This window comes from Pantoea sp. SO10, from assembly GCF_005281435.1.
GTDB lineage: Bacteria > Pseudomonadota > Gammaproteobacteria > Enterobacterales > Enterobacteriaceae > Pantoea > Pantoea leporis.
This window is the reverse complement of the sequence record NZ_CP040095.1, coordinates 4,132,963-4,190,633: the sequence shown is the minus strand read 5'-3', so window position 1 is coordinate 4,190,633 and position 57,671 is coordinate 4,132,963. Positions and strand designations below refer to the sequence as shown.

General features: G+C 53.8%; 48 protein-coding genes, 1 tRNA gene and 3 rRNA genes (1 of these 52 running past the window's edge). 27 read left to right on the top strand and 25 right to left on the bottom strand.

All coding sequences use genetic code 11. The features are described 5' to 3' along the window. Nucleotides 1–1,746, top strand: partial view of a low affinity potassium transporter Kup gene (gene kup, locus FCN45_RS19425; protein ID WP_101763918.1) — the 3' portion only. 123 nt of this gene lie to the left of the window's left edge; 1,746 of the gene's 1,869 nt are visible here — the last part of the coding sequence; its start codon lies off the left edge, out of view; the stop codon is at nucleotides 1,744–1,746. Between the two features lie 11 nt (nucleotides 1,747–1,757). Here the strand turns inward: kup and qseC are convergent, their stop codons facing one another. Then, nucleotides 1,758–3,089, bottom strand: coding sequence for a quorum sensing histidine kinase QseC (gene qseC / locus FCN45_RS19420; protein WP_137386814.1), 1,332 nt, complete (start codon nucleotides 3,087–3,089; stop codon nucleotides 1,758–1,760). Continuing rightward, nucleotides 3,086–3,748 carry a quorum sensing response regulator transcription factor QseB gene (gene qseB, locus FCN45_RS19415; RefSeq protein WP_137386813.1) on the bottom strand — a complete coding sequence of 221 codons (663 nt, stop codon included), beginning with the start codon at nucleotides 3,746–3,748 and terminating at the stop codon, nucleotides 3,086–3,088. The genes qseC and qseB overlap by 4 nt, the downstream gene beginning before the upstream one ends. 180 nt (nucleotides 3,749–3,928) lie before the next feature. Here qseB and FCN45_RS19410 point away from each other — a divergent pair, with 180 nt between their 5' ends. From FCN45_RS19410 to rbsR, 7 genes are all read left to right on the top strand, one after another. Then, entirely contained in the window at nucleotides 3,929–4,324 is a 396-nt protein-coding gene (locus tag FCN45_RS19410) for a YgiW/YdeI family stress tolerance OB fold protein (RefSeq protein ID WP_137386812.1), read from the top strand. Between the two features lie 172 nt (nucleotides 4,325–4,496). Continuing rightward, on the top strand, nucleotides 4,497–4,916 hold the full coding sequence (gene rbsD / locus FCN45_RS19405) for a D-ribose pyranase (RefSeq protein ID WP_137386811.1): 420 nt from the start codon (nucleotides 4,497–4,499) through the stop codon (nucleotides 4,914–4,916). Between the two features lie 7 nt (nucleotides 4,917–4,923). Further along, nucleotides 4,924–6,432, top strand: coding sequence for a ribose ABC transporter ATP-binding protein RbsA (gene rbsA, locus FCN45_RS19400; RefSeq protein WP_137386810.1), 1,509 nt, complete (start codon nucleotides 4,924–4,926; stop codon nucleotides 6,430–6,432). Then, a complete protein-coding gene (gene rbsC / locus FCN45_RS19395) occupies nucleotides 6,429–7,400 on the top strand; it encodes a ribose ABC transporter permease (RefSeq protein ID WP_008106756.1) in 972 nt (323 codons plus the stop codon). The genes rbsA and rbsC overlap by 4 nt, the downstream gene beginning before the upstream one ends. A 26-nt stretch (nucleotides 7,401–7,426) precedes the next feature. Beyond that, on the top strand, nucleotides 7,427–8,302 hold the full coding sequence (gene rbsB, locus FCN45_RS19390; protein ID WP_137386809.1) for a ribose ABC transporter substrate-binding protein RbsB: 876 nt from the start codon (nucleotides 7,427–7,429) through the stop codon (nucleotides 8,300–8,302). Nucleotides 8,303–8,366: 64 nt separating this feature from the next. Further along, nucleotides 8,367–9,296, top strand: coding sequence for a ribokinase (rbsK, locus tag FCN45_RS19385; protein ID WP_137386808.1), 930 nt, complete (start codon nucleotides 8,367–8,369; stop codon nucleotides 9,294–9,296). A 13-nt stretch (nucleotides 9,297–9,309) separates the two neighbouring features. Next, nucleotides 9,310–10,293, top strand: a complete 984-nt coding sequence (gene rbsR / locus FCN45_RS19380; RefSeq protein ID WP_137386923.1) for a ribose operon transcriptional repressor RbsR — start codon at nucleotides 9,310–9,312, stop codon at nucleotides 10,291–10,293. Here rbsR and mdtD read toward each other — a convergent pair. Beyond that, nucleotides 10,290–11,693 (bottom strand): multidrug transporter subunit MdtD, encoded by a 1,404-nt coding sequence (mdtD, locus tag FCN45_RS19375; RefSeq protein WP_137386807.1) that lies wholly within the window; start codon nucleotides 11,691–11,693, stop codon nucleotides 10,290–10,292. The two genes, rbsR and mdtD, sit on opposite strands and share 4 nt — an antisense overlap. Here mdtD and FCN45_RS23640 point away from each other — a divergent pair. The 5 genes from FCN45_RS23640 (at nucleotide 11,632) to rrf (ending at nucleotide 17,293) form a co-directional block, all read left to right on the top strand. Then, the gene (locus FCN45_RS23640) at nucleotides 11,632–11,844 is read left to right on the top strand and encodes a hypothetical protein (RefSeq protein ID WP_167391204.1); all 213 of its coding nucleotides are present in this window, start codon (nucleotides 11,632–11,634) and stop codon (nucleotides 11,842–11,844) included. The genes mdtD and FCN45_RS23640 overlap by 62 nt on opposite strands. Before the next feature lie 403 nt (nucleotides 11,845–12,247). Beyond that, nucleotides 12,248–13,786: ribosomal RNA gene (locus FCN45_RS19370) — 16S ribosomal RNA — on the top strand. A gap of 88 nt (nucleotides 13,787–13,874) precedes the next feature. Beyond that, a tRNA-Glu gene (locus FCN45_RS19365) sits at nucleotides 13,875–13,950 on the top strand. A gap of 215 nt (nucleotides 13,951–14,165) precedes the next feature. After that, nucleotides 14,166–17,071 (top strand): 23S ribosomal RNA (locus FCN45_RS19360). A gap of 106 nt (nucleotides 17,072–17,177) precedes the next feature. After that, nucleotides 17,178–17,293: ribosomal RNA gene (rrf, locus tag FCN45_RS19355) — 5S ribosomal RNA — on the top strand. The 16S, 23S and 5S rRNA genes sit together here with 1 tRNA gene alongside, the layout of an rRNA operon. A 76-nt stretch (nucleotides 17,294–17,369) precedes the next feature. On the opposite strand, the gene mobB is transcribed toward rrf, so the two are convergent. Beyond that, complete coding sequence (gene mobB, locus FCN45_RS19350) at nucleotides 17,370–17,873, bottom strand: molybdopterin-guanine dinucleotide biosynthesis protein MobB (RefSeq protein WP_137386806.1); 504 nt, start codon at nucleotides 17,871–17,873, stop codon at nucleotides 17,370–17,372. After that, complete coding sequence (mobA, locus tag FCN45_RS19345; protein WP_101760726.1) at nucleotides 17,870–18,445, bottom strand: molybdenum cofactor guanylyltransferase MobA; 576 nt, start codon at nucleotides 18,443–18,445, stop codon at nucleotides 17,870–17,872. Before mobA ends, mobB begins: the two co-directional genes overlap by 4 nt. Nucleotides 18,446–18,517: 72 nt before the next feature. Here mobA and FCN45_RS19340 point away from each other — a divergent pair, with 72 nt between their 5' ends. The 4 genes from FCN45_RS19340 (at nucleotide 18,518) to polA (ending at nucleotide 23,642) form a co-directional block, all read left to right on the top strand. Next, nucleotides 18,518–18,793, top strand: a complete 276-nt coding sequence (locus FCN45_RS19340) for a YihD family protein (RefSeq protein ID WP_101760725.1) — start codon at nucleotides 18,518–18,520, stop codon at nucleotides 18,791–18,793. 46 nt (nucleotides 18,794–18,839) lie between these two features. Continuing rightward, nucleotides 18,840–19,826: a serine/threonine protein kinase gene (locus FCN45_RS19335; RefSeq protein WP_137386805.1), complete on the top strand. Its 987-nt coding sequence runs from the start codon at nucleotides 18,840–18,842 to the stop codon at nucleotides 19,824–19,826. A gap of 26 nt (nucleotides 19,827–19,852) precedes the next feature. Further along, nucleotides 19,853–20,482 (top strand): thiol:disulfide interchange protein DsbA, encoded by a 630-nt coding sequence (dsbA, locus tag FCN45_RS19330; RefSeq protein ID WP_101760723.1) that lies wholly within the window; start codon nucleotides 19,853–19,855, stop codon nucleotides 20,480–20,482. Nucleotides 20,483–20,849: 367 nt separating this feature from the next. Beyond that, entirely contained in the window at nucleotides 20,850–23,642 is a 2,793-nt protein-coding gene (polA, locus tag FCN45_RS19325) for a DNA polymerase I (RefSeq protein WP_137386804.1), read from the top strand. A 395-nt stretch (nucleotides 23,643–24,037) separates the two neighbouring features. Here polA and yihA read toward each other — a convergent pair whose 3' ends face one another. Beyond that, nucleotides 24,038–24,679 (bottom strand): ribosome biogenesis GTP-binding protein YihA/YsxC, encoded by a 642-nt coding sequence (gene yihA / locus FCN45_RS19320; protein WP_101760721.1) that lies wholly within the window; start codon nucleotides 24,677–24,679, stop codon nucleotides 24,038–24,040. Nucleotides 24,680–25,234: 555 nt separating this feature from the next. Here yihA and yihI point away from each other — a divergent pair. Further along, nucleotides 25,235–25,756 carry a Der GTPase-activating protein YihI gene (yihI, locus tag FCN45_RS19315; protein WP_137386803.1) on the top strand — a complete coding sequence of 174 codons (522 nt, stop codon included), beginning with the start codon at nucleotides 25,235–25,237 and terminating at the stop codon, nucleotides 25,754–25,756. Nucleotides 25,757–25,992: 236 nt separating this feature from the next. Further along, nucleotides 25,993–27,366 carry an oxygen-independent coproporphyrinogen III oxidase gene (gene hemN, locus FCN45_RS19310; RefSeq protein ID WP_137386802.1) on the top strand — a complete coding sequence of 458 codons (1,374 nt, stop codon included), beginning with the start codon at nucleotides 25,993–25,995 and terminating at the stop codon, nucleotides 27,364–27,366. A 51-nt stretch (nucleotides 27,367–27,417) separates the two neighbouring features. Here hemN and glnG read toward each other — a convergent pair whose 3' ends face one another. From glnG to glnA, 3 genes are all read right to left on the bottom strand, one after another. After that, entirely contained in the window at nucleotides 27,418–28,827 is a 1,410-nt protein-coding gene (gene glnG / locus FCN45_RS19305; protein WP_008109800.1) for a nitrogen regulation protein NR(I), read from the bottom strand. Nucleotides 28,828–28,834: 7 nt separating this feature from the next. Next, nucleotides 28,835–29,884: a nitrogen regulation protein NR(II) gene (gene glnL, locus FCN45_RS19300; protein ID WP_008109798.1), complete on the bottom strand. Its 1,050-nt coding sequence runs from the start codon at nucleotides 29,882–29,884 to the stop codon at nucleotides 28,835–28,837. A gap of 187 nt (nucleotides 29,885–30,071) precedes the next feature. Next, the gene (glnA, locus tag FCN45_RS19295) at nucleotides 30,072–31,481 is read right to left on the bottom strand and encodes a glutamate--ammonia ligase (protein WP_007885243.1); all 1,410 of its coding nucleotides are present in this window, start codon (nucleotides 31,479–31,481) and stop codon (nucleotides 30,072–30,074) included. A 439-nt stretch (nucleotides 31,482–31,920) separates the two neighbouring features. On the opposite strand from glnA, the gene typA reads away from it, so the two are divergent. From typA to fabY, 5 genes are all read left to right on the top strand, one after another. Further along, nucleotides 31,921–33,741 carry a ribosome-dependent GTPase TypA gene (gene typA, locus FCN45_RS19290; RefSeq protein ID WP_008109794.1) on the top strand — a complete coding sequence of 607 codons (1,821 nt, stop codon included), beginning with the start codon at nucleotides 31,921–31,923 and terminating at the stop codon, nucleotides 33,739–33,741. A 184-nt stretch (nucleotides 33,742–33,925) separates the two neighbouring features. Then, nucleotides 33,926–34,522: a glucose-1-phosphatase gene (yihX, locus tag FCN45_RS19285; RefSeq protein ID WP_101760718.1), complete on the top strand. Its 597-nt coding sequence runs from the start codon at nucleotides 33,926–33,928 to the stop codon at nucleotides 34,520–34,522. After that, entirely contained in the window at nucleotides 34,523–35,395 is an 873-nt protein-coding gene (locus FCN45_RS19280) for a virulence factor BrkB family protein (RefSeq protein ID WP_101760717.1), read from the top strand. Then, nucleotides 35,392–35,829 carry a D-aminoacyl-tRNA deacylase gene (gene dtd, locus FCN45_RS19275; protein WP_137386801.1) on the top strand — a complete coding sequence of 146 codons (438 nt, stop codon included), beginning with the start codon at nucleotides 35,392–35,394 and terminating at the stop codon, nucleotides 35,827–35,829. The genes FCN45_RS19280 and dtd overlap by 4 nt, the downstream gene beginning before the upstream one ends. A 59-nt stretch (nucleotides 35,830–35,888) precedes the next feature. Then, nucleotides 35,889–36,836 carry a fatty acid biosynthesis protein FabY gene (gene fabY, locus FCN45_RS19270; protein WP_101760715.1) on the top strand — a complete coding sequence of 316 codons (948 nt, stop codon included), beginning with the start codon at nucleotides 35,889–35,891 and terminating at the stop codon, nucleotides 36,834–36,836. A 55-nt stretch (nucleotides 36,837–36,891) separates the two neighbouring features. Here the strand turns inward: fabY and FCN45_RS19265 are convergent, their stop codons facing one another. From FCN45_RS19265 to FCN45_RS19255, 3 genes are all read right to left on the bottom strand, one after another. Next, on the bottom strand, nucleotides 36,892–38,571 hold the full coding sequence (locus FCN45_RS19265) for an AsmA family protein (protein ID WP_137386800.1): 1,680 nt from the start codon (nucleotides 38,569–38,571) through the stop codon (nucleotides 36,892–36,894). 122 nt (nucleotides 38,572–38,693) lie between these two features. Then, on the bottom strand, nucleotides 38,694–40,079 hold the full coding sequence (locus FCN45_RS19260; RefSeq protein ID WP_008109781.1) for an NCS2 family protein: 1,386 nt from the start codon (nucleotides 40,077–40,079) through the stop codon (nucleotides 38,694–38,696). 92 nt (nucleotides 40,080–40,171) lie between these two features. Next, a complete protein-coding gene (locus FCN45_RS19255) occupies nucleotides 40,172–41,107 on the bottom strand; it encodes a zinc-binding alcohol dehydrogenase family protein (RefSeq protein WP_137386799.1) in 936 nt (311 codons plus the stop codon). Between the two features lie 70 nt (nucleotides 41,108–41,177). Between FCN45_RS19255 and FCN45_RS19250 the strand changes: the two genes are divergently transcribed. After that, a complete protein-coding gene (locus FCN45_RS19250) occupies nucleotides 41,178–41,663 on the top strand; it encodes a MarR family winged helix-turn-helix transcriptional regulator (RefSeq protein WP_137386798.1) in 486 nt (161 codons plus the stop codon). Here the strand turns inward: FCN45_RS19250 and recG are convergent. From recG to gmk, 5 genes are read right to left on the bottom strand one after another with little or no spacing between them, the layout of a single operon-like run. Beyond that, entirely contained in the window at nucleotides 41,660–43,738 is a 2,079-nt protein-coding gene (gene recG, locus FCN45_RS19245; protein ID WP_137386797.1) for an ATP-dependent DNA helicase RecG, read from the bottom strand. The two genes, FCN45_RS19250 and recG, sit on opposite strands and share 4 nt — an antisense overlap. Beyond that, a complete protein-coding gene (gene trmH, locus FCN45_RS19240; protein ID WP_101760710.1) occupies nucleotides 43,735–44,430 on the bottom strand; it encodes a tRNA (guanosine(18)-2'-O)-methyltransferase TrmH in 696 nt (231 codons plus the stop codon). The genes recG and trmH overlap by 4 nt, the downstream gene beginning before the upstream one ends. A gap of 3 nt (nucleotides 44,431–44,433) precedes the next feature. Further along, nucleotides 44,434–46,545, bottom strand: a complete 2,112-nt coding sequence (gene spoT, locus FCN45_RS19235) for a bifunctional GTP diphosphokinase/guanosine-3',5'-bis pyrophosphate 3'-pyrophosphohydrolase (protein WP_137386796.1) — start codon at nucleotides 46,543–46,545, stop codon at nucleotides 44,434–44,436. A 20-nt stretch (nucleotides 46,546–46,565) separates the two neighbouring features. Continuing rightward, a complete protein-coding gene (gene rpoZ, locus FCN45_RS19230) occupies nucleotides 46,566–46,841 on the bottom strand; it encodes a DNA-directed RNA polymerase subunit omega (protein WP_007885265.1) in 276 nt (91 codons plus the stop codon). Nucleotides 46,842–46,898: 57 nt separating this feature from the next. Continuing rightward, the gene (gmk, locus tag FCN45_RS19225) at nucleotides 46,899–47,522 is read right to left on the bottom strand and encodes a guanylate kinase (RefSeq protein ID WP_137386795.1); all 624 of its coding nucleotides are present in this window, start codon (nucleotides 47,520–47,522) and stop codon (nucleotides 46,899–46,901) included. A gap of 240 nt (nucleotides 47,523–47,762) precedes the next feature. On the opposite strand from gmk, the gene ligB reads away from it, so the two are divergent. Beyond that, nucleotides 47,763–49,532, top strand: a complete 1,770-nt coding sequence (ligB, locus tag FCN45_RS19220) for an NAD-dependent DNA ligase LigB (protein WP_137386794.1) — start codon at nucleotides 47,763–47,765, stop codon at nucleotides 49,530–49,532. On the opposite strand, the gene FCN45_RS19215 is transcribed toward ligB, so the two are convergent. Beyond that, a complete protein-coding gene (locus FCN45_RS19215; RefSeq protein ID WP_008109765.1) occupies nucleotides 49,446–50,063 on the bottom strand; it encodes a trimeric intracellular cation channel family protein in 618 nt (205 codons plus the stop codon). The two genes, ligB and FCN45_RS19215, sit on opposite strands and share 87 nt — an antisense overlap. A gap of 291 nt (nucleotides 50,064–50,354) precedes the next feature. Here FCN45_RS19215 and FCN45_RS19210 point away from each other — a divergent pair, with 291 nt between their 5' ends. Beyond that, on the top strand, nucleotides 50,355–51,047 hold the full coding sequence (locus tag FCN45_RS19210) for a LuxR C-terminal-related transcriptional regulator (protein ID WP_101760707.1): 693 nt from the start codon (nucleotides 50,355–50,357) through the stop codon (nucleotides 51,045–51,047). A gap of 80 nt (nucleotides 51,048–51,127) precedes the next feature. On the opposite strand, the gene FCN45_RS19205 is transcribed toward FCN45_RS19210, so the two are convergent. From FCN45_RS19205 to FCN45_RS19175, 7 genes are all read right to left on the bottom strand, one after another. Beyond that, on the bottom strand, nucleotides 51,128–51,772 hold the full coding sequence (locus FCN45_RS19205; protein ID WP_137386793.1) for an oligosaccharide flippase family protein: 645 nt from the start codon (nucleotides 51,770–51,772) through the stop codon (nucleotides 51,128–51,130). 74 nt (nucleotides 51,773–51,846) lie between these two features. Beyond that, nucleotides 51,847–52,113: a hypothetical protein gene (locus FCN45_RS19200; protein WP_137386792.1), complete on the bottom strand. Its 267-nt coding sequence runs from the start codon at nucleotides 52,111–52,113 to the stop codon at nucleotides 51,847–51,849. Nucleotides 52,114–52,549: 436 nt separating this feature from the next. Continuing rightward, on the bottom strand, nucleotides 52,550–52,945 hold the full coding sequence (locus tag FCN45_RS19195) for a polyketide cyclase (RefSeq protein ID WP_101760704.1): 396 nt from the start codon (nucleotides 52,943–52,945) through the stop codon (nucleotides 52,550–52,552). A gap of 106 nt (nucleotides 52,946–53,051) precedes the next feature. Then, entirely contained in the window at nucleotides 53,052–54,197 is a 1,146-nt protein-coding gene (locus FCN45_RS19190; RefSeq protein WP_137386791.1) for an alanine racemase, read from the bottom strand. A gap of 112 nt (nucleotides 54,198–54,309) precedes the next feature. After that, nucleotides 54,310–55,749, bottom strand: coding sequence for an efflux transporter outer membrane subunit (locus FCN45_RS19185; RefSeq protein ID WP_137386790.1), 1,440 nt, complete (start codon nucleotides 55,747–55,749; stop codon nucleotides 54,310–54,312). Between the two features lie 138 nt (nucleotides 55,750–55,887). Continuing rightward, a complete protein-coding gene (lpxP, locus tag FCN45_RS19180) occupies nucleotides 55,888–56,811 on the bottom strand; it encodes a kdo(2)-lipid IV(A) palmitoleoyltransferase (RefSeq protein ID WP_101760701.1) in 924 nt (307 codons plus the stop codon). Nucleotides 56,812–57,108: 297 nt separating this feature from the next. Beyond that, on the bottom strand, nucleotides 57,109–57,327 hold the full coding sequence (locus tag FCN45_RS19175) for a hypothetical protein (protein ID WP_137386789.1): 219 nt from the start codon (nucleotides 57,325–57,327) through the stop codon (nucleotides 57,109–57,111). Nucleotides 57,328–57,671 lie beyond the last annotated feature (344 nt).

The following is a 57,671-nucleotide window of genomic DNA, read 5'->3' as shown; positions in this document are numbered from 1 at the left end:
TTTGGCGTGGAGCGCGAAGCGGTTTTTGGCTTCCTGTCGCTGATTTTCTGGCTGCTGATTCTGGTGGTGTCGCTGAAGTACATCAGCTACGTGATGCGTGCAGATAACGCCGGTGAAGGCGGGATTTTAACGCTGATGTCACTGGCCGGACGAAACACCGGCGCCAGAGCCACCGCGATACTGGTGATCATGGGCCTGATCGGCGGCAGCTTCTTCTACGGGGAAGTGGTGATCACGCCGGCGGTGTCCGTGTTATCGGCGATAGAAGGTCTGGAAATTGCCGCGCCGAGCCTCGATACCTACATCGTGCCGTTGGCGATTGCGGTGCTGACCTTGCTGTTTGTCATCCAGAAGCACGGCACCGGCATTGTCGGTAAGCTGTTCGCGCCGGTGATGCTGCTGTGGTTTATCATCCTCGCCGTATTGGGTGCGCGTAGCATCATTAATAATCCTGACGTGCTGCACGCCATGAATCCTTACTGGGCGCTGCACTTCTTTATTCAATACAAAAGTGTCTCTTTCTTCGCGCTGGGCGCCGTGGTGCTGGCGATTACCGGCGTGGAAGCGCTGTATGCCGATATGGGCCACTTCGGTAAATTCCCGATTCGTCTCGCCTGGTTTATCGTGGTGCTGCCTTCACTGGTGCTCAACTACTTTGGTCAGGGCGCGCTGCTGCTCAAACATCCTGAAGCGATCAAAAACCCGTTCTTCCTGCTTGCGCCGGATTGGATGCTGATCCCGATGTTGATTCTCGCCACGTTGGCCACAGTGATCGCCTCGCAAGCAGTGATTTCCGGCGTGTTCTCATTAACGCGTCAGGCAGTGCGTCTCGGCTATTTGCCGCCGATGCGCATTGTGCACACCTCAGAAGAGGAGTCCGGGCAGATCTACATTCCGGTGATTAACTGGCTGCTCTACTTCTCGGTGGTGATTGTGATTGTCGGCTTCGAGCACTCCAGCAATCTGGCGGCGGCTTATGGCATCGCGGTCACCGGCACCATGGTGCTGACCGCCATTCTCTGTTCTACCGTGGCGATTCAAAACTGGCACTGGAACCGCTATCTGGTGGTGCTGATTCTGATTGCCATGCTGATCATCGACGTGTCGCTGTTCTCCGCCAACCTGATCAAGGTGTTCTCCGGCGGTTGGCTGCCGCTGACGCTGGCGCTGATGATGTTCATCATCATGACTACCTGGAAAAGCGAGCGTTTCCGTCTGCTGCGTCGTATGCATGAGCACGGCAATTCACTGGAAGCGATGATTGCGTCGCTGGAGAAATCGCCGCCGGTACGCGTGCCGGGCACCGCGGTGTATATGTCGCGTGCGCTGAATGTGATTCCGTTTGCCATGCTGCATAACCTCAAGCACAACAAAGTGTTGCACGAGCGCGTAGTGCTGCTGACGCTGCGTACGGAAGATGCGCCTTACGTGCACAACGTCCGTCGTGTGACCATCGAACAGTTGTCGCCGACTTTCTGGCGCGTGGTGGCGAGTTACGGCTGGCGCGAAACGCCAAACGTCGAAGAGATTTTCCACCGCTGCGGTCTTGAAGGCCTGAACTGCCGCATGATGGAAACCTCCTTCTTTATGTCGCATGAATCGCTGATTATCGGCGATCGTCCGTGGTATCTGCGCCTGCGCGGCAAGCTGTTCCTCGCGCTGCAACGCAATGCGCTGCGCGCGCCCGATCAGTTTGAAATCCCACCGAACCGCGTGATCGAACTGGGAACCCAGGTCGAGATTTAACGCTGTGCGCGTCACCAACTTAAGGTGACGCGCAATCCTCCGCTGGCGCGCTGGCTGAACTGCAAGCGAACGCCGTGCAACTGGGCAATATTTTTCACGATGGAAAGCCCTAATCCGCTGCCGGTTTGCGCCTGTCCTGGCGGTCGCCAGAAGCGTTCACCCAACCTTATCAACTGCTCATCGCTGACGCCTGGCCCGTTATCATCAACGGTAATGGCGCGGGCATTGAGCTGCACATCAATAGTGCTGCCCGGCGGCGAATAGCGCAGCGCGTTATCCAGCAGATTGCGCACCATCAACCCCAGCAACAGCGGATGACCGTTCATCACCGGTTCGGCATGGCTGGTGAACTGCAAAGCGGTGTTTTGTTGTTCTGCCTGCGGGAAGTGCTCCGCCAGCAGGTTTTGCAGCAGCGGCGCTAGCGCCACCGGTTGAAACTCGCTGCGCAGATCGTCTGCTTCCACGCGTGACAGCGTTAAGAGCTGATCCACCAGACGCGTGGCGCGCACGATGCCGCTATCCAGTTGCTGAATGGCGCGTTTGCGCATCGCCTCATCATCATCAGCCAGTTGAATCACTTCACTCTGCACGCGCAGCGCCGCCAGCGGGCTGCGCAGTTCATGGGCGGCATCGGAGGTAAAACGACGTTCGCGCTGCACCAGATGCGCCATACGACTGAACAAACCGTTAAGTGCCACCACCAGCGGCTTCACCTCTTTAGGCAAGCGCGTGTCCGGCAATGGCGTGGCATCATCCGGCGCACGCTGATGCAGGGAAAGCGTAAGGCGTTTCAACGGGCGCAGCTCGAACCACACCAGCGCCAGCAGCAACAGCAACATAAAGGGCATGGCAATCAGCCACGGCAGCAGGCTGCTGAGCGCCAGATCGCGCGTCATATCTTCGCGGTATTCCCACTCTTGCCCGACCACCACGCGATAGCGCTTATCCTCGGAGGTGAGCCACACCAGGCGCCAGCTGTCTTTATCACCGCGCAGCCGGCCATCAACAAAGCCATCGCGCTGATGATCGAATTGCAGATCACGGCCGTTTTCGCCGTCGTTCAACAATGGTTGGCCTGCCGCGCTGAAAATGGCAAATGCCAGCGCATCATCATCCTGATCGCCGCGGTGATGGCGCAGGATCGCTTTGGTTTTCGGCAACGTCACGTCCTGCAGTGAGGTGGGATCAAGCGCTATCAGCCGTTTGGCGAACAGCATTTGCTGAGTATCAAACAGCTCGTTCACCGTATCGCGGGTTTGATGCCAGGCGCTGAGGCCGGCCAGGCCGCCGCACACTATAATCAGCAGCACAAAGCCGATGGCGAGGCGCAGAAACAGACTCATTCCGCCGCTCCCAGCGTATAACCGACGCCGTGTACGGTACGAATAAACTGGCTGCCGAGTTTCTTGCGCAGATGATGAATGTGCACTTCCACCGCATTGCTGGAGACATCTTCATCCCAGCTGTAGAGCTTCTCCTCCAGCTGACTGCGCGTCAGCACGCGGCCAGGATTACGCAGAAACAGTTCCAGCAGCGCCAGTTCGCGGCTTTTCAGGCTAACGGGTTCGCCATCGCACAGCACGCTGTGGCTGCCGGGCGCCATTACCACGTTGCCGTGTTTCAGTTCCGGCTGCAGTTGCCCATGACGGCGACGGATCAACGCCTGCAAGCGTGCCGCCACTTCTGTTAACGCAAACGGCTTACACAGATAATCGTCGGCGCCGAGTTGCAATCCCTGGACGCGCTGATCGAGCGCATCGCGCGCGGTGAGGATCAGCACCGGCACATCGTGTCCTTGCTGGCGCCACTGACGCAGGATATCCAGACCATCGCGTTCGGGCAGCGACAGATCCAGCACCACTGCGTCCCAGGGCGCGGCGGTCAACGCCTGAAATCCGGCTTCGCCGGAGACAAACCAATCCACGCTGAAACCGAGTTTGGTCAACCCGACTTTCAAACCGTCGCCAATCAGCGTGTCATCTTCAATCAGTAAAATGCGCATCAACTCTCCTTCTATTAAGCGGAGTTATACGAAGCACAATTGCTCTTGTACAGCGAAAATCCCGTCAAATAGACTATTTTTCATGAATGTTAGCCAAACGGATTCTCTTAAGATCCTGTTAAGAACCTTATGGTGAAATAGCTCCCGTAAACCGACACATTCATGGAAAAGAGGTGAATTATGAAAAAGTCCGCAGCTCTGTTAGCGATTGTCGCCCTGGCCGCCACGCCGGTTCTTGCCGCTCAGCAAGGTGGCTTTGTTGATCCCAATGCGCCATCCGCGCAGGTGAAGTCCGGTGGGTTCAAAGCCGATAACACCAGCGTTGTCACGGTGAAACAGGCCGCAGAGATGAAAGACGATAGCTGGATTACCGTGCGCGGTACGCTTGAGAAGCAAATCGGTGATGAGGATTATCAGTTCCGTGATGCCACCGGCACCATGAAGGTTGAAATCGATCATAAACGCTGGAACGGTTTGACCATCACGCCGAAGGATCAGGTAGAACTGACCGGCGAACTGGATAAAGATTTCAACTCGATCGAACTGGACGTGAAACAGGTACGTAAACTGCCGTAATCCCATCTTCGGGGCCGCAGCAGCGGCTCCAAAATCCCACCAAACTCAAATTCTCTCTGGCACAAGCGAAACGTTTCGATGGCGATCACATTTCCGTGATGCCGTCATTGAGTTGCCGTGCGCATTTTATACACTCCCGATCAGCGAAACGTTTCGCTGTGGAGTGGAATAAATGAAAAAAGGTCGCTTGTTAAACGCTGAAGTCTCACATGTGATTGCTCGCCTGGGGCACACCGATACGCTGACGATTGCAGATGCAGGCTTGCCAATTCCGGCCGGTCCACAGCGCATCGATCTGGCGTTAACGCCGGGTACGCCCGAATTTCTACAGGTAGTTGACGTTGTCACGCAGGAGATGCAGGTCGAAAGCGCCCTGATAGCGGAGGAGATTAAGCAGCACAATCCGCAGCTCCACAGCGCACTGCTCGCCGTGCTCGAAGCCTTGCAACAGCACCAGGGGAATGTCATCACCATCCGTTACACCAGCCATGAACAATTCAAACAACATACGCAGCGTAGTCAGGCGGTCATTCGCAGCGGAGAGTGTTCTCCGTATGCGAATGTCATCCTGAGCGCCGGCGTGACCTTCTGAGGCCGCTATGCAACCGTTATTGCAACTCAAAGGAATTGAAAAGTCGTTTCCTGGCGTGAAGGCGTTGAATGGCGCATCGCTGGCCGTTTATCCGGGACGCGTGATGGCGCTGGTGGGTGAAAACGGCGCGGGCAAATCCACCATGATGAAAGTGCTGACCGGCATTTACAGCATGGATGCCGGTTCCCTGCAGTGGCTGGGTAAGGATGTGGCGTTCTCCGGTCCAAAGGCGTCGCAGGAAGCAGGCATTGGCATTATCCATCAGGAACTGAACCTGATTCCGCAGCTGACTGTTGCTGAAAATATCTTCCTTGGCCGCGAGTTTGTGAACCGCTTTGGCCGCATCGAATGGAAAAAGATGTATGCCGAAGCGGATGCGCTATTAAAGCGCCTTAATCTGCGTTTCGACAGCCACAAGCTGGTGGGCGATTTGTCGATTGGCGATCAGCAGATGGTCGAGATCGCCAAAGTGCTCAGCTTCGAGTCGAAAGTCATCATTATGGATGAACCGACCGATGCGCTGACTGATACCGAAACGCTGTCGCTGTTCCGCGTCATCAATGAACTGAAAGCGCAGGGCTGCGGCATCGTCTATATCTCGCACCGCATGAAAGAGATCTTCGAGATTTGCGATGACGTCACTGTGTTCCGCGATGGGCAGTTTATTGCCGAACGCGCGGTGTGCGATCTCAGCGAAGAGAGCCTGATCGAGATGATGGTCGGCCGCAAGCTGGAAGATCAATATCCGCGTATCGATCAACAGCCGGGCGAGATCCGCTTAAAAGTCGAAAATCTCAGCGGTCCGGGCGTTGATAACGTCAGCTTTACGCTGCGCAAAGGGGAAATCCTTGGCGTGTCGGGTCTGATGGGCGCAGGACGTACTGAACTGATGAAAGTGCTGTACGGCGCGCTGCCGCGCAGCAAAGGCAAAGTGACGCTGAACGGCCGCGAGATCGTGACCCGCTCTCCGCAGGATGGCCTCGCCAGCGGCATTGTGTATATCTCGGAAGACCGCAAGCGCGATGGTCTGGTGCTCGGCATGTCGGTGAAAGAGAACATGTCGTTGACCGCGCTGCGCTATTTCAGCACTGGCGCGGGCAACCTGCGCCACAGCGATGAGCAGCTGGCGGTGGGCGATTTTATCCGCCTGTTCAACGTTAAAACTCCGTCAATGGAGCAACCGATTGGTCTGCTGTCTGGCGGTAATCAGCAAAAAGTGGCGATTGCGCGTGGCCTGATGACGCGCCCCGATGTGCTGATTCTTGATGAGCCGACACGCGGCGTCGATGTCGGGGCAAAAAAAGAAATTTATCAGTTAATTAACCAGTTTAAAGCCGAAGGGCTGAGCATCATTTTGGTGTCGTCGGAAATGCCGGAAGTGCTGGGCATGAGCGATCGCATCGTGGTGATGCATGAAGGCCATCTGAGTGGCGAATTTTCCCGTGAGCAAGCTACCCAGGAATCCCTGATGGCGGCGGCAGTCGGTAAGCAACACAGCGAGGAGTTAGTAGTATGAGCACCCAAACCTTACCCGCCAGCCGTCGTTGGTTCAGCAAAGCCTGGCTGCTGGAGCAGAAATCACTGATTGCATTGATCGTGCTGATCGCCGTGGTTGCCAGCCAGAGCCCGAACTTCTTCACGCTGGCCAATATGTTCAACATTCTGCAGCAGACGTCGGTCAACGCCATCATGGCGGTCGGCATGACGCTGGTGATTCTGACCTCGGGCATTGATCTGTCGGTGGGATCGCTGCTGGCGCTGACCGGCGCGGTGGCGGCATCGATTGTCGGATTAGAAGTGAATGCGCTGGTGGCCGTTGCGGCTTCGCTGGCGCTGGGGGCGGCGATTGGCGGTATTACCGGCGTGATTGTGGCGCGCGGCAAGGTGCAGGCTTTCATCGCCACGCTGGTGATGATGTTGCTGCTGCGCGGCGTCACCATGGTTTACACCAACGGCAGCCCAATCAATACCGGTTTTAACGATAACGCCGATCTGTTCGGCTGGTTCGGTATCGGTCGCCCGTTGGGCATTCCAACGCCGGTGTGGCTGATGGTCGCGGTGTTCGGGCTGGCGTGGTACATGCTGCATCACACGCGCCTTGGTCGTTACATCTATGCGCTGGGTGGCAACGAAGCGGCCACGCGTTTGTCGGGCATCAACGTTAATCGCGTTAAAATCATCGTCTATTCGCTGTGCGGCCTGCTGGCGGCATTGGCGGGCACCATCGAAGTGGCGCGTCTCTCTTCCGCACAACCTACAGCGGGCACCGGTTATGAACTGGATGCGATTGCTGCGGTGGTGCTGGGCGGTACCAGCCTGGCGGGCGGTAAAGGTCGCATCATGGGCACGCTGATTGGTGCGTTGATCCTCGGTTTCCTGAATAACGGCCTGAATCTGATGGGCGTATCGTCTTACTACCAAATGATTGTTAAAGCCGTCGTCATTCTGCTAGCGGTGCTGGTGGATAACAAAAGCAGTAAATAACTCTGACCTTCACACAGGATTTAAAAATGAAAAAGTTAACTGCATTGGCCGTCATTCTTGGCGCCACCCTCAGTGCTGGCGCGATGGCTAAGGACACCATTGCTCTGGTGGTATCTACGCTGAATAATCCGTTCTTTGTGTCACTGAAAGATGGCGCACAGAAAGAAGCTGACCAACTGGGTTATAACCTCGTGGTGCTGGATTCGCAGAACAACCCGGCGAAAGAGCTGGCGAACGTGCAGGATCTGACGGTGCGCGGCACCAAACTGCTGCTGATCAACCCAACTGATTCTGATGCGGTGGGTAACGCCGTGAAGATGGCGAACCAGGCGAATATTCCGGTGATCACGCTGGACCGCGTAGCAGCACAAGGCACCGTGGTGAGCCACGTGGCTTCTGACAACCGCTTCGGCGGCAAAATGGCCGGTGACTTCATCGCCAAAAAACTGGGCGATGGCGCGAAAATTATTGAACTGCAAGGCATTGCCGGTACCTCTGCGGCGCGTGAGCGCGGCGAAGGCTTCAAACAGGCAGCCGATGCCCACAAATTCAACATCCTGGCGAGCCAGCCTGCTGACTTCGACCGTACTAAAGGTCTGAACGTCATGCAGAACCTGCTGCAGGGACATCCGGATGTGCAGGCCGTCTTCGCTCAGAACGATGAAATGGCGCTGGGCGCGCTGCGTGCGCTGCAAACCGCGGGTAAAACCGACGTGCTGGTGGTGGGTTTTGACGGCACCGCTGACGGTGTGAAAGCCGTAGAATCGGGTAAACTGACCGCGACTGTGGCGCAGATGCCAGACAAGATTGGTATGATTGGCGTGCAGACTGCCGATAAAGTATTGAAAGGCGAGAAGGTGCAGGCGGTTAATCCGGTTGACCTGAAGCTGGTGACCAAATAATAAGTAAAGAAAAGCAGGGCAACGCGCCACCGTCCTGGTGGCGCATCTTTCTGGATGAATCCCAATGACCACAAGCGCAAAACTGGCCGTTCTCGGCAGCATCAATGCCGATCACATCCTTAACCTCGCCCATTTTCCACGTCCGGGCGAAACGGTGATCGGGAAACAGTATCAAATTGCTTTTGGCGGCAAAGGGGCCAATCAGGCTGTGGCTGCGGGCCGTGCCGGTGCAGACATTGCTTTTATTGCCTGTGTAGGCGCTGATGATATTGGCGAGCGTATTCGTCAGCAGTTGCAGCAAGACCGCATTGATACTGCACCGGTTGAAACCGTCGCAGATGAATCGACCGGTGTAGCGATGATCTTCGTGAATGGCGAAGGCGAAAATAATATCGGCATCTATTCCGGTGCCAATGCCGCGCTGACGCCGGCTCGCGTTGCGCAGCATCAGCAGGTGATTGCCGATGCTGATGCGTTGCTGATGCAGCTGGAATCTCCGCTGGAAAGCGTTCTGGCCGCCGCGAAGATTGCTCGCGCGCAGCAGACGCAAGTGATCCTGAATCCCGCACCGGCCACCGCGCTCTCTGATGAGCTGCTCGCGCTTATCGACATCATCACGCCAAATGAAACCGAAGCTGAAATTCTCACCGGCATTGCGGTAAAGAGCGATGAAGATGCCGCGCGTGCTGCTGCGGCATTGCATGCGAAAGGTATTGCTACCGTGTTGATCACGCTAGGCCGTCGCGGTGTGTGGCTGAGTGAGCAAGGCAACGGCGTGCGCATTCCGGGCTTCAGCGTGCAGGCCATCGATACTATCGCAGCGGGCGATACCTTCAACGGGGCATTTATTACCGCACGTCTGGAAGGTGTGGCGATGCATGATGCTGTACATTTCGCCCATGCCGCCGCTGCGATTGCAGTGACGCGTCCGGGCGCGCAGCCCTCAGTGCCGTGGCGCACTGAGATTGACGCCTTCCTGCAACAACAGGGCTAAGCGCTTGGCTACCATGAAAGATGTCGCCCGCCTGGCGGGCGTCTCTACCTCCACCGTTTCACACGTCATCAATAACAATCGCTTTGTCAGCGAGCAGGTGCGTGAAAAGGTGGAACAGGCAATTCGTGAGCTGAACTATGCGCCGTCCGCGCTGGCACGTAGCCTGAAGATCAAACAAACCCGCACCATCGGCATGCTGCTGACCGCCAGCAGTAACCCGTTCTATTCCGAAGTGGTGCGCGGCGTAGAAAACAGCTGCTACGAACGCGGCTACAGCCTGATTCTGTGTAATACCGAAGGCGATGAAGAGCGTATGAATCGCAGCCTCGAAACGCTGATGCAAAAGCGCGTCGATGGTTTACTGATGATGTGCACCGAAACCCATCTGCCGTCGGCGGAGATCCTCAATCGTTATCCCTCGGTACCGATGGTGATGATGGACTGGGCGCCATTTGAAGGACGCGGCGACATTATTCAGGACAACGCGCTGCTCGGCGGCGAACTGGCAACCCAGCATCTGATTGATCGTGGCTACACGCGCATTGCCTGTATTGCCGGGCCGCAGGATAAAACCCCCGCGCGGTTGCGTCTTGAAGGTTTCCATAAAGCGATGGCCAACAGCCGATTGTCGGTGCCGCCGGGTTATGTGGTTGATGGCGATTTCGAGTTTCAGGGCGGCTTTAACGCCATGAATCAACTGCTGACGCTGGATACGCTGCCAGAAGCGATATTTACCAGCAACGATGCGATGGCGGTTGGCGTCTATCACGCCTTGTTCCAGGCCGGATTGCGCGTGCCGCAGGATATTGCGGTGATGGGCTATGACAACATTGAGCTGGCGCGTTACCTGACTCCGCCGCTTAGTACCATCCATCAGCCGAAAGATGAGTTAGGTGAACTGGCGATTGATACCTTGATTCATCGTATGGGCGATCCCGACGCCAGTCAGCAAACGCTGGTGCTGACGCCGGAGCTGGTGGAGCGCGGTTCGGTCTAAGTCGCTTTCTTCTTTTTCTCGCGGTTGGCGATCAGATTACGCCCATCGCTCGGACGTAACATCATAAAGGTAAAGGCAGACAACACCGTGACGACGCCCATCGTCAGGAAGGTGGCGTGGAATTGCGCGACGGTTGTGGCCTCGACATCCTGATAGAAACGCAGCACTGCGGCACTCACCGCCACGCCAAAGCTGATCGACAGCTGCTGCGTTACCGCTAGCACACTGTTCCCGCCGCTGGCGTTCTCATCATTTAAATCTGCCAGCGTGATGGTGTTCATCGCGGTGAACTGCGTTGACATCGCCATCCCCAGAATCAACAGTGCCGCCAGCAACATCACCACGCTGCCACCCGGCGATTGCAGTGAGAAGGTGGCGATCAATATGCCAATAATAATGGTGATACCTACCAACGTGTGGCGATAACCAAAGCGGCGTAGCACTTGCGTCACCGTGGATTTCGCCAGCAACGCGCCAATCGCCGTTGGACCCATCATGCAACCGGCAATCAGTGCGGGAAAACCAAAGCCCACCTGCAACATCAGCGGCATCAGGAACGGAATGCAGCCGGTTCCCAGACGCGAAGCTATGTTGCCAATGATGCCGACCGAGAAGGTGCGGGTTTTAAACATTGGCAGATTAATCAGCGGTGCCGGATGGCGACGCGCGTGCACTATATAGAGAAGAAGTAATGCAATGCCGCCAAACAGCACCAACAACGCTTGCCACGGCAACACCACGCGCTCGCCAAACAACTCGATACCGACCGAGATCAGCACCAGACCCAAACCAAACAGCAGGAAGCCTGAAAAGTCGAAGCGGCGTTTTGGGGTAGTGAAGTCCGGCATATATTTGCGTGCGTAGAAGATGCCGGCGATACCGATGGGAATGTTGAGGAGGAATATCCAGTGCCAGCTGGCGTAGGTTACTAACAATCCGCCCAGCATTGGGCCCAGAATCGGGCCCACTAAACCCGGCATGGTAACGAAGTTCAGCACCGGCAGCAGTTCACTGCGTGGATAAGCGCGTAACAACGCCAGGCGCGCGACGGGCATCATCATCGCCCCGCCAATCCCTTGTACCACGCGCGAGACCACCAACATGCTCAGCGAGCCGGATAAGGCGCAGGCCAGCGAACCCAGCGTAAATAGCGATACCGCAAGAATGAAGATTTTGCGTGTGCCGTAGCGATCGGCTAACCAGCCACTCACCGGAATCAGCATCGCTACCGTTAGCGTGTAACTGATGATGGCGGATTGCATGGCAAGAGGGGAACGTTCAAGGCTGGTGGCGATAGCAGGGAGCGCAGTATTCAGGATGGTGGCATCAAGTGCTTGCATGAAAAACGCCATGGCGGCGATCCAGGGCAAGCCGGCCATGCTGCGCGCGGAGCGAATCATTGAAAGTCCTTCTCGAATAATTGTCAGCCTGCGACAAAGAAATTACGTTTGGTTAAAGAGAATAGCATTGGTGTTTAAGGTGATGGCGCTGATTTATGCCGATGAAGCGGCGATTTTGACTGATTCTTCGCCGGGAAATGTCCGTTTTTAACGCGTTCGTTTAAAAAAGAGGCGCTCAGTCATTTTTTTGCAATTAACCCTTGTCAGCTCCGAATAACTCCCTATAATGCGCCACCACTGAGACGGCAAAGCGGCAACGCAGATGGCTCGGCAGGGAGTGAAAAAATTCATCCCGCCGGATGAAGACGCTGAAAAAAGTGTTTGACTCCGAAGGAGAGTAGCGTAGTATACGCCACCTCGCGACAGACGGTTCAGCCGCTGTTCGCAACGCTCTTTAACAATTTATCAGACAATCTGTGTGGGCACTCGCAGGATTGATATCCGCGTCTCCGGACGCAACAAAATATCAAAGCCTCACGAGTGAACACATAATGAAATTCATTATGACGTTTTACAGATGAGCACCGCTGAACTGGTTTCAGCAAATCAAACTTAAATTGAAGAGTTTGATCATGGCTCAGATTGAACGCTGGCGGCAGGCCTAACACATGCAAGTCGAACGGTAGCACAGAGAGCTTGCTCTCGGGTGACGAGTGGCGGACGGGTGAGTAATGTCTGGGAAACTGCCCGATGGAGGGGGATAACTACTGGAAACGGTAGCTAATACCGCATAACGTCGCAAGACCAAAGTGGGGGACCTTCGGGCCTCACACCATCGGATGTGCCCAGATGGGATTAGCTAGTAGGTGGGGTAATGGCTCACCTAGGCGACGATCCCTAGCTGGTCTGAGAGGATGACCAGCCACACTGGAACTGAGACACGGTCCAGACTCCTACGGGAGGCAGCAGTGGGGAATATTGCACAATGGGCGCAAGCCTGATGCAGCCATGCCGCGTGTATGAAGAAGGCCTTCGGGTTGTAAAGTACTTTCAGCGGGGAGGAAGGCGGTGAAGTTAATAGCTTCACCGATTGACGTTACCCGCAGAAGAAGCACCGGCTAACTCCGTGCCAGCAGCCGCGGTAATACGGAGGGTGCAAGCGTTAATCGGAATTACTGGGCGTAAAGCGCACGCAGGCGGTCTGTCAAGTCGGATGTGAAATCCCCGGGCTTAACCTGGGAACTGCATTCGAAACTGGCAGGCTGGAGTCTTGTAGAGGGGGTAGAATTCCAGGTGTAGCGGTGAAATGCGTAGAGATCTGGAGGAATACCGGTGGCGAAGGCGGCCCCCTGGACAAAGACTGACGCTCAGGTGCGAAAGCGTGGGGAGCAAACAGGATTAGATACCCTGGTAGTCCACGCCGTAAACGATGTCGACTTGGAGGTTGTTCCCTTGAGGAGTGGCTTCCGGAGCTAACGCGTTAAGTCGACCGCCTGGGGAGTACGGCCGCAAGGTTAAAACTCAAATGAATTGACGGGGGCCCGCACAAGCGGTGGAGCATGTGGTTTAATTCGATGCAACGCGAAGAACCTTACCTACTCTTGACATCCAGAGAACTTAGCAGAGATGCTTTGGTGCCTTCGGGAACTCTGAGACAGGTGCTGCATGGCTGTCGTCAGCTCGTGTTGTGAAATGTTGGGTTAAGTCCCGCAACGAGCGCAACCCTTATCCTTTGTTGCCAGCGGTTCGGCCGGGAACTCAAAGGAGACTGCCAGTGATAAACTGGAGGAAGGTGGGGATGACGTCAAGTCATCATGGCCCTTACGAGTAGGGCTACACACGTGCTACAATGGCGCATACAAAGAGAAGCGACCTCGCGAGAGCAAGCGGACCTCATAAAGTGCGTCGTAGTCCGGATCGGAGTCTGCAACTCGACTCCGTGAAGTCGGAATCGCTAGTAATCGTAGATCAGAATGCTACGGTGAATACGTTCCCGGGCCTTGTACACACCGCCCGTCACACCATGGGAGTGGGTTGCAAAAGAAGTAGGTAGCTTAACCTTCGGGAGGGCGCTTACCACTTTGTGATTCATGACTGGGGTGAAGTCGTAACAAGGTAACCGTAGGGGAACCTGCGGTTGGATCACCTCCTTACCTGAAGATACCTTCCCGCGAAGTGCTCACACAGATTGTCTGATAGAAAGTAATGAGCAAGACGGCTGCGAAGTCGTGACACTATCGTGTCCCCTTCGTCTAGAGGCCTAGGACACCGCCCTTTCACGGCGGTAACAGGGGTTCGAATCCCCTAGGGGACGCCACTTGCTTGGTGACAGGTGAAAGGTGTCTCCACGACGTATCTCAAACGCAGCTTACGAGCTGCGTCTGAGATACTGCTCTTTAACAATCCGGAACAAGCTGAAAATTGAAACGACGTATCGTCTTCATTCTCCGTAATAAGAATGAAGCGGCGATATGTTCGAGTCTCTCAAATGCTTGCAGTCTGCACGCGTTGCAAAACGCCTGTGGGTTGTGAGGTTAAGCGACTAAGCGTACACGGTGGATGCCCTGGCAGTCAGAGGCGATGAAGGACGTGCTAATCTGCGTAAAGCGTCGGTAAGGTGATATGAACCGCTACAGCCGACGATGTCCGAATGGGGAAACCCGGTGCACCCAGTGCATCATCGCAACATGAATACATAGTGTTGCGAGGCGAACCCGGGGAACTGAAACATCTAAGTACCCGGAGGAAAAGAAATCAACCGAGATTCCCCCAGTAGCGGCGAGCGAACGGGGAACAGCCCAGAACCTGAATCAGTTTGTGCGTTAGTGGAAGCGTCTGGAAAGTCGCACGATACCGGGTGATAGTCCCGTACACGAAAGTGCACAGATTGTGAGTTCGAAGAGTAGGGCGGGACACGTGGTATCCTGTCTGAATATGGGGGGACCATCCTCCAAGGCTAAATACTCCTGACTGACCGATAGTGAACCAGTACCGTGAGGGAAAGGCGAAAAGAACCCCGGCGAGGGGAGTGAAACAGAACCTGAAACCGTGTACGTACAAGCAGTGGGAGCCTCTTTAATGGGGTGACTGCGTACCTTTTGTATAATGGGTCAGCGACTTATATTCTGTAGCAAGGTTAACCGTATAGGGGAGCCGCAGGGAAACCGAGTCTTAACTGGGCGTTAAGTTGCAGGGTATAGACCCGAAACCCGGTGATCTAGCCATGGGCAGGTTGAAGGTTGGGTAACACTAACTGGAGGACCGAACCGACTAATGTTGAAAAATTAGCGGATGACTTGTGGCTGGGGGTGAAAGGCCAATCAAACCGGGAGATAGCTGGTTCTCCCCGAAAGCTATTTAGGTAGCGCCTCGTGAACTCATCTCCGGGGGTAGAGCACTGTTTCGGCTAGGGGGCCATCCCGGCTTACCAACCCGATGCAAACTGCGAATACCGGAGAATGTTATCACGGGAGACACACGGCGGGTGCTAACGTCCGTCGTGAAGAGGGAAACAACCCAGACCGCCAGCTAAGGTCCCAAAGTCATGGTTAAGTGGGAAACGATGTGGGAAGGCACAGACAGCCAGGATGTTGGCTTAGAAGCAGCCATCATTTAAAGAAAGCGTAATAGCTCACTGGTCGAGTCGGCCTGCGCGGAAGATGTAACGGGGCTAAACCATGCACCGAAGCTGCGGCAGCGACGCGTATGCGTTGTTGGGTAGGGGAGCGTTCTGTAAGCCTTTGAAGGTGTGCTGTGAGGCATGCTGGAGGTATCAGAAGTGCGAATGCTGACATAAGTAACGATAAAGCGGGTGAAAAGCCCGCTCGCCGGAAGACCAAGGGTTCCTGTTCAACGTTAATCGGAGCAGGGTGAGTCGACCCCTAAGGCGAGGCTGAAAAGCGTAGTCGATGGGAAGCAGGTTAATATTCCTGCACTTGGTGTTACTGCGAAGGGGGGACGGAGAAGGCTAGGTTATCCGGGCGACGGTTGTCCCGGTTTAAGCGTGTAGGCTGATACCTTTGGTAAATCCGGGGTATCTTAAGGCTGAGGCGTGACGACGAGCCACTACGGTGGTGAAGTAACTGATGCCCTGCTTCCAGGAAAAGCCTCTAAGCTCCAGGTAACACGAAATCGTACCCCAAACCGACACAGGTGGTCAGGTAGAGAATACCAAGGCGCTTGAGAGAACTCGGGTGAAGGAACTAGGCAAAATGGTGCCGTAACTTCGGGAGAAGGCACGCTGTCATCAGGTGAAGTCCCTCGCGGATGGAGCTGAAGGCAGTCGAAGATACCAGCTGGCTGCAACTGTTTATTAAAAACACAGCACTGTGCAAACACGAAAGTGGACGTATACGGTGTGACGCCTGCCCGGTGCCGGAAGGTTAATTGATGGGGTTATCCGCAAGGAGAAGCTCTTGATCGAAGCCCCGGTAAACGGCGGCCGTAACTATAACGGTCCTAAGGTAGCGAAATTCCTTGTCGGGTAAGTTCCGACCTGCACGAATGGCGTAATGATGGCCAGGCTGTCTCCACCCGAGACTCAGTGAAATTGAAATCGCTGTGAAGATGCAGTGTACCCGCGGCAAGACGGAAAGACCCCGTGAACCTTTACTATAGCTTGACACTGAACATTGAGCCTTGATGTGTAGGATAGGTGGGAGGCTTTGAAGCGTGGACGCCAGTCTGCGTGGAGCCAACCTTGAAATACCACCCTTTAATGTTTGATGTTCTAACGTAGGCCCGTAATCCGGGCTGCGGACAGTGTCTGGTGGGTAGTTTGACTGGGGCGGTCTCCTCCCAAAGAGTAACGGAGGAGCACGAAGGTTGGCTAATCCTGGTCGGACATCAGGAGGTTAGTGCAATGGCATAAGCCAGCTTGACTGCGAGAGTGACGGCTCGAGCAGGTGCGAAAGCAGGTCATAGTGATCCGGTGGTTCTGAATGGAAGGGCCATCGCTCAACGGATAAAAGGTACTCCGGGGATAACAGGCTGATACCGCCCAAGAGTTCATATCGACGGCGGTGTTTGGCACCTCGATGTCGGCTCATCACATCCTGGGGCTGAAGTAGGTCCCAAGGGTACGGCTGTTCGCCGTTTAAAGTGGTACGCGAGCTGGGTTTAGAACGTCGTGAGACAGTTCGGTCCCTATCTGCCGTGGGCGCTGGAGAATTGAGGGGGGTTGCTCCTAGTACGAGAGGACCGGAGTGAACGCACCACTGGTGTTCGGGTTGTCATGCCAATGGCACTGCCCGGTAGCTAAGTGCGGAAAAGATAAGTGCTGAAAGCATCTAAGCACGAAACTTGCCCCGAGATGAGTTCTCCCTGACCCCTTGAGGGTCCTGAAGGGACGTTGAAGACTACGACGTTGATAGGCCGGGTGTGTAAGCGCAGCGATGCGTTGAGCTAACCGGTACTAATGACCCGTGAGGCTTAACCTTACAACGCCAGAGGCGTTTTGGTCTGAGAGACCGGATATTTTCAGCTTGTTTACGGATTAAAGAATCAGCGGAAGCGAATGTTATTCGTTTTTGCACAAAGAATTTGCCTGGCGGCTTTAGCGCGGTGGTCCCACCTGACCCCATGCCGAACTCAGAAGTGAAACGCCGTAGCGCCGATGGTAGTGTGGGGCCTCCCCATGCGAGAGTAGGGAACTGCCAGGCATCAAATAAGTGAAGAAGCCCCGGACGAAAGTCCGGGGCTTTTTTACGTCTGAATCTTATCCAAAATCTGGCTATTTCAACGCTTTTTAAGCCACTGAACAATAAAATCGGCAACCTGCATTGGCTGATTAATATCCAATATGGGCAAATTCAGTTCCATATCCTCATCAGTAGCGACGGCAATCACATACTGATCCAGCAAATCCTTAATCTCACCTTTAACGCCACGCCGCCAAAGTGCAATTTTGGGGACCGGCTCATCTTTGAAGCCCTCGACCAGCACCAGATCCAACGTTGAGCTATCCATCTGTGATGCTAATTGCATTAGGCTTAAAGGCTTATTAGGTGATTCGACCATCAATGCCCAGCGCTGATTACTGGCGACGATCACCTGATCCGCCCCAGCTTTACGCAGCAAATAACTGTCTTTCCCCGGCGTATTGATATCCATCTGATGATGTGTGTGCTTAATTAAGCCTGATCGAATCCCCTGAGTTTTGAGAAGTGGAATGACTTGCTCAAGCAAAGTGGTTTTTCCTGTCCTGCTCCATGCGGAAATCGCCAGTAAGCGCACACTCATAAATACTTTTCCTCATTCATGAGATCGTCTGGCGTATTGATATTGCGGAACGCAGATTCTGGGTCTGAAAACGCAATAGCATGCCCGCCATGCTCATGTAAGAACTGCATTAAACGTCGCTCGCCGCGCAGTAGCCAGGTTTCAAGATCATCAGCCAATGCGCAATTGACCAGCGCTAAGGCTGGATGATCACGCTGGGAGGATTTCACCCACACAGCGGGCGCATCATTACGCTGTTGCCACAGACGCGCGACAAAGTCATTGGGGATCCATGGCGTATCACAAGCGCAGAAAGCGACCCATTCGTTTTTACTGCTGCGTAAACCACTGAGCATGCCAGCCAGCGGTCCGGGATAATCGGGCAATGTATCGATAACCACCTGACAACCGCTTGCCTGATAGCGATCAATGTTACGGTTAGCGCTTATCAACACAATATTGACCTGCGGCCGGAATCGCCGCAAAACGTGCTGATAAAGGTGTTCACCCTGTAACATCAATAACCCCTTATCCTGGCCTCCCATACGACTGCCTTGGCCACCCGCGAGGATCACGCCGGTAAATGCTGTCATATTCGTCTCCTTGCTTCATTCTGGACGATACTTACTTAGCGGCAGCGTACCATCTGCATAAAGGAATCAATGATGAAATATCACCGACTCAATGAACTGCTCGAGCTTCTGCAACCCGCATGGCAGAAGGATGCCGATCTCAACTTGCTGGCATTTTTGCAAAAACTGGCGCAGGAATCTGGTTTCAGTGGCCCATTAAGTGAATTAACCGATGATGTATTGATTTACCATCTCAAAATGCGTGACACAGATAGCCAGAGTGCCATTCCCGGCCTGAAAAAGGATTATGAAGTGGACTTCAAGACCGCGCTATTACGTGCACGCGGTGTGATTAAGGATGATGAGTAATGTTATCCTTGCGCATTAATCGCAAAGGTAACACACAGGCAAAAAGATGAGCGAAGCCGCCTTTAATTTCCAGACGTTGAATCCCGATGTCATCCTTGATGCACTTTGGGATACGGGCCTGCGTGTCGAATCAGGCTTAACCGCCCTCAATAGCTATGAAAACCGCGTCTATCAGTTCAGCGACGATGATAAACGCCGTTATGTGGCTAAGTTTTATCGTCCGCAGCGCTGGAGCGCACAACAGATCCTTGAAGAGCATCAGTTCACTCAGGATTTATTAGAGGATGAAGTGCCGGTTGCCGCGCCGCTCGTTCTGCAGGGCAGCACGTTGAATCATCATGCCGGCTTCATGTACGCGGTCTTCCCCAGTTTAGGCGGACGGCAGTATGAAACCGATAACGAGGATCAGATGGAATGGGTTGGCCGCTTTCTGGGGCGCATCCATCAAACCGCAAAGCAAAGCCTGTTTCAGCAGCGACCCACTTTCGGCCTTGAAGAGTATGTTTTTCAACCGCGTCGGGAGCTGGAACAAAGCGCGTTAGTACCGGCTTCACTCAAAGACTTACTGCTTGCTGCCGTTGATAAGCTCAGCGCGACGCTGCAGCAGCGCTGGCATAGCCATTGGCAGCCGTTAAGGTTGCACGGCGATTGCCATCCCGGCAATATTCTGTGGCGTGAAGGCCCGATGTTTGTCGATCTTGATGATGCCCGTAACGGGCCAGCAGTGCAGGATTTATGGATGCTGGTCAATGGCGATCGTCAGGAACAGTTGATTCAATGGGACATTTTGCTGGAAGCCTATAATGAATTCGGTGATTTTGATTTACATGAATTGTCACTGATTGAACCTTTACGCGCTATGCGCATGGTTTATTATTTGGCCTGGGTAGTACGCCGCTGGCAGGATCCCGCTTTTCCGCGCGCCTTCCCCTGGATGACAGATGAGGATTTTTGGCGCCGGCAGATTGCATTATTTATCGAGCAGGAAAGGCTGTTACACGAACCGCCGTTGCAGCTTAGCCCGCAATATTAATGAAGTACTCAGGAGATTGTTTCACGATGAAAAAGATCATGTTTGCGCTGGTAGGTTTAATGCTGGCATTTGGCGCCTCGGCGGCACAGTTTAACGATGGTAAGCAGTTCGTTACGTTGCCAAAGCCAGTGGCGGGTGAGCCGCAGGTTCTGGAGTTCTTCTCCTTCTTCTGCCCACATTGCTACCAGTTCGAACGCGTTTATCACGTGAGCGAGGCAGTGAAAAAGAACCTGCCGGCGGACACGAAAGTGACCAAATACCACGTTGATTTCCTTGGTGGTCAATTCGGTCCGGTTGTCACTCAGGCATGGGCTGTTGCCATGGCGCTAGGCGTAGAAAGCAAAGTTACTGCACCGATTTTCGACGGTATTCAGAAAACCCAAACCGTTACCGATGCAGCAAGCCTGAAAGAGACTTTTATTAAAGCGGCGGGTATCTCTTCAGAAGATTACGATGCAGCGTGGAATAGCTTTGCAGTAAAAGCGCTGGTTGCGCAGCAGCAGAAAGCAGCAGCAGACGTCAATCTGCAAGGTGTGCCAGCGATCTTCGTTAACGGCAAATATATGGTTAACAACGGCGGCCTGGATACCAGCTCAATGGACAACTTCGTTGCTGATTACGCCAATGTAGTGAAGTTCCTGGTAGAAAAGAAGTAATTTAGTTTTTAGAACGCCGGTACTGCCGGCGTTTTTTATTGCCTTCATTCTCTTATTTGTGCGATGTATTTATTAACCCTTCGCTTAATATCCACATGGACGATCGTCTTTTCATTAGGGCGAGCAAGATCACAATAAGTATTTAACTTGCTGATATAAATGAATTTTTAACATTAAAGTAATTGCAATTAACGTAAATAACAATACGTTATGATTTTTACGCACAAACTTATCCACAGTTTGATCCTTGCGATCCGTGCCGCGTAACGACGAAAAAGATCCTGACTTCCCCGAGTGCATTCAACATTCTCCTCTGGTTGTGGCATCCTTATAGCCCTCATTATCGCAACGAAGAAAATACGAACCTATGGCGCAAATTGCAGAAAATCCCCTGATTCTGGTCGACGGCTCATCTTATCTGTACCGTGCATATCATGCCTTTCCGCCGCTAACGAACAGTGCAGGCGAGCCAACTGGCGCCATGTATGGTGTGCTCAACATGTTGAAAAGCCTGTTGATGCAGTATCAGCCAAGCCATGTGGCTGTGGTCTTCGATGCGAAAGGCAAAACCTTCCGCGATGAGCTTTTTGAACACTACAAATCGCACCGTCCGCCGATGCCAGACGATCTGCGTGCGCAGATTGAGCCGCTGCATGAAATGGTGAAGGCGATGGGCCTGCCGCTGTTGGCGGTATCTGGCGTTGAGGCGGATGACGTTATCGGTACGCTGGCGCTAGAGGCGGAAAAACTCGGCCGTCCGGTGTTGATCAGCACCGGCGATAAAGATATGGCGCAGTTAGTGACGCCTGCGATCACCTTGATCAACACCATGACGAATACCGTGCTCGGTCCGGAAGAGGTCGAGCAGAAATATGGCGTGCCGCCAGCACTGATTATCGATTTCCTCGCCATGATGGGCGACAGCTCCGATAATATTCCAGGCGTGCCGGGAGTCGGTGAGAAAACCGCGCAGGCGTTGCTGCAAGGCTTGGGCGGTATGCAGTCAATCTATGACAATCTCGATAAAGTGGCCGATCTCTCGTTCCGCGGTGCGAAAACCATGGCGGCGAAGCTGGAGCAAAATCGCGACGTCGCGTTCCTGTCTTATCAGCTGGCAACCATCAAAACCGACGTTGAGTTGGATCTGACCTGCGATGAGCTTGTCGTCAATGAACCTAATGTCGAAGCGCTGCAAACCTTGTTTAGCCGTTATGAATTTAAGCGCTGGATCACGGATTTGCAGGATGGTTCATGGCTGCAACAAGGTAAGAAGAGCAACGCGCAGGCTAAGAAACCGCAGCTCAGCGAACCTGCTGCGCCCGCTGCCCAAGCGACCAGCGTGCTCTCTGCGGATGGCTACGTCACTATCCTCGATGAAGCGACATTTGCCGCATGGCTCAAAAAGCTGAAAAGCGCCGAGCTCTTCGCTTTCGATCTTGAGACCGACTCGCTGGATACCTTAAGCGCCAATATTGTCGGCATTGGTTTTGCCGTCGCGCCGGGCGAAGCAGCTTATCTGCCGGTTGCCCATGATTATCTGGATGCGCCAGATCAGCTGGATCGCAGCGAAGTGCTGAAGCAGCTAAAACCGCTGCTGGAAGATGGCAACGCGGCGAAGGTTGGTCAGAATCTCAAATACGATCGCGGCGTGCTGAAGAATTACGACATTGAACTGAACGGCATCAAATTCGACACCATGCTGGAATCTTATTGCCTGAACAGCGTGGGCGGAAAACACGATATGGATAGTCTGGCCGCGCGCTGGCTAAACCATAAAACGGTGACTTTCGAAGAGATCGCGGGTAAAGGTAAAAATCAGCTCACTTTTAATCAGATTGCTATCGAACAAGCGGGCCACTACGCGGCGGAAGATGCCGATGTCACGCTGCAATTGCATCTGAAAATGTGGGAGAAACTGGAGCCGGAAGCGGGGCCGAAACAGGTATTTGAAGAGATCGAAATGCCGTTGTTGAAGGTGATATCGCGGATTGAGCGCAACGGCGTGCTGATTGACCAGAATATCCTGGCCAAACACTCGCAGGAGCTGACCACGCGTGTGGCCGAGCTGGAGCTGAAAGCGCACGAGCTGGCAGGCGAACCGTTTAACCTCTCTTCACCTAAACAGCTGCAAACCATTTTGTTTGAAAAGCAGGGTATTAAACCGACCAAGAAAACGCCGGGCGGCGCGCCGTCGACCAGCGAAGAAGTGCTGGCTGAACTGGCTCTCGATTATCCACTGCCTAAAGTAATTCTGGAACATCGTGGTTTATCAAAGTTGAAATCGACTTACACCGATAAGCTGCCACTGATGATCAATCCGCTTACCGGCCGCGTACATACATCCTATCATCAGGCGGTAACGGCGACGGGACGACTCTCGTCTACCGATCCTAACCTGCAGAATATCCCGGTGCGCAACGAAGAAGGGCGCCGAATCCGCCAGGCGTTTATCGCCGGATCGGGCAATCGCATTGTTGCCGCGGACTACTCACAGATTGAACTGCGTATCATGGCGCATCTGTCGCAAGACAAAGGCCTGCTGGATGCGTTTGCCCAGGGCGAAGATATCCACCGTGCCACCGCATCAGAAGTGTTTGGTGTGGCGTTAAGCAAAGTTTCAGGTGAGCAGCGTCGCAGTGCCAAGGCGATCAACTTTGGTCTGATCTACGGAATGAGCGCGTTTGGTCTTTCCCGCCAGCTCAATATCGGTGCGGGTGAGGCGAAGAAATACATGGATCTCTACTTTGAACGCTATCCGGGCGTGCTGCGTTATATGGAAGAGACGCGCGCGAAGGCAGCAGAGAAAGGCTATGTAGAAACGCTCGATGGTCGTCGTTTGTGGCTGCCTGATATCACCTCCAGCAATGCCATTCGTCGTAAAGCGGCGGAGCGAGCAGCGATTAATGCCCCAATGCAAGGCACGGCAGCAGACATCATCAAACGCGCGATGATTGCGGTGGATGGCTGGCTGTTGGAGCAAAAAGACGATGCCGTGCGCATGATTATGCAGGTACACGATGAACTGGTGTTTGAGATCCGCAGCGATGCAGTGGATAGCGCCATTAAGACCATCCGTGATCTGATGGAGAACAGCATGAAGCTGGATGTGCCGCTGCAGGTGGAAGTAGGCACCGGCGATAACTGGGATGAGGCACACTGATCATGCTGATTCAGCGGTATTTGCGTGCCGCTGGCATCATCATAAGAAAAAAGTTTACTTAATCGGTTCAGCAACCTCACAAAGCGGTCTATTAAATGCGCGTTTTGTAACTGCCTATCGGCTAAGCATTTTTTTAGTAATTAAACTACATCGAACGCGTGAAAGTGTGATGAGCTTAGTAAAAAAGATGTCGAATCCTGAAACTTAACAACAAAAAACCCTTTGTAGGGCGCTGAAAATCAGGTAGAGTTTGTCGCGTAGGGTACAGAGGTAAGATGTTCTATCTTTCAGACCTTTTACTTCACGTAATCGGATTTGGCTGAATATTTAGCCGCCCCAGTCATTTATGACTGGGGCGTTTTTTATTGGGCTTTTTCTCAAAAGCCGCAACAAAATCACTCTGCTGTTTCTTCGCCGTCGCCTTCTTGCGCTGGCTCCAGTTCGCTAAACCAGCTGTCCAGCTTCTTACGCACAATATCAACGCCCATCTTCTTCAGCGACGAGAACATTTCCACCTGCACATCACCGTTAAAGGCCAGCGACGCTTCGCGCACCATCGTCAGCTGTGCTTTACGTGCGCCGGATGCCAGTTTGTCGGCTTTGGTCAGTAAGACCAGCACGGGAATCTGGCTCTGCACGGCCCATTCAATCATGTTCTGATCGAGGTCTTTCAGCGGATGGCGAATATCCATCAATACCACCAGACCCTTCAGCGCCTGACGTTTTTGCAAATATTCCGCCAGCGAGCGCTGCCATTTGCGCTTCATCTCTTCCGGAACCTGGGCATAGCCATAACCGGGTAAATCGACCAGACATTTACCTTCAACCACTTCAAACAGGTTAATCAGCTGAGTACGACCTGGCGTTTTACTGGTACGGGCCAGACCTTTTTGGTTAGTGATGGTGTTCAGCGCGCTGGATTTGCCTGCATTCGAGCGCCCGGCAAAAGCAACTTCAATACCCACATCCGCCGGTAAGTGGCGAATATCGGGGGCGCTGAGCATGAAATGGGTCATGTGATAGTTCAAAGCAGACAAAGTGAAACTCCAGCAAAATGAATCGGGCAATTGGGCTGATTATACCTGTAATGGCGCAAAAGTGCCCGATAGCGTCCAAATGCGCCATTTTGTAAGAGATCTAGGATTTTTACTGCCAGCGATTACCGCTTCATGGAATATTAACAATCTATTTAAATGTTATATTTCAATGATTTGAAATTATTTTAGGCAATGCCACTCTAAAATAGAGACAAGTCTCACTTGTTCATTTTACCTATTAGTCTACATTTGTTGTCAGTGCACGGCAGCACCCATCAGGATGATGAGCTCAGGAGTGTCGGGGATGACCAAGAGCATGGCGGGAAGCGATTCAGGCAGGAATCGAACAAGGACAGGGATTAATCGCAGGAGCGATGTGGCGATGGAGCAACCGGGACGTTGTGAGCCGTAAAGGATTTATTCAGTGTTTCCTTCATATGAAGGTGCGATAAAAGGCGATAGCATAGGCTATCGCCTTTTTTCTTTGCTTACTTTCTGCTAGATTTCGCCGCAATTCTATACTGAACTCACAAAGCACCGCCGAGACCGGACACCATGAAGCAACCTGCATCAGCCCCGCGTGGCAAACCTGCTGCGAAAGCCAAACGCAAATCGCGTGAAGACCTCAATCAGGAAGCGCGCGATCGCAAACGCGATAAAAAACATAGCGGCCATAAATCTGGTAGCCGCGCCAATCCTGAAACGCAAGCCGCTGGCAAAGGTCAGGGTAAAAAAGATCAGGATCCACGTCTGGGCAGCAAAAAGCCGATCGCATTAGTTGCTGATGGTAAAACCCAGCCGGCGAAAAAGCCTGAAGCGAAACCAAAGCCAAAAGCAGAAAAAGTTCGCCTGACGCCGCAAGAAGAGCTGGCGAAGCTGGAAAATGACGAACGTCTGGATACGCTGCTGGATCGCCTGGAAAACGGTGAAACCTTGAGTGGCGAAGATCAGGCCTGGCTGGATCAAACCTTAGACCGCATCGATGAGCTGATGGAAACGCTGGGCATCGCGCTGGATGACGAAGCGGAAGATGAGCAGGCGGAAGAAGATATGATGCGCCTGCTAAAAGGTAATTAAGGCAAATTTTGATCGGCATGCGTTTTCGCGCATGCCGCGCTAAACAGGTATTCACCTATGTTTTGGCCTGGATCAATTTTCGCGCTGCTGCTGACATGTTATCTGCTCTGGTTATTGTTTAAACTACGCCGCCTGTCGCGTCTTAAGTCGCGTTTACGTCGGCGTTCAGCCCGTCGCTTCGTCCACTCTTCTGCTACGCGACCCTCTCTCAGACGACGTCACCGTAAGGAGTGAGCATGTCATCGCAGCAGATTGATTGGGATCAGCGCCTCATCGAAAAATACAATTACGCTGGCCCACGTTATACCTCTTATCCCACCGCGCTCGAATTCAGTGAGAAATTTGGTGAGGCAGATTTTCAGCAAGCCGTGCAGCGCTATCCCGATCGTCCGTTATCGCTGTATGTGCACATCCCGTTTTGCCATCGGCTTTGTTATTTTTGTGGCTGCAATAAAATCGTGACGCGCCAGCTGCATAAAGCCGATCGCTACCTTGATGTGCTGGAGCTGGAAATTCGTCAGCGTGCACCCTTATTTGCGGGCCGCTGCGTCACTCAATTGCACTGGGGCGGCGGTACGCCGACATTCCTCAACCAGAAGCAGGTGAGCCGGCTGGTGGCGCTGCTACGCGAGCATTTTACGATTGCCGATGACGTCGAAATGTCGATCGAGGTTGATCCACGTGAAATCGAACTGGAGATGATCGATCATCTGCGCGCGGAAGGTTTTAATCGGCTGAGCATGGGCGTGCAGGACTTTAATAAAGCGGTACAGGAGCGCGTTAATCGCGTGCAGGATGAAGAAACCATCTTCGCTCTGGTGCAGCGTGCGCGTGAGCAAGGCTTCCGTTCGGTTAGCCTTGATCTGATTTATGGCTTACCGCTGCAAACGCCGGAAAGCTTCGCCTTTACCTTACAGCGCGTTACTGCACTCAATCCCGATCGCCTCAGCGTCTTCAATTATGCGCACATGCCTTCACTGTTCGCTGCGCAGCGTAAAATTAAAGATGAGGAGCTGCCAGGTGCAGCACAGAAACTGCAGATCCTGCAGGAAACCATCGCCACCTTAACCGGCGAAGGCTATCAGTTTATCGGTATGGATCACTTCGCACGTCCGGATGATGAGCTGGCGGTGGCACAACGCGCTGGCGAACTGCATCGTAATTTTCAGGGTTACACCACCCAAGGCGAAACCGATTTGCTCGGTTTGGGCGTGTCGGCCATCAGCATGCTGGGCGACAGCTATGCGCAAAATCACAAAGAGTTGAAAGCCTATTACGCAGATGTCGAGCAGCGCGGCAATGCGCTGTGGCGCGGGCTTACCTTGAGTAACGATGATTGTTTGCGCCGCGATGTGATTAAAGCTTTAATCTGTAATTTCGCACTGGATTTTGCCGCGGTAGAGGCGCAATACCCGGTTGAGTTTGAACACTATTTTGCCGAGGATTTAGCGCTGTTAGCGCCGCTGGTGGCAGATGGATTGGTGGAGCAGCGCGGTCGCAGCCTGCACGTTACCGGCGTCGGTCGGTTGCTGATACGTAACATCTGTATGTGCTTCGATGTGTATATGCGCCAAAAGGTGCGCATGCAGCAATTCTCGCGAGTGATATAAAAAAACGGGGAGCCTATTCGCTCCCCGGTTTCAAAACGCAAAACGTGCGCGTTATTCCATTCCCAGCTCTTTCAACTTACGCGTCAGGGTATTTCGTCCCCAGCCGAGCAAGCGCGCCGCTTCCTGTTTGTGCCCTTGTGTATGACGCAGCGCGGTGGTGAGCAGCGTGCGCTCCATCTCCGGCTGTGCTTCCGACAACAGGTTTTGATGACCGGAACGCAAGGCGCGATCTGCCCACTGCGCCAGCAGCGTAGCCCAGCTGTCCGGCAACGATTGCACCGGATTGTCTGGCGTGCTGGATTCAAACAGTTCAGGCGGCAGATCCTGAATCAACACTTCCTGGCCAGCTGCCATCACCGTCAACCAGCGACAGGTATTTTCCAGCTGGCGCACGTTACCGGACCAATGCAGACGCGTCAGCGCGGTTTCGGTTTCCGGATGCAGAATCTTTGCTTCCACCCCTAACTCACGTGCAGCAACCTGCAGGAAGTAACGCGCCAGGCGCGGAATATCTTCGCGTCGTTCACGCAGCGGCGGCAGATGAACGCGAATCACGTTAAGACGATGGAACAAGTCTTCACGGAATTTGCCTTCCTGCACGCGCAGCTCAAGATTCTGGTGGGTTGCCGCAATGATACGCACATCCACTTTCACCGGCGCATAGCCGCCAACGCGATAAAACTGGCCATCGGCCAATACGCGCAATAAGCGGGTCTGCACATCAAGCGGCATATCACCAATTTCATCGAGGAACAGCGTACCGCCATCGGCCTGCTCAAAACGTCCCTGACGAATCTGGTTGGCACCGGTGAACGCGCCTTTCTCGTGACCAAATAGCTCTGATTCAATCAAATCTTTGGGAATCGCCGCCATGTTCAGCGCGATAAAAGGAGATTTCGCGCGTGGACTGTGGCGATGCAGCGCATGTGCCACCAACTCTTTACCGGTACCGGATTCACCATTGATCAGCACGCTAATTGAGGAGCGTGAAAGACGACCAATGATGCGGAACACATCCTGCATTGCCGGCGCTTCGCCGATAATGTCGGTGGTTGGGCCGCTGACGGGCTGATTACGCGGCTGCTGCTGCTCCTGATAATGGCTAATCGCACGTTCAACCAGCGCGACCGCTTCATCAATATCAAACGGCTTTGGCAGGTAATCAAACGCACCTTGCTGATAAGCGCTGACGGCCGCATCCAGATCGGAGTGTGCGGTCATAATGATCACCGGTAGCATCGGATGGCGCTGCTTAATCTGTTTCAGCAGCGCAAGTCCATCCATGCCAGGCATACGAATGTCTGACAATAATACGTCTGGGGTTTTGCTTGCGAGCGCGTCCAATACCTCGTTAGCGCTGTCAAAGGTTGCACAGCTCAAACCGGCTCCAGTGAGTGCCCTTTCAAGCACCCAGCGGATGGAGCTATCGTCATCGACGATCCAGACTATCCCTCGTTGCATAGAAACCTCACTGGCGAATAGGCAGGTAAACCGAGAATTCGGTGTGACCTGGCCAACTGTTAAATTCTATTTTTCCTGAATGCTGATCGATCAGGCTACGGGCGATGGACAGACCTAAACCGGTGCCGCCTTCGCGTCCGCTAACCATCGGATAGAACAGGGTATCTTGTAGCTGGGCCGGAATGCCTGGGCCGTCATCTTCAATATCAATACGCGCGACTAAGCGGTAACGCGTGCCGTGCAGCGTGAGCTGGAAGGCGGTACGCGTACGAATCACAATGGTGCCGCCTTCATCGCCCAATGCCTGCAGCGCGTTTCGCACCACATTCAACAGCACTTGTTCAATCTGGTCGGGATCGTGCGGCAGTTCCGGCAGGCTTGGGTCGTAATCACGCACCAGCGAGACGTTATCCGGCAGCTCCATTGATACCAGATTCACCACGCGCTCGGCGACCTGATGAATGCTTTGCGTTACGTGCAAGCCCGGCTGTTGCGGGCCAAGCAGACGATCGACCAGATTACGCAGGCGGTCGGCTTGCTCAATGATGATGCGCGTATATTCATGCAGGGAAGGATCGGGTAACGCGCGAGTCAGTAGCTGCGCGGCGCCACGTAATCCTCCCAGCGGGTTTTTAATCTCATGCGCCAGACCGCGGACTAAATCGCGGGCAGCGACCTGCTGAGCATGCTGAATTTGTTCCTGGCTAAGACGACGTTGATTATCCATCGGCGCCATTTCCAGCAGAATAAAGCCATCCGGTAAGCGCTGTGCCGTGAGCGACATAATGTGCGCGCGGCCATCAACCACCAGAGTGACTTCGCTATCGGTAAAGCCCTGGCCAGCTCCGAGACTCTCGCTCATCACCTCAATATTCAGCGAAAAATAGCCGGTTAATTCCGGTAATGGCGTGCCGAACAATTTACGTGAGCTTTGCGCCAGTAATTGCTGAGCCGCCGGATTGGCGTAATGGATAACTAAATCGTTATCGACCAGCAAAATACTGTTGATCAGGGAGTTGAGAATCTGCCCCGCGTCGGGCAGCGTGCCAGTTGCCATACAGCGTTCCTCTGCACTAATTTAGTGCATTATAGCCTTTCAGGACGGAAATCTGTGCTTCGAACAATGAATGCGCGGAGAAAAAAGCCCATCCGGAGATGGGCTAAAGTTTCCACGGCAATTAAAAATCTTTCAGGCTGTTCACGCAGCAAAAAGAGTGCGTGAACAGGGAGCTGAAATTTTTAAATTAAACGCTGTAGTACAGTTCGAACTCAACTGGGTGCGGAGTCATACGCACGCGGTCAACTTCTGGCTTACGCAGTTCGATGTACGCATCGATAGCGTCATCAGTGAACACGCCGCCACGGGTCAGGAACTCGCGGTCTTCGTTCAGTGCGTTCAGTGCTTCTTCCAGAGAACCTGCAACTTTTGGAATCTCAGCTTCTTCTTCCGGTGGCAGGTCATACAGGTTTTTGTCCATCGCATCGCCAGGGTGGATCTTGTTGATAACACCATCAAGACCAGCCATCAGCAGCGCGGTAAATGCCAGGTATGGGTTAGCCGCTGGATCCGGGAAGCGTGCTTCGATACGACGTGCTTTAGGGCTGGCAACCACTGGGATACGGATAGAAGCAGAACGGTTACGGGCAGAATAAGCCAGCATAACGGGCGCTTCGTAGCCTGGGACCAGACGTTTGTAAGAGTTGGTGGTTGGGTTCGCCAGGGCGTTGATCGCTTTAGCGTGCTTGATGATACCGCCAATATAGAACAGAGCAGTTTCAGACAGGCCGCCGTACTTGTCGCCAGAGAACAGGTTCACGCCGCCTTTTGACAGAGACATGTGGCAGTGCATACCAGAACCGTTATCGCCGAACATTGGCTTAGGCATAAAGGTTGCCGTTTTGCCGTACGCGTGAGCAACGTTGTGCACCACGTATTTGTAGATCTGAATTTCGTCAGCTTTTTTGGTCATGGTGTTGAAGCGGGTTGCCACTTCGTTCTGACCAGCTGTGGCTACTTCGTGGTGATGTGCTTCAACCACCAGACCCATCTGCTCCATGGTCAGACACATGGCAGAACGGATGTCCTGTGCTGAGTCAACCGGTGGCACTGGGAAGTAACCGCCTTTCAGACCTGGACGGTGACCTTTGTTACCGCCTTCGTACTCTTTACCGGTGTTCCAGGCTGCTTCGATGTCGTCGATAGCCACGTGTGAACCTGAAGTAGAAGAACCGAAACGGATGTCATCGAACAGGAAGAACTCTGGCTCTGGTCCAAACAGCACGGTATCCGCGATGCCTGAAGAACGCAGGAACTCTTCTGCACGCTTAGCAATGGAGCGTGGGTCACGGTCGTAGCCCTGCAGTGTGCCTGGCTCAAGGATGTCGCAACGGATGATCAGGGTCGAGTCTTCGAAGAACGGATCCATCACTGCAGTGGTTGCATCCGGCATCAGCACCATGTCTGATTCGTTAATGCCTTTCCAGCCACCGATGGAGGAGCCATCGAACATTTTGCCTTCTTCGAAGAAGTCAGCGTTAACCTGGTGAGCAGGGATAGTAACGTGCTGTTCTTTACCTTTGGTATCGGTAAAACGCAGGTCAACAAACTTAACTTCATGCTCGTTCATCATCGAGAGAACGTGTTCAGCGGACATACTCAACTCTCCTGGAAATGGTCATTATCGTCATGGTGAGAGAACTTCGTTGCCGGGAATGTGTCACGACTGCTGACCACTCCTAACCAAAGATCTCGGCAAGCTCTTTCAACCGTTTTATAACTGTCGTTTTCGCTTAAAATATATAAAGCGAATTCTGTGCCAACTTTATGACAATGGCGAAAATGGCGCTACAATGCGCCCTTTCGTGAGTCGAAGGCTGCACCAGGATGGATTGCATGCATCGTTATGGTGCGCCACAGGTGAAGTTGAGCACCAATTTGGTGCAAATTACTATCGCAGTGCAGATTAATGCACCGTAAACGGTGCTAAAAACCAGCGCTACAAGAAACTTTTGGCGAAATCTGTGATCATGTTCAGTCTTCCGCTTAATCCGTGTACAATACCGCGTTATTTCTATAATGCCTGAGGCAAAGCTGTGATCGAAAATTTGCGTAACATCGCCATCATCGCGCACGTTGACCATGGTAAGACCACCCTGGTTGACAAGCTGCTCCAACAGTCCGGTACTTTTGATGCTCGTACCGAAGCGACTGAGCGCGTAATGGACTCCAACGATTTGGAGAAAGAGCGTGGGATTACCATCCTCGCAAAAAACACCGCCATCAAATGGAATGACTACCGTATCAACATCGTTGATACCCCAGGACACGCCGACTTCGGTGGTGAAGTGGAGCGCGTCATGTCCATGGTGGATTCGGTGCTGCTGGTTGTAGATGCGATGGATGGCCCTATGCCGCAAACCCGCTTCGTAACCAAGAAAGCATTTGCTCATGGTTTGAAGCCGATTGTGGTTATCAACAAAGTTGACCGTCCGGGCGCGCGTCCTGATTGGGTTGTTGATCAGGTATTTGACCTGTTCGTTAACCTGGATGCGACTGACGAGCAGCTGGACTTCCCGATTATCTTCGCTTCGGCGCTGAACGGTATCGCGGGTCTGGAACATACCGACATGGCTGACGACATGACCCCGCTGTATCAGGCGATCGTTGACCACGTTTCTCCACCTCAGGTTGAAGTTGAAGCGCCACTGCAGATGCAGATCTCGCAGCTGGACTATAACAACTATCTGGGCGTGATCGGCATCGGCCGCATCAAGCGCGGTACCGTGAAGCCGAACCAGCAGGTCACTATCATTGATAGCGAAGGCAAAACCCGTAACGGTAAAGTCGGTAAAGTGCTGGGCCACTTGGGTCTGGAACGTATCGAAAGTACCCTGGCAGAAGCGGGCGACATCATCGCGATCACCGGTCTGGGCGAGCTGAACATCTCTGACACCATCTGCGACACGCAGAATGTGGAAGCGCTGCCAGCCCTGAGCGTTGATGAGCCAACCGTTACCATGTTCTTCAACGTGAACACCTCACCGTTCTGCGGTAAAGAAGGTAAGTTCGTGACCTCGCGCCAGATCCTGGAGCGTTTGAACAAAGAGCTGGTACACAACGTGGCACTGCGCGTTGAAGAAACCGAAGATTCGGATGCGTTCCGCGTTTCCGGTCGTGGTGAGCTGCACTTGTCGGTTCTGATCGAAAACATGCGTCGTGAAGGTTTCGAGCTGGCGGTATCCCGTCCGAAAGTTATCTTCCGCGAGCACGAAGGCCGTAAGCAGGAGCCATTCGAAAACGTGACCCTCGACATCGAAGAAACCCATCAGGGTTCTGTGATGCAAGCGATGGGTGAGCGTAAAGGCGATCTGAAAAACATGGATCCAGATGGTAAAGGCCGTGTACGCCTCGACTACATGATCCCAAGCCGTGGTCTGATCGGCTTCCGTAACGAATTCATGACCATGACTTCAGGTACTGGTCTGCTGTACTCCACCTTCAGCCACTACGACGATGTTCGTCCGGGCGAAGTGGGCCAGCGTCAGAACGGTGTGCTGATCTCGAACGGTCAGGGTAAAGCGGTAGCGTTCGCCCTGTTCGGTCTGCAGGACCGCGGCAAGCTGTTCCTCGGTCACGGTGCGGAAGTGTATGAAGGCCAGATCATCGGTATTCACAGCCGTTCTAACGACCTGACAGTAAACTGCCTGACCGGTAAGAAACTGACCAACATGCGTGCGTCAGGTACTGACGAAGCCACCACTCTGGTTCCACCGCAGAAAATGACGCTGGAACAGGCTATCGAGTTCATCGATGATGACGAACTGGTAGAAGTGACTCCGCTGTCAGTCCGTATTCGTAAACGTCATCTGACCGAGAACGATCGTAAACGTTCTTCTCGCGGCAGCAAAGAGTAAGCGAAACAGTCTGATATTGAGCCCCGCACCCGCGGGGCTTTTTTATGCCTGCAACCCGCTGCAACGCTCGCTTAATGAAGTTTGCCTCCGCTTCCAGATTACTGATTTCCCGCCCCTCGTCCCTGTTCAGCTCCCACTTTTGCCGCTAAAGTGAATGATCCAGGGAACGAAAAGGAGAGGCGTCATGCTGTACATCTTTGATTTAGGCAATGTGATTGTTGATATCGATTTCAATCGTGTGCTCGGCGTCTGGAGCGACTTAGGGCGCGTGCCGTTATCCACGCTACAAAGTCGTTTCCGCATGGATGAGGCTTTTGAGAAACACGAACGTGGCGAAATCAGCGATCCAGAATTCGCTGCGCGCATTTGCGACCAGCTGGACATCGCGTTGAGCTATCCGCAATTCACCGCTGGCTGGCAGGCGGTCTTTGTCGGCGTGCGTCCGGAAACGCTGGCGATCATGAACAAGCTGCGTGCCAATGGCGAGCGCGTGGTGATCCTGTCCAATACCAATCAGCTGCACTTCGAGTTCTGGCCAACCCAATATCCCGATGTTCAACAGGCGGCCGATCATCTGTATATGTCGCAGGATATCGGCATGCGTAAGCCGGAAGCGCGCATCTACAACTATGTGCTGCAGCACGAAGGTTATCAGGCCGATCAGGCGGTATTTTTCGATGATAATCAGGCCAATATCGACGCTGCGCGCGCACTCGGCATTGAAAGCGTGCTGGTGGTTGATGAGAAAACTGTGCCGGACTGGTTTGCGGGTCGTCTCTGAGTGCTGAACCATCGACATCTGCGCCACTCGGCGCATGCCTTTTATTTGTGGGTAAAACTGCTGTGGCGACGCGTTGACGATGACAACATGACGACGCAGGCGGGGAATCTCGCCTACGTCTCATTGCTGGCATTGGTGCCGCTGATTGCCGTGGTGTTCGCTCTGTTTGCTGCTTTTCCGATGTTCTCGGACATCAGCGTGCAGTTAAAGAACTTCATCTTTACCAACTTCATTCCGGCAACGGGCGACGTGATTCAGCGTTATCTTGACCAGTTTGTCGCCAACGTCAATAAGATGACGGCGGTCGGCATTGTGGGGTTGATCGTCACCGCGCTGCTGCTGATGCATTCGGTGGACAGCGCATTGAACGCCATCTGGCGCAGCGATAAACCGCGTCCAATGGTCTACTCCTTTGCTGTTTACTGGATGATCTTAACGCTGGGCCCGCTGCTGGCCGGCGCAAGTTTAGCGCTCAGCTCCTATCTGCTGTCGCTGCGCTGGGTGAACGTCACGGGCGTCACCAGCTTGATCGATCATCTGCTGCGCATATTCCCGCTGTGCCTCTCGATCCTCGCTTTCTGGCTGCTGTATAGCATTGTGCCGACGCGGCGCGTGCCGACGCGTGATGCACTGATCGGCGCCATCGTTGCCGGGTTGCTGTTCGAGCTGGGTAAAAAAGGCTTTGCACTCTATGTTACGATGTTCCCTTCGTATCAGTTAATTTACGGCGTTCTGGCGGTCATCCCCATTCTGTTCCTATGGGTCTATTGGTCGTGGTGTATTGTGTTGTTAGGCGCGGAAATCACCGTCACGCTGGATGACTATCGCCAGCTAAAACAGCAGGAACGCGAAAAAGAACGTGAGGAAACATGATTGCTTTGATTCAGCGCGTCAGCCGCGCCAGTGTCAGCGTTGACGACGCGACAGTGGGCGAAATTGGCGCCGGCTTGCTGGTGTTATTGGGTGTGGAAAAGGGCGACGATGAACAAAAAGCGCAGCGATTAACCGAGCGCGTGCTGGGCTACCGCATCTTTGCGGATGAGAACGACAAAATGAATCTCAATGTGCAGCAGGCAGATGGCAGCGTGCTGGTGGTGTCGCAATTCACCCTCGCCGCAGATACCAATAAAGGTATGCGCCCCTCTTTTTCTGGCGGCGCAGAACCGGCGGAAGCCGAGCGCCTCTATGAATACTTTAGCGATTGCTGCCGAGCACAGGGCGTGGCCACCGCAAACGGGCGCTTCGCCGCCAATATGCAGGTTTCGTTGGTAAACGATGGTCCGGTGACCTTCTGGTTACAGGTGTGAGGGTTTCAGCCGAGCGGCAAGGACTTAGCCACGCAAGCTTCGAACGAGAGAATCACTTTATGTACCATCTTCGCGTACCGCAAACGGCGGAAGAACTGGATATGTATTACCAGTTCCGCTGGGAAATGTTACGAAAGCCGCTGCGTCAGCCGCAGGGTTCTGAGCGTGATGCCTGGGATGCGCTGGCGCATCATCAAATGGTGGTGGATGAGCAAGGCAAACCGGTGGCAATCGGCCGTCTGTACATCAATGCCGAGAACGAAGCCGCGATTCGCTTCCTTGCCGTGCATCCTTCGGTGCAGGGGAAAGGTCTTGGCACGCTGGTGGCAATGACGCTGGAATCGGTCGCGCGTCAGGAAGGGGCAAAACGCGTCACCTGTAGCGCGCGTGAAGACGCCGTCGAATTCTTTGCCAAGCTCGGCTACGTCAATCAGGGCGAAATCACCGCGCCGCAAACCACGCCGGTGCGTCACTTCCTGATGATTAAACCGGTCGTGACGCTCGACGATATTCTGCATCGCGCCGACTGGTGCGGACAGCTGCAACAAGCCTGGTACGAGCACATTCCGCTGAGTGAGAAAATGGGCGTGCGCATTCTGCAATATACCGGGCAGAAATTCGTTACCACCATGCCCGAAGCGGGCAACCAGAATCCCCATCACACCCTATTTGCGGGCAGCTTGTTCTCGCTCGCCACGCTCACCGGTTGGGGGTTAATTTGGCTGCTGCTGCGCGAGCGCCATCTCGGTGGCACCATTATTCTGGCGGATGCGCATATTCGCTACAGCAAACCGATCAGCGGCCGTCCGGGCGCGATTGCCGATCTCGGCTCGCTCAGCGGCGATCTTGATCGTCTGGCGCGTGGCCGCAAAGCGCGCGTGCAGATGGAAGTGGAGCTGTTTGGGGATGATGAGCTGGGCGCGGTATTCGAAGGTGTGTATATCGTGCTGCCCGCCGATTCTGACGGAGCACTGGAAGAGGGCGGCTCCGGCGCCCGTATCGATTAGTCCTGCAATTTTTTTACCTAATGTAGCGGCGCAATTAATGCGCGCCGCTACAGAATTATTGCACTTGCCCGCCCCGCATCGTTTGCTGTACAGCTTGGGCATCGGTGGTTACCGACAACGTGCCATCCACGCTGGGGCGCAGCGGCGCGCTGGCGTTCAGCGAACCTTTCAGCTGCAGCTGTAAATTACTGTTACCGCTCAACTGCAGCGTTGGCCAACCCCAATTGCCCAGCACGTTTGCCGGCACAGCCTGGCCTTTCAGATTCAGCGTCAACGGACGTTGCGCGTCCTGCCCAACCGTTGCTGATCCTTCCAGTAAACCGCTGCCGTTAAAGGCGCTCAATTCCGTTACCTGAATCTGTTGATCGTTGGCATTCAGCGCAATGGACGGATGACGCAGATCGGTACGATTGAAGGTGGCTTCGGCCGCGTTGAAGCTGGCTTTGCCGGACCAGATTCCCCACTGATGTTGACGCGCCAGTAGCAGATTATTCGCGCTGCCATCCAGTGACGTCATCTGGAACGGGAACGCCGGATTGATATCAATAATCAGGTTACGGTTGGCAGTAGCGCGGGTTATTAGCACGCTATCCAGCCAGTCCGGTAAGGTTTGCTGCCAGCGTTCACGCCAGTTTTGCGGCAAAGTATATTCCAGCCCGGCGATCGCCAGTTCATCCAGCGTCAGACGTTTGTCGCTGCGCGTCCAGTTGCCGCTGGCGCGCACCACGCCATTCACCCAGCGCGAACTGAACTGCGTCAGCGCGATGCCCTGCGCCGAGAGATCGGCATTGACGATAGGATCGTTGAGCTCAAAGCCACCGTTAATAAAATTCCCGGCATTCATGGAGAGAGAACCGCCATCGCTTTCCCAATCATCGCCGCGCAGGGTGACATTTTTCAGGGTTAAATCGAGATCGGTCACCGCCCAGTCAGGTCCTTGCAGGCGCGCATCGGTCATATCCAGACGGTTGATGCTCACAGAAGGCACAGCGCGCAGCGGATTGAGGAAGTCGCTCAGGCTTTGATGGGTTTGCAAGCGGATATCGTTGAGGCGCAGTTGGTCAATCTTCCAGTTGCCCTGCGCATCGCGCTCGGCGTTGCCGGTCATCGAACCGCGCGCCAGATCGGCGCCGATATTGCTCAGCACCAGACGACGTTGCTTGATACTGCCCTGCAGCAGCACGTTGTTACCCGGTACGCCATCCAGCGTCAGGGTGCCAGCGCTGATCTGGAACTGCGCATCGCTGCCCAGCACGTCGTTAGGCAGCGGTTTCCACGGCAGAAGACCGCCATTCACGCGCTGAGCGGTCATCGGCAATGCGCTGTGCGGATTCTCAATACGCACATTATTCAGCTGCAGGCGATTGGCCTGAATCGGCAGCGTGGTATCGGGCGCTTGATTGGCGAGATTGATTTCACCGTCGCGCACTTCGATGCTGTTGAAGTGCAGTGGATCGCTGAACTGAACCAGCGCAAGGCCAAGATCAACGCGTTTCGCCACCAACACGGCGGGCTGACCATCATGACCAAAGCTGAAGTCATCGAGAATGATATGCGAAGGGGAGGAGAAGTCGTGCTCAATCTTGCTGAGAGAGAGATGCCAGGCGGTTTTATCGCTTACCCAGCGGCTAAACCAACCTGCGCCCCATTGTGTTTGTAGCAACACATACAGCACTACCAGCGCCAGCAGAATTAGCAGCAGTAAGGTAAGGAAAAACTTGCCTAAAAATTTCATCGCACTCATCCATCCCGATATTTATCCGGTGAGTGGTTGTTATGCCTGAATTACCGTTACAGCTCAACAGCCTGGATGTAAATGCGGATAAATATCAGGCAGGCCGAAGCCTGCCTGCAGGATTACTTTTCTTGCGGGAAGATCAGGTTCAGCACGATGGCGGTAATACCACCGGCCGCAATGCCAGATGAAAGCAGGGTTTTCAGCCAGTCCGGGGCAAATTGCAGAATCAGCGGCTGCTGAGAAACGCCCAAACCTACCGCCAGCGACAGCGCGATAATCATGATGGCACGACGATTCAGCGGTTCACGCGAAACGATGCGCACGCCAGATGCGGCGATGGTACCAAACATCACAATGGTGGCACCGCCCAGCACCGGTTCTGGAATATGCTGCACAAAACCACTCACGGCTGGGAACAGGCCAAGCACGATCAGCATCAGCGCCACGACAAAGCCCACATAGCGGCTGGCAACGCCGGTAAGCTGAATCACGCCGTTGTTCTGGCCAAAACAGGAATTCGGGAAGGTGTTGAACAGCGCTGAGACAAAGGAGTTAAGACCGTTGGCCAACACGCCGCCTTTCAGACGCTTCATATACAGCGGACCACTTACCGGCTGCTCGGAAACATCAGAAGTCGCGGTGATGTCGCCGATGGTTTCCAGCGAGGTCACCATAAACACCAACATCAGCGGGATCAGCAGATTCCAGTCAAAGCCCAGGCCGTAGTAGAGCGGCGATGGCACGGCAATCAGCGGTTGATCGGCTGGCGTGCTGGTGGCGGGCAGCATATCCAGCGCCCAGGCCAGCGCATAACCTACCGCCATCGCGATCACCAGCGAAGCCACGCGCAGATAAGCATTACGCTGACGATTAAGCAGGATAATCACCACCAATACCGAAGCTGCCAGCAACAAGTTTTTCGGAGCGCCAAACGTGTGATCGCTCATCGCCGCAAAGCCGCCGCCGATGGAGGTCAAACCGACCTGAATCAGCGACAGGCCAATAATCATCACCACAATGCCGGAAACCAGCGGCGTAATGATGCGGCGCGCCAGGTGCAACACGCGTGACAGCACCATTTCGGTACAAGACGCCACCATCAGCGTGCCAAACAGCGCCGCCATCATGGTCGGCACATCAACGCCACCATTTTTCAGCGCCATGCCGCCCATGATCAGCGGCGTCACGAAGTTAAAGCTGGTGCCCTGAATCGACAACAGGCCAGAGCCCACCGGTCCCCAGGTTTTGATTTGCAGAATGGATGCCACGCCCGAGGCAAACAGCGACATGCTGATGATGTGTTGCGTATCCTGTGCCGGTAAACCCAGCGCCTGGCAAATCAGCAGCGCAGGCGTAATCACCGCGACGAACATCGCCAGCAAATGCTGACAGGCAGCAAACAAGGTTTGCGGTAACGGTGGACGGTCTTCGAGGCGATAAATCAGTTCACTTTTCGGGCTTGCAGCGCTGGCAGGCTGGCGAGTTTCAGCGGTGTTGACGGACATGGTGGACGTTCTCAATTACAACAAAGGGGCGATTTTAAACGGTTGCGTTGTGAAAGCAATCGTTTGCAATGCCCCTTTTTACTTCCGTTGATCTAAAGCGTAAACACCGTACGGCAACGGCTGTCATCTTCCTGCCACGCCAGCGCGACGTCACTCAGCGGGCGCAGCTGGAAGGCGATCGAAAAATCGCTCTCGGCGGCGGCCGTCAGCATTTCGCCGATGCAGGCGATCAACTCTTTATCCGACACGCTGCCGAGGCCGCTGCCCATTAATGTCAGCCCGGACGAGCGCAGCAGTTTGCTGTGCAGGGTAATTTCCTGTCCGCTTAAGGAACCGATTTGCACAAAGCGTACCGTTTTCTCTCCGCCCGCTACGGCGGCGTGCATGATATCGAGTGCGCTCTGGCCCCACAGATAATCGAGTACCACATCAACACCTTCTTTCATCAACGCCGGTAACGCGTCCGGCAATTCATCCAGCGTGAAAGTGAGGTCGGCGCCCTGCGCGCGCAGTTGATCCAGCGCGGCGCGATTACGACCGGTGGCGATAATTTTTCCTGCACCCAGATGCTGTGCGATACGCACCGCTAAACCGCCCGAAGTGCCGGTTGCGCCATTGATCAATACGGTTTCACCGGCACGCAGCTGGGCGCGTCGGGTTAATGCCGCCCAGGATGACATGCCCGGATTCGCCAGCGCAGCGGCCAGCACCGGATCCAATTTCGGCGGCAACGAAACGATGCTGTCGGCGGGCACTAAGGTTCTCTCCGCCATGCTGCCCCAAGGTGCATTAAAGGCAAGGAAGTAAACCGGATCGCCATTACTCAGCGTACCGGTACCATCGATGCCGGTAATAAAGGGATAGTGCGCGGCCGCGCTGTAATGCGTTCCGGCGGCGCGTGCTTTTGCCAGCTGGCTGACGGCGGCGGCTTTCACTGTTACCACCACATGGCTTTCATCGGCCTGCGGTTCAGGAAAATCACCGTAAACGGGCAGTTCACCTGCCGCGGAAACTATCGCTGCTTTCATGCTTTCACCTTCAGTTAAGTAGAAACTATGTGTAATATGCACACATTAGGCTTGCATCAGGATAACGTCAATGAAAAGTGTGCAAAATACACATAATAGTGCTGCATTTGATGATCTGCACAATGCGCTGCTGATGATTGTAGGAATTTTCAATCGTCCACAACGTGATGAATTATTGATAAAAGAGTCAAATATTCAGCTCGATCGTGCGCTGTTTCCGCTACTGATTCAAATCGGTCGCTTCGGGCCAATTGGCGTGGTGGAGCTGGCGGAGCGGGCCGGACGCGATTACACCACCGTCAGTCGTCAGGTGGCGAAGCTGGAGGAGTTAGGGCTGGCGCAGCGCCAGAAAAATGCCAAAGACAAACGGGTGAATGAAGCGGTGATCACTGCGGCAGGTAAAGCGATGACTGACAAAATCGATGCGGCGCGCGCGCAAATTTATCAGAACCTGTTTGCCAGCTGGCCGGATGAAGAGCGCGCCGAGCTGGCGCGTCTGCTGCAGAAATTTGTCGGGGATTTTATTGCCATCGATAAAAGCAAGACGGCGGATTAAGCGTTACTGTAGCGCTCGGTTTCCGGCAGCCAGCGCTCAATCAGTGCCTGCGCCTGCTCTGGATAGTGCTGGTGGATATGACGCGCCACGCGCTGAACTTCGGGGATCATGCCCTGATCGCGCAGTAAATCCGCCACTTTAAACTCGGCGTTGCCGGTTTGACGTGTGCCAAGCATTTCACCCGGACCGCGAATCTCCAGATCGTGCTGGGCAATCACGAAGCCGTCGTTGCTATCGCGCAGCACCTGCAACCGCTTCTGCGCGGTTTTGCTGAGCGGCGCTTTGTACAACAACACGCAGTGTGAAGCGACAGCACCACGCCCAACGCGGCCGCGCAGCTGATGTAACTGAGCCAAACCGAGACGTTCCGGGTTTTCGATAATCATCAGGCTGGCATTCGGCACATCCACGCCCACTTCGATCACCGTGGTGGCGATCAGCAGCTGGATTTCATTGGCCTTAAACGCCGCCATCACCGCCTGCTTTTCGGCAGGCTTCATGCGGCCGTGTACCAGGCCAACCTGCAAATCGGGCAGCGCCACTTTCAGCTCTTCCCAGGTTGCTTCTGCCGCCTGCGCTTCCAGCACTTCCGACTCTTCAATCAGCGTACATACCCAATAAGCCTGACGTCCTTCGTGACAGGCGCTTTGCACGCGCGTGATGATCTCACTGCGGCGGCTATCGGGAATCGCCACCGTGGTCACCGGCGTACGACCTGGCGGTAATTCGTCGATGGTGGAGGTATCGAGATCGGCGTAAGCCGTCATCGCCAGCGTGCGCGGAATCGGCGTAGCGGTCATGATCAGCTGATGCGGATGGAAACCTTGTTCCTCGCCTTTTTCCCACAGCGCTAAGCGCTGGTGCACGCCAAAGCGATGCTGCTCATCAATGATCACCAGCGCCATGCCGTTGAATTTCACCTGTTCCTGGAACAGCGCGTGGGTGCCGACCACCATCGCGACCTGACCGCTGGCAATGGCTTCCTGCTGCGCTTCACGCGCTTTGCCTTTCTGCTTGCCCGCCAGCCAGCCCACTTCAATTCCCAGCGGTGCAAACCACTGGCGGAAGTTGTTGGCATGCTGCTCGGCCAGCAGCTCGGTCGGTGCCATCAGCGCTACCTGTTTGCCGTGTGCGATGACGTTCAGTGCCGCCAGTGCGGCTACCAGCGTTTTACCGGAGCCGACATCGCCCTGCACCAAACGCATCATCGGAAAATCGTTGGCCAAATCCTTTTCAATTTCTGCCACCACACGCTGTTGCGCACCGGTTGGCGAGAAGGGCAGCGCCGCCAGTAGCTGATCAACCAGCTCGTGGCGCGCCGTCATCGGCAATGCATGATGGCGCTGCGCACCGGCGCGTACTGCTAGCATGCTGAGGTTATGCGCCAGTAGTTCTTCCAGAATTAAGCGTTTCTGCGCCGGATGGCGGCCAGTCTCCAGCTCACTTAAACGCAGATCCGGCGGTGGACGATGCAGCGTGCGTAGTGCATCCGGCAGGCTAATCAGCCCGCCGCTCAGCTCGGACGGTAGCAGCTCGGCAATTGGGCAGCTCTCCAGCAACGTCAACGCCTGATCGGTGAGATTGCGCAGTGTCGCCTGGCGAATGCCTTCGGTAGTGGGATAAACCGGCGTCAGGGTTTCCTGCAGCTCAACGCCGCCTTGTTCGCCCTGCACGCGATACTCGGGATGAATGATTTCAGCACCGCGCTGACCGCGCTTAATCTCGCCGTAGGCGGTAACGCGACGGCCCGGCGCCAGGCTGTTTTTCATCCCGGCATTGAAATTGAAGAAACGCATGGTCAGCATGCCGCTGCCATCGCTGATGTGGCACACCAACATGCGGCGGCGACCGAATGTGATTTCGCTGCTCAGCACTTCACCTTCCACCGTGGCATAAACGCCGGGCAGCAGGTCATTGATTTTATACAGTTGGGTGCGATCTTCGTAACGCAGTGGCAGATGCAGCAGTAGATCCTGAATGGTGAACAGGCCAAGTTTGGCCAGCTTGCCCGCCTGACTGGCGCCGACGCCGGTCAGGGTACTGAGCGGGATGGCATCCAGCAGACGGCCTTTCATTTTCTACCTGTTGATTGCATGGTGGCCCACCACTCGGCGTCGGCTTCTACTTCGCCCTGACCATTAATGTGCGGATACGGCAGGCCTTTCTGCTTAGCGACGCGTGCCAGCACCGGATAACCGCCTTCGAATAGCAAACGCTGCTGCTCATCTTCATCCAGCAGGCTGTAGGTGCGCTGATACATACCGGCATTCTGTCGCTGACGTTGCGCTTCATACAAAATCAGCGCGGAAGCCACTGAAACATTGAGCGACTGCACCATGCCCACCATCGGCACAACGATGTCCTGATCGGCCAGCGCCAGCGCTTCAGCGGTAATACCGGTTTTTTCCTGACCCATCAGAATGCAGGTCGGTTTGGTGTAATCGATGTCGCGAAAATCTACCGCTTTGGCGGACAGATTGGTCGCCAGCACCTGCATGCCTTCATCCTTCAGATGACGTACTGCATCTGCAATATGCTGATGCGTTTTAACCTTCACCCAACTGTTGCTGCCGGCCGAAGCGGAAACCATGGTGCGCATACGCACGCTTGGCCAGACGGCGTGCACTTCATGAATGCCCACCGCATCGGCGGTACGGATCACTGCCGAGACGTTATGCGGTTTATGCACCTGTTCCATGCAAACGGTAAGATCGTGCTGGCGCAGGGCCAGCATCTCCTGAATTCGGGCAAAACGTTGAGCGTTCATGGGCTAGTTACGGTTGCGGTGAACTTTGATCACGTCCGGCATTACGCGAATTTTGCGCATAATATTCGCCAGATGGACGCGATCGTTCGCGGTGAGGCGGATAAAGGCGCTATACACGCGACCATCACGCTCTTCGGTATTCAGGCTCTGAATATTGGAACTGGCGGTGTTGATTGCCGCGGTCAGATTCGCCAGTGCGCCCTGATGATTGAACATGTCGACTTTAATCTCAGCGACAAATTCCTGGTCGGTCACTTTATCCCACTCTACCGGCATGAACTTTTCAGCTTCTTTTTGGTAGCCACGGATGTTTCGGCAGGATTCGTGATGCACCACCAAACCTTTGCCGGGACTAACGTGCGCCACAATCGGGTCACCAGGAATCGGACGGCAGCATTTGGCAAAGGTAATCAGTACGCCATCCGCGCCTTTGATCGGCAGCTTTTTGCGTTTGCTGTTGCTCTGCGGCTCTTCACTGCCTGACTGCAGCAAGTTTTTCGCCACCACCACGCTCATGGCGTTGCCCAAGCCGATTTCTGCCAGCAAATCATCGATGGCGGTCAGCTTCATGCGCTCGAGTTCGTGCTGAATGTTCTCAACCGGGATCTCTGCCAGCTTCTTGCTGCCGCCGAGCGCGTGGCTCAACAGACGACGACCTAGGTTGACGGAGTCTTCACGTTTGAGGTTTTTCAGCAGCTGACGGATTTTGGCGCGCGCTTTCGAGCTGACGACGAAATTGAGCCAGGCAGCGTTCGGGCGAGCACCCGGCGCGGTGATGATTTCAATGGTTTGACCGCTGGTCAGCGATTGTGACAGCGGGTAAGGCTGGCGATCGACGCGTGCGCCGACGCAGGCATGACCGATATCGGTATGCACCGCATAGGCGAAATCGACCGGCGTGGCGCCAGCCGGCAATTCGACGATGCGGCCTTCCGGCGTGAACACGTAGATCTCATCCGGGAAGAGATCGGATTTCACGCTTTCGATAAATTCAAATGAGCTACCGGCGCTTTGCTGCAGCTCCAGCAGGCTTTGTAGCCAGCGTTGAGCACGAATCTGCGCGGTGGTGCCGCTGACTTCGCCGCTCTCTTTATACGCCCAATGTGCTGCCACACCCATTTCTGCCATCTGATCCATATCTTCAGTACGGATCTGCACTTCAACCGGCACGCCGTGCGGGCCAATCATTGAGGTATGCAGTGATTGATAGCCGTTCGCCTTGGGAATGGCGATGTAATCTTTTACGCGTCCGGGACGCGGTTTGTACAAGCTGTGCATCTGTCCGAGCACGCGATAGCAGGTATCCAGATCTTTCACGATGACGCGGAAAGCGTAGATATCCATGATCGAGTGAAAACGCTGCTCTTTCAGGTGCATTTTGCGGTAGATCGAGTAGAGATGTTTTTCGCGTCCACTTACGCGGCAGGGAATACCTGCTTCCTGTAAGCGACCGTCGATTTCAGCAAGGATCTTCTGAATCATCTCTTTACGGTTACCGCGCGCCGCTTTCACCACCTCTTTAATCACGCGGAAACGGTTCGGGTAGAGCGCTTCAAAGCCGAGCTCTTCCAGTTCTGTTTTCAGGTGATGAATACCAAGGCGGTGCGCCAGAGGACTGTAAATCTCCAGCGTTTCCAGCGCGATACGGCGTTTTTTATCCGGACGTAACGCGCCGAGCGTGCGCATGTTGTGCGTGCGGTCAGCCAGTTTGATCAAGATGACGCGGATATCCTGCACCATCGCCATGATCATTTTGCGGAAGTTTTCAGCCTGCGCTTCTTTCTTGTCGCGGAACTTCAGCTTATCGAGCTTGGATACACCTTCCACCAGTTCGGCAACACTTTTACCAAACAGCTGTTCCATATCCTGGTAAGTGGCGGGCGTATCTTCGATCACGTCATGCAGCAGCGCCGCCATTAGCGTTTCATGGTCGAGTTTCATCTCGGCCAGAATGCAGGCAACAGCAACAGGATGGGTGATGTAAGGCTCGCCGCTGGAGCGTGTTTGACCCTCGTGGGCATCACGCGCGACTAGATAAGCTTGCTTGAGGCGCTTAATTTGCTCCTCAGGCAAGTATTTTTCAATCAGTTGATTGAGGCTTTCAAACAGATACAAGGGCGACCTGCGAAGTGCTGTTAACGACGACCTTCAGCGATAGCGGTAACGGCTTGTAACTCAGCGGCTTCCTGCTCATGCTGTTCCTGACGATCACGGACATCCAGAATCTGGGTAGTGATCAAACCTTCTTCGATTTCGCGCAGGGCGATAACGGTTGGCTTATCGTTCTCTTCCGGAACCAGCGCATCTTTACCGCCTACCTGCATCTGACGTGCACGACGTGCAGCGACCAACACCAGGTCAAAACGGTTACCAACTTTCTCTACTGCGTCCTGAACGGTTACGCGTGCCATAGGTGTGCTACTCCACAGATGATGAAGAAATGACTGGGCATAATACTGAAAGTGAATTCAGACTGCCAATAGTTTGCTGATTAAAGCATCATGTCGCGATTTTTGGCGACCCATACGCAGACGTTCTGCGCGAATAATGGTTTTCAGATCTGACAGCGCCAGATCGAAATCATCATTAACAATTAAATAGTCATATTCGGCGTAGTGGCTCATTTCCGCCACGGCCTGTTGCATACGACGGGCAATCACCTCTTCGCTGTCCTGACCGCGGCCACGCAGGCGACGATCCAACTCTTCGGTAGAAGGCGGCAGCACAAAGATGCTGCGAGCGGCCGGCATTTTCTGGCGAATTTGCTGCGCACCTTGCCAGTCGATATCCAGGAAGACGTCCACGCCGGTTGCCAGCACCTGCTCAATCGCAACGCGTGACGTACCGTAATAATTGCCAAACACTTCCGCATGTTCGAGGAAGTCGTCTGTTGCAATCATGGTCTCGAATTCGGACTTAGAGACGAAAAAGTAGTGCTCACCATGAGCTTCACCGGGACGCACGCCACGGGTGGTATGAGAAATAGACACCTGCGTATCGTACAGCGGTTGTGTCTTTAACAGCGCCTGAATCAGGCTGGATTTACCCGCGCCGCTGGGGGCGGAAACTATATAAAGCGTGCCTTGAGCCATGGTTATCTTGAATTGAGTAAAGAGCGGAGTCGATTTCCTGCACAGTATACACGGCTTGGGGTGGTCACGCAGCGTTTGCCGCCTGGCTGAGGCAATTCTTTTTTCTGTGAAGCCGCGCCAGAGGCTGATGTAGCAGGCTGCAACAGCAATTTAATCTCTGGAATCTGCATCCAGCGCACAATCTTCATGGCTGGTAAAGGCCTGCGCTGCGCGCTCCAATAGCGAAAAAGGAGAGCGAAGATGAAAGGATGCCTGAGTCTATTGTGTTGCTTATTCAGTATAGGTTGCTGGGCCGAAGCGCTCTGCCCGAATTGGTCGCCGGTGCGCGCGGGGCAGGAAATCACACAGCTGCAAACCCAGCTACGACAGTGGGATGACGCGTATTACCGGCAGGGCACAAATCTGGTGACCGATGCCGATTACGACAGCCTGCAACAGCGATTACAGCAGTGGCAGCGCTGTTTCACTCCGGCGCACGCCACCTACGATGCACAACTCACCACCGACGGCAGTACGCATCATCCGGTGGCGCATACCGGCGTGCGCAAACTGCGCGATAAGCTGGAAGTGGCGTACTGGATGCAGGACAAATCTGCGCTATGGCTGCAGCCGAAAGTCGATGGCGTCGCCGTTACTTTGGTATATCGACAGGGTAAGTTGGCCTCATTGATCAGTCGCGGTGATGGTTTACGTGGCGAAGAGTGGCTGGCCAAATCCGCACATATTCCCTCCATCCCGCAGCAGCTGGATACCTTGCGCGAGGAAGTGGTGCTGCAGGGTGAGCTGTTTCTGCAAATGACCGATCATCAACAGGCGCGTGACGGCGGCAAGAACGCGCGCGCGCAGGTGGCGGGAGCGATGATGCGCCACGACAACAGCCCGCTACTTGAGCAGCTTAGCGTATTTATCTGGGCGTGGCCGGATGGACCCAATTCAATGCCCGATCGTCTGGCGCAGCTCACACAATGGGGATTTGGGCTGGCGCAGAGCTGGAGCCGTCAGGTGAGTAATGAAGAAGAGGTCGCGGTATGGCGCGATCGCTGGTTCCGCGAATCGCTGCCGTTTGTCACCGATGGCGTGGTAATTCATCAATCACCCGTCAGCGCAGGGCGCGATTGGCAGCCCGGCCAGGGCAGTTGGTCAGCGGCATGGAAGTATCAACCAGCAGAAGTCAGCAGCGAAGTGCTGTCAGTGGATTTCAATGTGGGCCGCACGGGCAAGATCGCCGTGGTGCTAAATCTGATACCGGTGCAACTGGAGGACAAAACGGTACGCCGGGTAAACATTGGTTCCCTGCGACGCTGGCGGGAACTGGATGTGATCGCGGGTGATGAGGTGACGCTCACGCTGGCGGGATTAGGCATTCCGCGACTGGAGCGCGTGATTTGGCGTGTGGCGCAGCGCGATTATCCAGCGTCGCCACAGGAGGGCGAATTCCACGGCTTAACCTGTCTGCACTTTAGCGCCGACTGCCGGGCGCAGTTTTTATCTCGCCTTAGCTGGCTCAGCCAGAAGTCGGTACTCGATATTGCGGGTGTTCAGCGCAGCAGCTGGCAGCGCCTGCTGGATAGCGGCGCTATCAGCCATCTCTTTTCCTGGCTGACACTGACGCCGGATCAGATTGCGCAGGCTAATGGCATCACGCCGGCTCGCGCGCAACTTATCTGGCACCGCTTTAACCTGACGCGTGAGCAGCCGCTGCGACGCTGGGTGAGTGCGCTTGGCTTGCCGTTGCCGCGTGCAGCGTTACAGGCTTTACCGGATGCGCAGTGGTCGCAGTTGCTGGCGCGAACGGCGGAAAGCTGGCAGCAACTGCCCGGTATCGGTAGCGTGTTAGCACAACGGATTGTGATGATGCTGCAGGATGCGCACCTGCAGCAGTTGATTCACTTTCTGCAGCAGCAGGAGATTCCTGCAACTGATTCAATGTTCAGGATGGGGATAGTTGAAGATCGGCAAACCGAGGCGGAAACGCAGCGCCAGCAAGCGGGCGAAGAAGCCGAACAGTAGCGTGATGATCACCACCGCTTCATGCGCCAGCGGCGTTTTCAGCAACAGGATATACATCCAGCCCGAGGCAAAAGCGATACCGGCATACAGCTCTTTCTGGAACACCAGCGGAATGCGGTTGCAGAACATATCGCGCAGCACTCCGCCGAATACGCCAGTGATCACGGCGGCGATGGCAGCAATGATGGAGGCGTGCCCGCTATCCAGTGCAACCTGGGCGCCAATAATGGAGAACACCACTAAACCCAGCGCATCCAGCACCAGAAACACTTTGCGCAGGTGCGTCATCAGCGGTGCTACAAAGGTGGTCACAACCGCAGCCGCAGCCACGATCATGATGTACTCCGGGTTTTTAACCCAACTGAGCGGATAGTGGCCCAGTAAAATGTCACGTACCGAACCGCCACCAATGGCGGTGACCGAAGCGATGATAATCACGCCAAAAAGGTCCATTTTACGACGTCCTGCCGCCAGCGCGCCGGTCATGGCTTCGGCAGTAATACCAATAATATAGAGAACGGTTAATAACATAGAGCACTCCAGTAAATTGGCGGCAAGGCTAAAGATTTCCCAGAGTGTAGACCACTGATATTTTTTAAATAAAGTGTCATCGGATTAGGCATTTTGATGGCGAGCATGCTAACAGGCTTAGCATGCGGGATAAATCTGCAGTTAATGATCTTTTCGCATAAGTATAAATGATGCGAATAGAGGCTGATCTTCTCTTCTTAAGTTCTATCCAGTTTGTGTCGTACGTGATTACTGGCAAATAAACCAGGCTTACCGCTCTCAGGCATTACGCGTTGCAACTATTGGACAGGCATGAAAACTCGTAACGAAGACATTCTCTTTTTCTCCTCTGACAAACTGGCGGCGCTGGGGCTTGAGAGTCTTTTGTCCTCGTTACCTGTTGCGTGTCAGCTGCATGAGCTATGGTCTCTCAGCACGGTCATGGCGAAGTGCGAAAAGATGAAACCGCGTTTGCTGGTGTGTATCTTTCATGAAAATATGCCGCTAACCGGCACCTTAAAAGTGCTTTACGCTTTACAGCAGCAGTTTCCCACGATGCAAATCGTGGTGCTGACGCGGCGTTTGTTACCGCTGATGCATGCGCTCAGTCGTTACCTGCCTTCGCTCACGGTGTTGGACTTAAAATCATCTCGTCAGATACTTTCCAGCCGTCTCCTAACCAGCATCAACACTAATGCCCAAATTCAGTTAGTTGAAGGCGCGGATATTCTTCTGCCAGACAGGCAATTAAGGGTACTACTGATGATGGCGTGGGGTTACAGCATTGAGCACATCGGCATTCGCCTGGGCATCAGTCATAAAACAGTGAATGCACACAAACTCAATGCACTGGCGCGACTGCAGGTCAAAAGCAAGAATGATATGGCCGATCTCTACATGGTGATTGATGAGTTACGCATGATAGTGAGTTGGCTGCGCTTGCAGCGTAACGGCAAGTTAAGTGAACTCAGTTTTCAGTCACTGGAAGAGTTACTGGAAGCCTAAAAAGAAAAAAGCGTGCTGGCGACCAGCACGCGAACGCATCTTTTCAGATGCCCAGAGCCCACCATACAGACTTGTTTTTATTATCCGTTTCTTGCTCGCACGTTAGCGAAACTTTTTAGGCTAAAGCGGTATTCTGGCTGGAACCAGGAGCGACCGTAGTAGCAGTAGATCAGCATTCTGATGGATACCATGGCGAGGTAGCCCCAGATGGCGCACAGCACTGAAGGTGTCAGCCACACGGTAAACAGTGTGACGCTTAATCCCACCAGTACAGAAGATGTTTCCGCGAAAGCGATGCGTGAAAATTGGTTTTCCCGCTGTAATATGGCGCGATAATGTTGTCCCTGCGGAATAATAATGAAGATGACCGAAATCATTTCCAGCATTATTGCCATTTCGGGTTGATTCATCATTCGACTAGAAATATCGCTACCAATAAACAGCGCGGCAAAAATAGCGAGTCCGCTTAATACATTCCCCCAATATAATATTGAGAGATCGCTATTGTTCAGGTTTTTAGTTCTGATAATGGCATTGCCAAATCCGCGATCGGCCAGTGTGTCAATAATCAATAACATTACAATAGCAATGGCGAGTAAATTTAACTCGTTTGCCTGGAGTATTTGTGCCAGAAGTGAAAGTTGTAAAACACCAATGCCGACGATTTTAATCGATGACAAAATTGACCATTTAGCGTTGGTCAGATTTTTTTCTCTTATCGCCATATTCTGCTCATTATGGTACATGTACCAGTGCAATTAAGGGTTTACTCTGGCCACAGGCCAAAGCACAGCTTACATCAATGCAGCGCATCCTGACGCAGCCCTGATATACCTTTCAGGTTTTGCCACGTAAAAATGCGTTCAATTAAATGATGTTCTGAATTTATCAAGATGACCCTGGCGCTTAATGATGTTGTTGTCTTAATGGTATCTCCTCCTGTGCGGAGGAAATCCGTAAGATCATTATAAAATCCCTTTGAGTTTATATATTCCCCGGCCAGCATCCGGCTGGCAATCTCAACAAATTCTTTTTCTGATAACAAAGGATAGGTTGAGCGATCCATGTTATTTCCCTGCTGTTGTTATTATGGTTACTGCTGTGTGTGAAATGAGTTATACCGTGTTTTAATTAATTTAACACCATCAGAAAAATCCTATAAATAGACCGCAGGAATAAATGGTTTCAGAATTTGCATCAGAATATATAAGGCGAGTGATTTACTATTTATTAGTGCTTTTCTTCATTCCATAGGGTTGAATGGATCAGTGATAAAGAAAAAAAGAAAAAACTTTGATAAATCAGAGGCACTCAGCATTTTTCTGCACATCCTCACCAGGAATTTTCCTGTTGAGGATGCTTAAGCCAGACTGGTGTTTAACAGATAAATACGTGAAGGTTTGAGCAAAACAGTTAAACGCTATTGAGCAAAAAAGTAAGCGATTTTTATTGATTGATTCCAGCATGCGTTAAAGAAGCGTTCTCTGCATAATCCATTGATTCTAATGAGTTAACAGATGAAGAAGCTGTTCCAGGTCGCGTTTTACCCATGCAACATCCTCGGCAAACTTCTCGTCAGACATGAATGCTTGACGATAAACCACCATCACCACTTCCGCACCTTGCTCATTGGCAATCACCCGCATCGGCATATAAATCTCTTTACCCGTTCCGGTATCAATCCAGTGATCCATCACGCCAAAGGGATTGTGTGGGGTAAAGCGAATCTTTACCGTTCCCTCGGGACCTTTGGCTTTCCAGCTGTTCCCTTCCTGCGTCAGCGTACTGGCGCTGAGTCCGCTAGCCCATTTGGCAAAGCATTCCGGTTTCCAGATGGTTTCATACAAATCTAACCAGTTGCGTGGAACCGTTAGTGTGACGGTCTGAGATGGCAGCATGGGACCTCCTGATGTGATACAGCCATTAAAGCACGCTGATACCGGGCTGCAAACGGCCCGGTCATGGAAGTGTGGGTCAGCAGCGGTTTCCGTGAAAACGCTGTAATCAGATAAACTTGCCGCGTCCCTGAATAGCCTGTTCTTCACCCGTACCATCAGCATGGCGCAGCACGAAGCGATCGGACTGCGCAACTACCGCGCAGCTGTGATTAGGGAAGATGCGTAGCAGCGCGCCAACGGCGGGTGCCTGTTCAGCATATTGCAGGAAACCATGCTCCTCCGACAGCTTCAACACTTCATAATGATTGCCTTGCTCATCGACGGCGATACCAAATCCGCTGGCATTGGTGCCGTGCGGCCCTTTGTCAGAGCTAAGCATTTTGGAACCGGCATCAATAATGGCGAAGTGCGGATTGACCGCTACCACGCGCGTTACCACGCTCAGCGCCAACGCCTCTGGCGTGCAAAGACCTAAACGCCATGCGGTGAGATCGAGCAGCGCGTAATTGCCGGGGCGGATTTCATTGCTTCCCTGCGCGACGGGTGCCGCCAATGCCGTTGGCGTTGAACCGACTGAAATCGGGCAGTGCGCAAAACCAGCGGCAATCAGGCGCTGCTGCAGATCACGCATTAATGTGATTTCCTGCAGAGCAACGTCGGCAATCGCTGCGGCATTGCCTGCGCCATAAGCGTGACCGGCATGAGAAACCAGCCCGGCAAACGTGAGGCCCGCACCCAGTATCTGCTGCGCCAGCGTAACGGCGGCATCGCCGTGCGGATCAACACCGATGCGATGTAATCCCACATCCACTTTGATGGCTAACGCCAGCTGGCAATCGAGCTGGCGCTGATGTGCAGCCGCTATTGCCGCCACGCCATTCGTGCAATCCGCAATGCAGGTAATGCGCGCCTGATGTTGTACGGCCACCGCCAAAAGTTCTTTCAGCGTTTCGGCATGCACAATTGGGTAAGCCAGCAGCAGATCGCGTTGCCCACCGAGAATAAAAGCGATGCCTTCACTCGGTTTAGATACGGTAATGCCGCGCGCGCCGAGCTTTCGCTGCTGCTCAGCAATCCAGACGCTTTTATGGGTTTTGATATGAGGACGTAGCGTGACGCCAGCGGCATCGGCTTTTTGCTGCATCTGTTGCAGGTTGCGTTGCAGGCGCGCTGCATCAATTTCGAGGTAAGGTGTGAGTCGGTCGGCAATCAGAGGCCGCAACCAACCAGCCTCAATATTCTGTTCCATCATAATAGTCCGCAGGTGATTACACTGTGCGGACTATGATTCATCAATGCACGGTAGAATGCCAGCCGACAAAATCGGCACATTCCTGCGCAGGGCCGCCATTGATGGTGACTTTTTAAACTTTAGAGTTGGAGCTCTGGAATCCGCCGCCCAAATCTTCTATCAAAACCACTGCAAGGTTAATCTGCTGCGCCTTCAGCGCCACCAGTTTCTGTTCGGATTCGATCAGCTGATTTTGGATTGTCAGCACATCAAGATAAGGACGCAGGCCCGCTGCGTATTCACGATGCAAATCATCCCACGCGCTGTGAATCAGCTGGTTGGCGCTTTCCTGTTGCGCCAGCTGATCCTGAATCGACTGCAACTGAGTAATGGTGTCGCTGATATTGCCCAGTGAACTAATCAGCAATTTGTTGTACTGCGCCACCGCCAGATCGTAATCGGCGTCGCTCTCTGCTAAATCGGCGCGACGTTTGCCCGCGTCAAAGATTGGCAATGACAAACTCGGTCCCACATTAAAGAAGCGGCTTGGTGCATCAAACAAGGCATCGCCGAGCAGTGATTTGGTGCCGGCTTCGGCCACCAAATTGATGTTGGGATAGAACTCGGTTTTGCTGGCGGCGATCTGTTTCGATGCCGCTTCAACGCGCCAGCGCGCGGCCACCACATCCGGACGACGACCCAGCAGTTCGGCCGGAATGGCGTTTGGCAGCATGGCGGCGACCGGCACATTCATCTGCGCCGGTTTTAGCTGGTGCCAGTAATCCGGGCCTTTACCTATCAGCGTCGAAAGCTGAATACCGGCATCGGTGACTTGCTGTTGAGCTTGCGTCAAGTCGGCTTGCGCGTTTTTCTGCTGCGACAGCGCCTGCTTATATTGGTAATCGGAAGTGAGGCCAGCGCTGACATATTGCTGCTGAATTTTGGCGATACCCGCCGCACGCTCGGCATTCTGCTGCGCCAGTTCGGCATTATTCCAGGCGAGATTAAGGTTGTTCCATGCTCGCGTCACGTTCGCGGCCAGCGTTAACTGACTGGCCTGACGATCCAACTCGCTGGCACGTGCTTGCCCCAATGCGGCTTCAGCGGCATCTTTTTTGCCGCCCCATAAATCGAAGGTGTAGCTCAATCCAACGTTAGCGGTGCGCAGCGTGCTGTAGCTTTTCCCCTCCAGCAGCGGATCATCCACTTTTGCCACACGCGAGCGCGTAATGCCCGCGTTGAGATCGACATCCGGATAGCGTTCGGCATCGGCGGCAATCACTTGTGCATTGGCTTTATCCGCTTGCGCGTTGACTACCTGCAAATCCGGGTTGGATGCCATCGCATCATTAATCAGTCGATTAAGTTGAGCATCGTTAAAACCTTGCCACCATGCGCTTTTTGGCCAATTCGCGGCACTGAAATGCGCGTTTTTCAGGGATTGACTGGCTTGCAGAGCGTTAGCATCAAGCAGCGTGTTTTTGGGGTGTAAGCCGCGTGGATTGGCACAACTGGCCAGCAGCGCAGTGGCAACGGCCAGCGCGAGAAATTTGCAGTGAAAGTGCTGTGTCATGGTTCTGGTCAAAGAGGGGAGAAGGCGACCATTACAAGAGGCGGGGCAGATTTTGACAAACCTGTTTTTCGTTAAGAATGGTTGTTAAATGTGAGCAGAGAAAATGAGCAGCAGGTGAAAACCTGCTGCATCAAGAGATTAGATATAGAGAGACGCTTCACCCGGCGGACGGGTTTTAAAGCGACGATGCAGCCACAGATATTGGTCGGGCGCACGCAGAATTTCATTCTCAATCACGCGATTCATGTAAGCAGCGGCAGCGGCTTCATCTTCATACGGATAATTTTCCAGTTCAGGCTGAATAATCAGCTGATAACCGCTCTTATCCTGGTTACGAATCAATACGATGGTCAGCATCGCCGGTTTTGCCAGACGAGACAGAACATAGGTGCCGTTGGTGGTCGCCGCTTGTTTCACCGCAAACAGCGGAGCAAACACGCTGCCTTTGGGGCCGTAATCCTGATCCGGTGCGAACCAGACCGCTTCGCCTTTTTTTAGCGCCTGCACCATGCCGCGCAAATCGCGACGATCGATCATCGCTTTATTCGAACGCATGCGACCTTTGGTTTGTGCCCACTCCATCGCCTGATTATTGTGCGGACGATACATCGCCATCATTGGCTGGCATAAACCGGTAATGCGGCCGCCCAGCTCCAGCGACATAAAGTGCACACCGATAACCATCACACCACGCTGGTGGCTTTGTGCGTGCTGCAGGTTTTCCAGACCATGCACTTCGAAGTAACGACGCACGCGTGCATCAGACCAGAACCAGGCAATGCCGGTTTCTGCCAGCGCCATTCCTAGCGATTCGAAGTTGCCGGCGATCATCGCCTCGATTTTCTCTTCCTTAATATTGGGGAAGCAGAGCTCAATATTGCGACGGGTGATGCGTTCGCGGCGCTTCAGGAAGTGACGCGACAATTTGCCAGCGCCAGCACCAAGCCGGATCAGAATGGGGTAAGGAAGTTGCACCAGCAGCCACAGCACACCTAGCCCAAACCAGGTAAACCAATAACGGGGATGCAGAAGTTTGGAACGGAACTGCCTGGATTTCGTCATAACGCCTTCATGTCGGGGAAAAAATGTATCGCACGAAGAAAAAGGGTCCCTGAGTTCCTGGAGCGGTACAACTGTATTGATTACGACCAGCACTTTAGCAAAAAGTGCCGTCAATGTTACCCAATCTCTGCAATCCTCAGGATTGAGCACATTCATGGTTAGAACGGCTTCATTCTATCACCTTTTATTCATTCCCTTTAAAAACAGCAGGGTAAACTCATCCTAAAGAAGTCAAAATAGCCATCACGTAGTGGATTAAGAACTGTCTGTTAATAAGGACACACTAATCTTTACGCTTTATTTACTTTGTTCAGGAAGATTAAAGCGTTTGTCTTCAGGAAAAAGCCGATGACCGCGCTGATGCAGTCTCTGTTGCCATTCCATGTCTCCCTGCAACATGGCAATTTTAAGCAGTGAGTAGGTTACGTTGGCATCATGGTGCTTTGTCAGGTATTCCCTTGCCCACACTTTGAATTGGATTAACTGGCCGATATCTTTTGTGCTGTTGAACGTCATTAGACGATGAAGGTTTGCATCAAACTGATAGCGCTCCCATTGGGCGTAAGGATTAATAAGTTGCTCAGCATGGGAAAAATCAGCAAACCGCTTAATACCAGAGCATGTGGCGCTAACTGTTAGAGCGGATGCTCAAAAGTAGATGTGCCACATTAGGCAAGATCATCATCCATAACGTATAGGCGCGTCGCCTTGCATGAGGGCTACCGGTTACGACGGGCTTGAAGCATGCCCATATCAATAGAGCCGCTCCCTCCAGCGCAATAACGCCATTTTCTACCCACTGAAAAAGAATTTCATTATGCGGATGCAGTGCCGGTCATCCTAATCAGAGTTGGTATGGC

What these genes read in the sequence shown, in the direction of transcription:
- qseC (WP_137386814.1), bottom strand. Translation starts at nt 3,089, where the DNA reads ATGAGTCTGTTTCTGCGCCTCGCCATCGGCTTTGTGCTGCTGATTATA.
- qseB (WP_137386813.1), bottom strand. Translation starts at nt 3,748, where the DNA reads ATGCGCATTTTACTGATTGAAGATGACACGCTGATTGGCGACGGTTTG.
- FCN45_RS19410 (WP_137386812.1), top strand. Translation starts at nt 3,929, where the DNA reads ATGAAAAAGTCCGCAGCTCTGTTAGCGATTGTCGCCCTGGCCGCCACG.
- rbsD (WP_137386811.1), top strand. Translation starts at nt 4,497, where the DNA reads ATGAAAAAAGGTCGCTTGTTAAACGCTGAAGTCTCACATGTGATTGCT.
- rbsA (WP_137386810.1), top strand. Translation starts at nt 4,924, where the DNA reads ATGCAACCGTTATTGCAACTCAAAGGAATTGAAAAGTCGTTTCCTGGC.
- rbsC (WP_008106756.1), top strand. Translation starts at nt 6,429, where the DNA reads ATGAGCACCCAAACCTTACCCGCCAGCCGTCGTTGGTTCAGCAAAGCC.
- rbsB (WP_137386809.1), top strand. Translation starts at nt 7,427, where the DNA reads ATGAAAAAGTTAACTGCATTGGCCGTCATTCTTGGCGCCACCCTCAGT.
- rbsK (WP_137386808.1), top strand. Translation starts at nt 8,367, where the DNA reads ATGACCACAAGCGCAAAACTGGCCGTTCTCGGCAGCATCAATGCCGAT.
- rbsR (WP_137386923.1), top strand. Translation starts at nt 9,310, where the DNA reads ATGAAAGATGTCGCCCGCCTGGCGGGCGTCTCTACCTCCACCGTTTCA.
- FCN45_RS23640 (WP_167391204.1), top strand. Translation starts at nt 11,632, where the DNA reads ATGAAAAACGCCATGGCGGCGATCCAGGGCAAGCCGGCCATGCTGCGC.
- mdtD (WP_137386807.1), bottom strand. Translation starts at nt 11,693, where the DNA reads ATGATTCGCTCCGCGCGCAGCATGGCCGGCTTGCCCTGGATCGCCGCC.
- mobB (WP_137386806.1), bottom strand. Translation starts at nt 17,873, where the DNA reads ATGAGTGTGCGCTTACTGGCGATTTCCGCATGGAGCAGGACAGGAAAA.
- mobA (WP_101760726.1), bottom strand. Translation starts at nt 18,445, where the DNA reads ATGACAGCATTTACCGGCGTGATCCTCGCGGGTGGCCAAGGCAGTCGT.
- FCN45_RS19340 (WP_101760725.1), top strand. Translation starts at nt 18,518, where the DNA reads ATGAAATATCACCGACTCAATGAACTGCTCGAGCTTCTGCAACCCGCA.
- FCN45_RS19335 (WP_137386805.1), top strand. Translation starts at nt 18,840, where the DNA reads ATGAGCGAAGCCGCCTTTAATTTCCAGACGTTGAATCCCGATGTCATC.
- dsbA (WP_101760723.1), top strand. Translation starts at nt 19,853, where the DNA reads ATGAAAAAGATCATGTTTGCGCTGGTAGGTTTAATGCTGGCATTTGGC.
- polA (WP_137386804.1), top strand. Translation starts at nt 20,850, where the DNA reads ATGGCGCAAATTGCAGAAAATCCCCTGATTCTGGTCGACGGCTCATCT.
- yihI (WP_137386803.1), top strand. Translation starts at nt 25,235, where the DNA reads ATGAAGCAACCTGCATCAGCCCCGCGTGGCAAACCTGCTGCGAAAGCC.
- hemN (WP_137386802.1), top strand. Translation starts at nt 25,993, where the DNA reads ATGTCATCGCAGCAGATTGATTGGGATCAGCGCCTCATCGAAAAATAC.
- glnG (WP_008109800.1), bottom strand. Translation starts at nt 28,827, where the DNA reads ATGCAACGAGGGATAGTCTGGATCGTCGATGACGATAGCTCCATCCGC.
- glnL (WP_008109798.1), bottom strand. Translation starts at nt 29,884, where the DNA reads ATGGCAACTGGCACGCTGCCCGACGCGGGGCAGATTCTCAACTCCCTG.
- glnA (WP_007885243.1), bottom strand. Translation starts at nt 31,481, where the DNA reads ATGTCCGCTGAACACGTTCTCTCGATGATGAACGAGCATGAAGTTAAG.
- yihX (WP_101760718.1), top strand. Translation starts at nt 33,926, where the DNA reads ATGCTGTACATCTTTGATTTAGGCAATGTGATTGTTGATATCGATTTC.
- dtd (WP_137386801.1), top strand. Translation starts at nt 35,392, where the DNA reads ATGATTGCTTTGATTCAGCGCGTCAGCCGCGCCAGTGTCAGCGTTGAC.
- fabY (WP_101760715.1), top strand. Translation starts at nt 35,889, where the DNA reads ATGTACCATCTTCGCGTACCGCAAACGGCGGAAGAACTGGATATGTAT.
- FCN45_RS19265 (WP_137386800.1), bottom strand. Translation starts at nt 38,571, where the DNA reads ATGAAATTTTTAGGCAAGTTTTTCCTTACCTTACTGCTGCTAATTCTG.
- FCN45_RS19260 (WP_008109781.1), bottom strand. Translation starts at nt 40,079, where the DNA reads ATGTCCGTCAACACCGCTGAAACTCGCCAGCCTGCCAGCGCTGCAAGC.
- FCN45_RS19255 (WP_137386799.1), bottom strand. Translation starts at nt 41,107, where the DNA reads ATGAAAGCAGCGATAGTTTCCGCGGCAGGTGAACTGCCCGTTTACGGT.
- FCN45_RS19250 (WP_137386798.1), top strand. Translation starts at nt 41,178, where the DNA reads ATGAAAAGTGTGCAAAATACACATAATAGTGCTGCATTTGATGATCTG.
- recG (WP_137386797.1), bottom strand. Translation starts at nt 43,738, where the DNA reads ATGAAAGGCCGTCTGCTGGATGCCATCCCGCTCAGTACCCTGACCGGC.
- trmH (WP_101760710.1), bottom strand. Translation starts at nt 44,430, where the DNA reads ATGAACGCTCAACGTTTTGCCCGAATTCAGGAGATGCTGGCCCTGCGC.
- rpoZ (WP_007885265.1), bottom strand. Translation starts at nt 46,841, where the DNA reads ATGGCACGCGTAACCGTTCAGGACGCAGTAGAGAAAGTTGGTAACCGT.
- gmk (WP_137386795.1), bottom strand. Translation starts at nt 47,522, where the DNA reads ATGGCTCAAGGCACGCTTTATATAGTTTCCGCCCCCAGCGGCGCGGGT.
- ligB (WP_137386794.1), top strand. Translation starts at nt 47,763, where the DNA reads ATGAAAGGATGCCTGAGTCTATTGTGTTGCTTATTCAGTATAGGTTGC.
- FCN45_RS19215 (WP_008109765.1), bottom strand. Translation starts at nt 50,063, where the DNA reads ATGTTATTAACCGTTCTCTATATTATTGGTATTACTGCCGAAGCCATG.
- FCN45_RS19210 (WP_101760707.1), top strand. Translation starts at nt 50,355, where the DNA reads ATGAAAACTCGTAACGAAGACATTCTCTTTTTCTCCTCTGACAAACTG.
- FCN45_RS19205 (WP_137386793.1), bottom strand. Translation starts at nt 51,772, where the DNA reads ATGGCGATAAGAGAAAAAAATCTGACCAACGCTAAATGGTCAATTTTG.
- FCN45_RS19200 (WP_137386792.1), bottom strand. Translation starts at nt 52,113, where the DNA reads ATGGATCGCTCAACCTATCCTTTGTTATCAGAAAAAGAATTTGTTGAG.
- FCN45_RS19195 (WP_101760704.1), bottom strand. Translation starts at nt 52,945, where the DNA reads ATGCTGCCATCTCAGACCGTCACACTAACGGTTCCACGCAACTGGTTA.
- FCN45_RS19190 (WP_137386791.1), bottom strand. Translation starts at nt 54,197, where the DNA reads ATGATGGAACAGAATATTGAGGCTGGTTGGTTGCGGCCTCTGATTGCC.
- FCN45_RS19185 (WP_137386790.1), bottom strand. Translation starts at nt 55,749, where the DNA reads ATGACACAGCACTTTCACTGCAAATTTCTCGCGCTGGCCGTTGCCACT.
- lpxP (WP_101760701.1), bottom strand. Translation starts at nt 56,811, where the DNA reads ATGACGAAATCCAGGCAGTTCCGTTCCAAACTTCTGCATCCCCGTTAT.
- FCN45_RS19175 (WP_137386789.1), bottom strand. Translation starts at nt 57,327, where the DNA reads ATGACGTTCAACAGCACAAAAGATATCGGCCAGTTAATCCAATTCAAA.